Annotated in this window: 54 protein-coding genes and 2 pseudogenes; 39 read left to right on the top strand and 17 right to left on the bottom strand. The window is 61.6% G+C overall.

What is annotated here, in order from left to right:
* The 13 genes and pseudogenes from C5P05_RS01710 to C5P05_RS01650 form a co-directional block, all read left to right on the top strand.
* Positions 1-126: pseudogene (locus C5P05_RS01710) on the top strand (elongation factor Tu); the annotation flags it as partial.
* 24 nt (positions 127-150) lie between these two features.
* The gene (gene rpsJ / locus C5P05_RS01705; protein ID WP_028250951.1) at positions 151-465 is read left to right on the top strand and encodes a 30S ribosomal protein S10; all 315 of its coding nucleotides are present in this window, start codon (positions 151-153) and stop codon (positions 463-465) included.
* 199 nt (positions 466-664) lie between these two features.
* Positions 665-1351: a 50S ribosomal protein L3 gene (rplC, locus tag C5P05_RS01700; protein ID WP_114968167.1), complete on the top strand. Its 687-nt coding sequence runs from the start codon at positions 665-667 to the stop codon at positions 1349-1351.
* Positions 1351-1971 (top strand): 50S ribosomal protein L4, encoded by a 621-nt coding sequence (gene rplD / locus C5P05_RS01695; protein ID WP_114968166.1) that lies wholly within the window; start codon positions 1351-1353, stop codon positions 1969-1971. Before rplC ends, rplD begins: the two co-directional genes overlap by 1 nt.
* Complete coding sequence (gene rplW / locus C5P05_RS01690) at positions 1968-2294, top strand: 50S ribosomal protein L23 (RefSeq protein WP_114968165.1); 327 nt, start codon at positions 1968-1970, stop codon at positions 2292-2294. Before rplD ends, rplW begins: the two co-directional genes overlap by 4 nt.
* Before the next feature lie 2 nt (positions 2295-2296).
* Positions 2297-3121 carry a 50S ribosomal protein L2 gene (gene rplB / locus C5P05_RS01685; RefSeq protein WP_114968164.1) on the top strand — a complete coding sequence of 275 codons (825 nt, stop codon included), beginning with the start codon at positions 2297-2299 and terminating at the stop codon, positions 3119-3121.
* Between the two features lie 11 nt (positions 3122-3132).
* Positions 3133-3411 (top strand): 30S ribosomal protein S19, encoded by a 279-nt coding sequence (gene rpsS / locus C5P05_RS01680; RefSeq protein WP_114968163.1) that lies wholly within the window; start codon positions 3133-3135, stop codon positions 3409-3411.
* Between the two features lie 10 nt (positions 3412-3421).
* Positions 3422-3751, top strand: coding sequence for a 50S ribosomal protein L22 (gene rplV / locus C5P05_RS01675; protein WP_114968162.1), 330 nt, complete (start codon positions 3422-3424; stop codon positions 3749-3751).
* A gap of 16 nt (positions 3752-3767) precedes the next feature.
* Entirely contained in the window at positions 3768-4655 is an 888-nt protein-coding gene (rpsC, locus tag C5P05_RS01670; protein ID WP_114968161.1) for a 30S ribosomal protein S3, read from the top strand.
* A gap of 2 nt (positions 4656-4657) precedes the next feature.
* Positions 4658-5074 (top strand): 50S ribosomal protein L16, encoded by a 417-nt coding sequence (gene rplP / locus C5P05_RS01665; protein WP_114968160.1) that lies wholly within the window; start codon positions 4658-4660, stop codon positions 5072-5074.
* Positions 5075-5089: 15 nt separating this feature from the next.
* Entirely contained in the window at positions 5090-5296 is a 207-nt protein-coding gene (gene rpmC, locus C5P05_RS01660; RefSeq protein ID WP_114968159.1) for a 50S ribosomal protein L29, read from the top strand.
* Positions 5297-5306: 10 nt separating this feature from the next.
* The gene (rpsQ, locus tag C5P05_RS01655) at positions 5307-5576 is read left to right on the top strand and encodes a 30S ribosomal protein S17 (RefSeq protein WP_114968158.1); all 270 of its coding nucleotides are present in this window, start codon (positions 5307-5309) and stop codon (positions 5574-5576) included.
* A gap of 97 nt (positions 5577-5673) precedes the next feature.
* Entirely contained in the window at positions 5674-6180 is a 507-nt protein-coding gene (locus tag C5P05_RS01650; protein ID WP_114968157.1) for a peroxiredoxin, read from the top strand.
* A gap of 47 nt (positions 6181-6227) precedes the next feature.
* Here the strand turns inward: C5P05_RS01650 and C5P05_RS01645 are convergent, their stop codons facing one another.
* On the bottom strand, positions 6228-6716 hold the full coding sequence (locus C5P05_RS01645; RefSeq protein ID WP_114968156.1) for a GNAT family N-acetyltransferase: 489 nt from the start codon (positions 6714-6716) through the stop codon (positions 6228-6230).
* 52 nt (positions 6717-6768) lie between these two features.
* Complete coding sequence (locus tag C5P05_RS01640) at positions 6769-7434, bottom strand: cytochrome b/b6 domain-containing protein (RefSeq protein WP_114968155.1); 666 nt, start codon at positions 7432-7434, stop codon at positions 6769-6771.
* Positions 7435-7630: 196 nt separating this feature from the next.
* On the opposite strand from C5P05_RS01640, the gene C5P05_RS01635 reads away from it, so the two are divergent.
* Entirely contained in the window at positions 7631-8083 is a 453-nt protein-coding gene (locus C5P05_RS01635; RefSeq protein WP_114968154.1) for a c-type cytochrome, read from the top strand.
* Positions 8084-8112: 29 nt separating this feature from the next.
* Here the strand turns inward: C5P05_RS01635 and C5P05_RS01630 are convergent, their stop codons facing one another.
* Positions 8113-8610: a TlpA disulfide reductase family protein gene (locus tag C5P05_RS01630; protein ID WP_114968153.1), complete on the bottom strand. Its 498-nt coding sequence runs from the start codon at positions 8608-8610 to the stop codon at positions 8113-8115.
* Between the two features lie 15 nt (positions 8611-8625).
* On the opposite strand from C5P05_RS01630, the gene C5P05_RS01625 reads away from it, so the two are divergent.
* The 8 genes from C5P05_RS01625 (at position 8626) to C5P05_RS01585 (ending at position 17274) form a co-directional block, all read left to right on the top strand.
* The gene (locus tag C5P05_RS01625) at positions 8626-9330 is read left to right on the top strand and encodes a DUF4197 domain-containing protein (protein WP_114968152.1); all 705 of its coding nucleotides are present in this window, start codon (positions 8626-8628) and stop codon (positions 9328-9330) included.
* Positions 9331-9385: 55 nt separating this feature from the next.
* Positions 9386-9907: a hypothetical protein gene (locus tag C5P05_RS01620; protein WP_114968151.1), complete on the top strand. Its 522-nt coding sequence runs from the start codon at positions 9386-9388 to the stop codon at positions 9905-9907.
* On the top strand, positions 9904-11142 hold the full coding sequence (locus tag C5P05_RS01615) for an MFS transporter (RefSeq protein ID WP_114968150.1): 1239 nt from the start codon (positions 9904-9906) through the stop codon (positions 11140-11142). Before C5P05_RS01620 ends, C5P05_RS01615 begins: the two co-directional genes overlap by 4 nt.
* 52 nt (positions 11143-11194) lie before the next feature.
* Complete coding sequence (locus tag C5P05_RS01610; RefSeq protein ID WP_114968149.1) at positions 11195-11641, top strand: PTS sugar transporter subunit IIA; 447 nt, start codon at positions 11195-11197, stop codon at positions 11639-11641.
* Positions 11610-11879 carry an HPr family phosphocarrier protein gene (locus C5P05_RS01605; RefSeq protein ID WP_114968148.1) on the top strand — a complete coding sequence of 90 codons (270 nt, stop codon included), beginning with the start codon at positions 11610-11612 and terminating at the stop codon, positions 11877-11879. Before C5P05_RS01610 ends, C5P05_RS01605 begins: the two co-directional genes overlap by 32 nt.
* Before the next feature lie 133 nt (positions 11880-12012).
* Positions 12013-13788 (top strand): phosphoenolpyruvate--protein phosphotransferase, encoded by a 1776-nt coding sequence (ptsP, locus tag C5P05_RS01595; protein WP_114968147.1) that lies wholly within the window; start codon positions 12013-12015, stop codon positions 13786-13788.
* A 137-nt stretch (positions 13789-13925) separates the two neighbouring features.
* Positions 13926-14411, top strand: coding sequence for a prepilin-type N-terminal cleavage/methylation domain-containing protein (locus tag C5P05_RS01590; protein ID WP_114968146.1), 486 nt, complete (start codon positions 13926-13928; stop codon positions 14409-14411).
* Positions 14412-14433: 22 nt separating this feature from the next.
* The gene (locus C5P05_RS01585; protein ID WP_114968145.1) at positions 14434-17274 is read left to right on the top strand and encodes a putative bifunctional diguanylate cyclase/phosphodiesterase; all 2841 of its coding nucleotides are present in this window, start codon (positions 14434-14436) and stop codon (positions 17272-17274) included.
* 2 nt (positions 17275-17276) lie between these two features.
* Here C5P05_RS01585 and C5P05_RS01580 read toward each other — a convergent pair whose 3' ends face one another.
* From C5P05_RS01580 to C5P05_RS01570, 3 genes are read right to left on the bottom strand one after another with little or no spacing between them, the layout of a single operon-like run.
* Positions 17277-18002, bottom strand: a complete 726-nt coding sequence (locus C5P05_RS01580; RefSeq protein ID WP_114968144.1) for an LrgB family protein — start codon at positions 18000-18002, stop codon at positions 17277-17279.
* Positions 17986-18342: a CidA/LrgA family protein gene (locus tag C5P05_RS01575; protein WP_114968143.1), complete on the bottom strand. Its 357-nt coding sequence runs from the start codon at positions 18340-18342 to the stop codon at positions 17986-17988. The genes C5P05_RS01580 and C5P05_RS01575 overlap by 17 nt, the downstream gene beginning before the upstream one ends.
* Before the next feature lie 13 nt (positions 18343-18355).
* Positions 18356-19858 (bottom strand): FAD-linked oxidase C-terminal domain-containing protein, encoded by a 1503-nt coding sequence (locus C5P05_RS01570; RefSeq protein WP_114968171.1) that lies wholly within the window; start codon positions 19856-19858, stop codon positions 18356-18358.
* Positions 19859-20179: 321 nt separating this feature from the next.
* On the opposite strand from C5P05_RS01570, the gene C5P05_RS01565 reads away from it, so the two are divergent.
* On the top strand, positions 20180-20548 hold the full coding sequence (locus C5P05_RS01565; protein WP_157979175.1) for a hypothetical protein: 369 nt from the start codon (positions 20180-20182) through the stop codon (positions 20546-20548).
* Positions 20549-20588: 40 nt separating this feature from the next.
* Here C5P05_RS01565 and C5P05_RS01560 read toward each other — a convergent pair whose 3' ends face one another.
* The 3 genes from C5P05_RS01560 to C5P05_RS01550 all read right to left on the bottom strand — a co-directional run bounded on the left by C5P05_RS01560 (position 20589) and on the right by C5P05_RS01550 (position 23421).
* Positions 20589-20942 (bottom strand): DUF1428 domain-containing protein, encoded by a 354-nt coding sequence (locus C5P05_RS01560; protein WP_114968141.1) that lies wholly within the window; start codon positions 20940-20942, stop codon positions 20589-20591.
* A gap of 122 nt (positions 20943-21064) precedes the next feature.
* The gene (locus C5P05_RS01555) at positions 21065-21937 is read right to left on the bottom strand and encodes a LysR substrate-binding domain-containing protein (RefSeq protein ID WP_114968140.1); all 873 of its coding nucleotides are present in this window, start codon (positions 21935-21937) and stop codon (positions 21065-21067) included.
* A complete protein-coding gene (locus C5P05_RS01550) occupies positions 21934-23421 on the bottom strand; it encodes a carboxypeptidase M32 (protein ID WP_114968139.1) in 1488 nt (495 codons plus the stop codon). The genes C5P05_RS01555 and C5P05_RS01550 overlap by 4 nt, the downstream gene beginning before the upstream one ends.
* 111 nt (positions 23422-23532) lie before the next feature.
* On the opposite strand from C5P05_RS01550, the gene asd reads away from it, so the two are divergent.
* Entirely contained in the window at positions 23533-24387 is an 855-nt protein-coding gene (gene asd, locus C5P05_RS01545) for an archaetidylserine decarboxylase (protein WP_114968138.1), read from the top strand.
* On the opposite strand, the gene purU is transcribed toward asd, so the two are convergent.
* The 4 genes from purU to C5P05_RS01525 form a co-directional block, all read right to left on the bottom strand.
* Positions 24380-25228: a formyltetrahydrofolate deformylase gene (gene purU / locus C5P05_RS01540; RefSeq protein WP_114968137.1), complete on the bottom strand. Its 849-nt coding sequence runs from the start codon at positions 25226-25228 to the stop codon at positions 24380-24382. The genes asd and purU overlap by 8 nt on opposite strands.
* A complete protein-coding gene (locus C5P05_RS01535; RefSeq protein WP_232834298.1) occupies positions 25225-26079 on the bottom strand; it encodes a ChaN family lipoprotein in 855 nt (284 codons plus the stop codon). The genes purU and C5P05_RS01535 overlap by 4 nt, the downstream gene beginning before the upstream one ends.
* Before the next feature lie 51 nt (positions 26080-26130).
* Positions 26131-26430, bottom strand: a complete 300-nt coding sequence (locus C5P05_RS01530) for a DUF3567 domain-containing protein (RefSeq protein WP_114968135.1) — start codon at positions 26428-26430, stop codon at positions 26131-26133.
* Between the two features lie 100 nt (positions 26431-26530).
* Positions 26531-27661 carry a DUF3108 domain-containing protein gene (locus C5P05_RS01525; protein ID WP_232834297.1) on the bottom strand — a complete coding sequence of 377 codons (1131 nt, stop codon included), beginning with the start codon at positions 27659-27661 and terminating at the stop codon, positions 26531-26533.
* 85 nt (positions 27662-27746) lie between these two features.
* On the opposite strand from C5P05_RS01525, the gene C5P05_RS01520 reads away from it, so the two are divergent.
* On the top strand, positions 27747-28793 hold the full coding sequence (locus C5P05_RS01520; protein WP_114968134.1) for a fumarylacetoacetate hydrolase family protein: 1047 nt from the start codon (positions 27747-27749) through the stop codon (positions 28791-28793).
* Positions 28794-28796: 3 nt separating this feature from the next.
* Here the strand turns inward: C5P05_RS01520 and C5P05_RS01515 are convergent, their stop codons facing one another.
* Together C5P05_RS01515 and C5P05_RS01510 are read right to left on the bottom strand one after the other, a co-directional pair.
* The gene (locus tag C5P05_RS01515) at positions 28797-29405 is read right to left on the bottom strand and encodes a MarC family protein (RefSeq protein WP_114968133.1); all 609 of its coding nucleotides are present in this window, start codon (positions 29403-29405) and stop codon (positions 28797-28799) included.
* Positions 29406-29511: 106 nt separating this feature from the next.
* Complete coding sequence (locus C5P05_RS01510; protein WP_114968132.1) at positions 29512-29877, bottom strand: TraR/DksA family transcriptional regulator; 366 nt, start codon at positions 29875-29877, stop codon at positions 29512-29514.
* 187 nt (positions 29878-30064) lie between these two features.
* On the opposite strand from C5P05_RS01510, the gene C5P05_RS01505 reads away from it, so the two are divergent.
* The 12 genes from C5P05_RS01505 to trhA all read left to right on the top strand — a co-directional run bounded on the left by C5P05_RS01505 (position 30065) and on the right by trhA (position 43685).
* Entirely contained in the window at positions 30065-30859 is a 795-nt protein-coding gene (locus C5P05_RS01505; protein WP_114968131.1) for an enoyl-CoA hydratase/isomerase family protein, read from the top strand.
* Between the two features lie 33 nt (positions 30860-30892).
* On the top strand, positions 30893-32803 hold the full coding sequence (locus tag C5P05_RS01500; RefSeq protein WP_157979174.1) for an SEC-C domain-containing protein: 1911 nt from the start codon (positions 30893-30895) through the stop codon (positions 32801-32803).
* A gap of 17 nt (positions 32804-32820) precedes the next feature.
* Complete coding sequence (locus C5P05_RS01495; RefSeq protein WP_198674585.1) at positions 32821-33183, top strand: DUF2946 family protein; 363 nt, start codon at positions 32821-32823, stop codon at positions 33181-33183.
* A 78-nt stretch (positions 33184-33261) separates the two neighbouring features.
* The gene (locus C5P05_RS01490; protein ID WP_114968129.1) at positions 33262-35406 is read left to right on the top strand and encodes a TonB-dependent receptor; all 2145 of its coding nucleotides are present in this window, start codon (positions 33262-33264) and stop codon (positions 35404-35406) included.
* On the top strand, positions 35406-36641 hold the full coding sequence (locus C5P05_RS01485; RefSeq protein ID WP_114968128.1) for a hypothetical protein: 1236 nt from the start codon (positions 35406-35408) through the stop codon (positions 36639-36641). The genes C5P05_RS01490 and C5P05_RS01485 overlap by 1 nt, the downstream gene beginning before the upstream one ends.
* Complete coding sequence (locus tag C5P05_RS01480) at positions 36625-37161, top strand: hypothetical protein (RefSeq protein WP_114968127.1); 537 nt, start codon at positions 36625-36627, stop codon at positions 37159-37161. Before C5P05_RS01485 ends, C5P05_RS01480 begins: the two co-directional genes overlap by 17 nt.
* Positions 37162-37202: 41 nt before the next feature.
* Positions 37203-37709 (top strand): copper chaperone PCu(A)C, encoded by a 507-nt coding sequence (locus tag C5P05_RS01475; RefSeq protein ID WP_114968126.1) that lies wholly within the window; start codon positions 37203-37205, stop codon positions 37707-37709.
* A gap of 53 nt (positions 37710-37762) precedes the next feature.
* Entirely contained in the window at positions 37763-38224 is a 462-nt protein-coding gene (locus C5P05_RS01470) for a DUF2946 family protein (RefSeq protein ID WP_114968125.1), read from the top strand.
* 208 nt (positions 38225-38432) lie between these two features.
* Positions 38433-40757, top strand: a complete 2325-nt coding sequence (locus C5P05_RS01465; protein ID WP_114968168.1) for a TonB-dependent receptor — start codon at positions 38433-38435, stop codon at positions 40755-40757.
* A gap of 283 nt (positions 40758-41040) precedes the next feature.
* Entirely contained in the window at positions 41041-41733 is a 693-nt protein-coding gene (locus C5P05_RS01460) for a PhaM family polyhydroxyalkanoate granule multifunctional regulatory protein (RefSeq protein ID WP_114968124.1), read from the top strand.
* 22 nt (positions 41734-41755) lie between these two features.
* Positions 41756-43036 carry an FIST signal transduction protein gene (locus C5P05_RS01455; RefSeq protein WP_114968123.1) on the top strand — a complete coding sequence of 427 codons (1281 nt, stop codon included), beginning with the start codon at positions 41756-41758 and terminating at the stop codon, positions 43034-43036.
* Between the two features lie 13 nt (positions 43037-43049).
* Entirely contained in the window at positions 43050-43685 is a 636-nt protein-coding gene (trhA, locus tag C5P05_RS01450; protein ID WP_114968122.1) for a PAQR family membrane homeostasis protein TrhA, read from the top strand.
* A gap of 1 nt (position 43686) precedes the next feature.
* Here the strand turns inward: trhA and C5P05_RS01445 are convergent.
* Positions 43687-44657, bottom strand: a pseudogene (locus C5P05_RS01445) (Bug family tripartite tricarboxylate transporter substrate binding protein).
* A 185-nt stretch (positions 44658-44842) separates the two neighbouring features.
* Between C5P05_RS01445 and C5P05_RS01440 the strand changes: the two are divergent.
* Entirely contained in the window at positions 44843-46063 is a 1221-nt protein-coding gene (locus C5P05_RS01440; protein WP_114968121.1) for a 6-phosphofructokinase, read from the top strand.
* 87 nt (positions 46064-46150) lie between these two features.
* On the opposite strand, the gene C5P05_RS01435 is transcribed toward C5P05_RS01440, so the two are convergent.
* Complete coding sequence (locus C5P05_RS01435; RefSeq protein ID WP_114968120.1) at positions 46151-46882, bottom strand: helix-turn-helix domain-containing protein; 732 nt, start codon at positions 46880-46882, stop codon at positions 46151-46153.
* 206 nt (positions 46883-47088) lie between these two features.
* Here C5P05_RS01435 and C5P05_RS01430 point away from each other — a divergent pair, with 206 nt between their 5' ends.
* Positions 47089-49035, top strand: a complete 1947-nt coding sequence (locus C5P05_RS01430; protein ID WP_114968119.1) for an MFS transporter — start codon at positions 47089-47091, stop codon at positions 49033-49035.
* Positions 49036-49205 lie beyond the last annotated feature (170 nt).

The raw sequence follows: 49205 nt of genomic DNA, 5'->3' as shown, positions 1-49205 counted from the left end.
GGCGACAACGTGTCGATCACGGTCAAGTTGATCAACCCGATCGCCATGGAAGAAGGCCTGCGCTTCGCCATCCGTGAAGGTGGCAAGACGGTCGGTGCCGGTGTGGTTGCCAAGATCATCGCGTAATTCGCAAAATACAAAGGAATTACCATGGCTACCAAACAAAAAATCCGCATTCGTCTGAAGGCTTTTGACTACAAACTCATCGACCAATCGGCCGCTGAGATTGTGGATACAGCCAAACGCACTGGCGCCATCGTCAAGGGTCCCGTGCCCCTGCCTACGCGCATGAAGCGTTTTGACATTCTGCGTTCCCCGCACGTCAACAAGACCAGTCGTGACCAGTTTGAAATTCGCACGCACCAGCGTCTCATGGACATCGTTGACCCAACGGACAAAACCGTTGATGCCTTGATGAAACTTGATTTGCCCGCTGGTGTGGATGTTGAAATCAAGCTGCAGTAAATCATAAGGAGTTTCGGCGTCAGTCGGAGCTCCTTGATTGTCCGGGTGTGGAATGAGCTTGCACGTAAAAAAGGTTCAGGCTATACTCGCAGGCTCTGTTAAAAGCGGCAACGCATTTCAACAGGGTTTTATTAACAGTCTCTCACGCAAAACGTTGTAGCCAATTGAAGTTGCAACGGTGAGAGTTACGGAGAAAACAATGAGTCTGAGTAACTCCCTAGGGTTGCTGGGACGCAAGGTTGGCATGATGCGCCTGTTTACCGATGAAGGGGATGCAATCCCTGTGACGGTAGTCGACGTGTCAAACAACCGTGTGACCCAGGTCAAAACCCAAGAGAATGACGGCTATGTCGCCTTGCAGGTGACATTTGGCAAGCGTAAAGCTTCGCGCGTCACGAAGCCGGCTGCTGGTCACCTTGCAAAAGCAGGTGTCGAAGCTGGTGAAATCATTCAAGAATTTCGTCTGACCGCCGATGTGGCGGCCCAGTACAAGGCGGGTGCAACAGTGCCTGTGTCGGCGGTGTTCGCTGTGGGTCAAAAAGTTGACGTGCAGGGTACGACGATCGGCAAAGGCTTTGCTGGCACGATCAAGCGTCACCATATGAGTTCGCAGCGGGCGTCGCACGGTAATAGCCGTTCGCACAACGTTCCTGGCTCTATCGGTATGGCTCAGGATCCTGGTCGTGTGTTTCCTGGTAAGCGCATGACGGGTCATTTGGGTGACGATACTGTTACCACGCAAAATCTTGATGTCATTCGCATTGACGAAGCTCGTCAATTGCTCATGATCAAGGGTGCGGTGCCTGGTTCGGCTGGCGGTTTTGTGACCGTTCGCCCGGCTATCAAGGTCAAAGCCAAGAATAATGAAACGAAAGGAGCGAACTGATGCAGCTCGAACTCCTGAATGACCAAGGTCAGGCTACTTCAAAATATGAAGCGCCGGAAACTGTGTTTGGTCGTGCTTACAACGAAGATCTGGTTCACCAGGTTGTGGTTGCTTTCCAAGCCAATGCCCGTCAAGGCACACGTGCTCAGAAAGATCGCGAACAGGTCAAGCACTCGACCAAGAAGCCTTTTAAACAAAAGGGTACGGGTCGCGCTCGCGCCGGTATGACGTCCTCGCCTTTGTGGCGCGGAGGCGGTCGGATTTTCCCGAACATGCCCGACGAAAATTTCACGCAAAAAATCAACAAGAAGATGTACCGTGCCGGCATGGCATCCATCTTGTCGCAGTTGGCGCGTGAAGGCCGCTTGGCCGTGGTTGATTCCATGAAAGTGGATTCACCCAAAACCAAGCCTTTGGCTGCCAAGTTCAAGGCCATGAATCTGGAATCCGTATTGGTGATCGCTGACGAAGTCGATGAGAACCTGTACCTTGCTTCCCGGAATCTGGTGAATATTTTGGTTGTTGAGCCACGCTACGCTGATCCAGTGTCCCTGGTTCACTATCGCAAAGTGCTCGTCACCAAGGCCGCGATGGAAAAACTCCAGGAGATGTTCGCATGAGCCACGGTCCAAATCTGACTACATTTGACGAAGGTCGTCTGATGCAGGTGCTCGTCGCCCCCATCGTGTCTGAAAAGGCAACCATGGTCGCGGAAAAGAGCAATGCTGTGACCTTCAAAGTGCTGCAAGACGCTACCAAATATGAAATCAAGGCCGCAGTGGAATTGATGTTCAAGGTTGAGGTTAAAGGCGTTTCTGTGGTGAACACCAAAGGCAAAACCAAGCGTTTTGGCAAGTCTGTGGGCCGTCGCGATAATATTCGCAAGGCCTATGTGACGCTGAAGCCTGGTCAAGAGCTGAACCTAGGTGGGGAGGCTGCGTAATCATGGCTGTCATTAAAATGAAACCCACTTCACCAGGCCGTCGTGGCGTGGTGAAGATTTCGCGTGATCATCTGTACAAAGGTGAACCCTTTGCGCCCTTGCTGGAGCCTCAGTTCCAACACGCTGGCCGCAATAACAATGGTCACATCACAACTCGTCACAAGGGTGGTGGTCACAAGCATCACTACCGTGTGGTCGATTTCAAGCGCACGAAGGATGGCATTCCCGCCAAGGTCGAGCGTATTGAGTACGACCCGAACCGTTCTGCGCACATCGCTTTGGTGTGCTATGCGGATGGTGAGCGTCGTTACATCATTGCCCCGCGTGGTCTTGAGGTTGGTGCATCCATCATGAGCGGTGCCGAAGCTCCGATTCGTGTTGGCAACACCTTGCCTATCCGCAATATTCCGGTGGGCTCCATCGTGCATTGCATTGAGTTGCAAATTGGCAAAGGCGCGCAGATCGTGCGTTCAGCCGGTACCTCGGCAACCCTGCTGGCGCGAGAAGGCATCTACGCTCAGGTGCGTATGCGTTCGGGTGAGGTTCGCAAGATCCACATCGAATGTCGTGCGACCCTGGGTCAAGTGGCGAACGAAGAACACAGCCTGCGTCGCCTCGGCAAAGCGGGTGCTAAGCGCTGGAAGGGCATTCGTCCTACCGTTCGCGGTGTTGTCATGAATCCGGTGGATCACCCTCATGGCGGTGGCGAAGGCAAGACCGGCGAAGGCCGTCATCCAGTCGATCCTTGGGGTAATCTGACCAAGGGTTACCGTACCCGTAACAACAAGCGCACGCAGGTCATGATCGTGTCGCGTCGCAAGAAGTAAGGGGCAGGTAAATGACTCGTTCTCTCAAAAAAGGTCCGTTTGTTGACCATCACTTGGTCGCAAAAGCCGAAAAGGCTGTTGCAACCAAAGACAAAAAGCCGATTAAGACCTGGTCGCGTCGCTCAATGGTTCTGCCCGATTTCATCGGCCTGACCATCGCGGTGCACAACGGCAAACAGCACGTGCCGGTCTATATCACCGATCAAATGGTTGGCCACAAGTTGGGAGAGTTCGCGCTCACCCGTACTTTCAAGGGCCATCCTGCGGACAAAAAAGTCCAAAAGAAATAAGGAGGTGACCATGGAAACACGTGCAACCCTTCGTGGCGTTCGTTTGTCGGTCGATAAAGGCCGTTTGGTCGCGGATCTGATCCGTGGCAAGAAAGTGGACCAAGCCTTGAACATCTTGATGTTCACGCAGAAAAAAGCTGCTGTGATCATCAAGAAAGTTCTGGAATCGGCCATTGCCAACGCTGAGCATAATGACGGTGCCGACATCGACGAATTGAAGATTACTTCGATTTTTGTTGAGCAAGGTGCCTCGCTTAAGCGCTTCACGGCCCGCGCAAAAGGTCGTGGCAACCAAATCAGAAAACCCACGTGCCATGTGTACGTGACGGTTGGTAACTGAAAGAGGCCAGGAAGATATGGGACAAAAAATCCACCCAACCGGCTTTCGCTTGTCGATCAGCCGTAACTGGGCATCGCGCTGGTACGCCAATGACCGCGATTTCGCGGGCATGCTGGCTGAAGACATCAAGGTACGCGAGTACCTGAAGGCCAAGTTGAAAAACGCGTCCGTTTCGCGTGTTCTGATCGAGCGTCCGGCCAAGAATGCCCGTATCACAATTTTCTCGGCACGTCCGGGTGTTGTGATCGGCAAAAAAGGCGAAGACATCGAGAACTTGAAACGTGAGTTGGCTCGCCAATTGGGTGTGCCGGTTGCAGTGAACATCGAAGAAGTGCGCAAGCCCGAAATCGATGCCAAACTGATCGCCGACAGCATCACACAGCAGCTCGAAAAACGCATCATGTTCCGTCGAGCCATGAAGCGCGCCATGCAGAACGCCATGCGTCTGGGTGCCCTAGGCATCAAGATCATGTCGTCAGGCCGTTTGAATGGTATTGAAATCGCTCGTTGCGAGTGGTATCGCGAAGGTCGCGTGCCACTTCACACATTGCGTGCCGATATTGACTACGGTACTTCCGAAGCACAAACGACTTACGGCATCATTGGTGTCAAGGTCTGGGTTTACAAGGGCGATACGCTGGGTCGTAATGATCTGCCGGCCGTTGTTGAGCCGCGTGCTGAAGATGACCGCCGTCCACGTGGTCCACGTCGTGATGCCCGTCCTGGTACGGATCGTCCGGCGCCTCGTGGCGCGCGTCGCCCCCCCATGGGTGGCAACACTGCGCCTGCCGATGGCAGCGACAAACCTGCCGAGGCCACAGGGGCCAACGCAAATAAACCCGCCGTTCAGCGCGTCCGCAAGGTAGCCGCGCCAGCTGCAGCAGCTGACGGTAAAGGAGAATAATTATGTTGCAACCCGCTCGTCGCAAATATCGCAAAGAGCAAAAGGGCCGTAACACCGGTATTGCGACCCGAGGCAGCTCGGTCGCGTTTGGTGATTTTGGTCTGAAGTGCATTGATCGTGGTCGTTTGACTGCTCGTCAGATTGAAGCCGCACGTCGTGCGATTTCCCGTCACGTCAAACGTGGTGGTCGGATCTGGATTCGAGTGTTTCCCGATAAGCCAATCTCCCAAAAGCCTGCTGAAGTGCGAATGGGTAACGGTAAGGGTAATCCCGAGTACTACGTGGCGGAAATTCAGCCCGGTAAGATCGTTTTTGAAATCGTCGGCGTCACCGAAGAGTTGGCTCGTGAAGCGTTCCGTTTGGCTGCTGCCAAGCTGCCTTTGCGTACCACTTTTGTGGCTCGCATGATTGGCCAGTAATCAGGAGAACATGATATGAAAACTACTGAACTACGCCAAAAAGACGTTGCCGGTCTGCAAACTGAAGTTAAAGAGTTGCAAAAGGCTCACTTCGGTCTGCGCATGCAGAAAGCCACGCAACAACTTACCAACACCGCTACGCTGCGCTCAATGCGCCGTGATATTGCTCGCGCCAAGACTATTCTTGTCGAAAAGCAAAGCGCTGAAAAATCCGCCAAATAAGGAGCTATAAATGACGGAAGCTAAAAAATCCCTCAAGCGTACTCTGACTGGCAAGGTTGTCAGCGACAAGCGTGCAAAGACGGTTACTGTGTTGATCGAGCGTCGTGTCAAGCACGAGCTCTACGGAAAAATCGTTGGTAAATCCAGCAAGTACCACGCCCATGACGAAAAGGGCGAGTTCAAACTGGGTGACGTCATCGAGATTACCGAAAGCCGGCCGATTTCCAAGACCAAGAACTGGGTAGCAACCCGTCTGGTCCAAAAGGCGGCTGCGGTTTAAGTCTTTGCAGTCGTCAGACTGCAGGTCTCGCAAAAACGGCTCACAATGTGAGCCGTTTTTATTGGTGAATTCGAATCAACTATTTCCGGAGCAGCAAATGATTAAAGTAGGCGACAGTCTTCCCGCAGCAACCTTGTTGGAATTTTCAGAGGTGGAGGGCGAGGGGTGCAGTATCGGACCCAATCCCGTAGACGTGCTCCAAGCCAGTGCAGGTAAGACGGTTGCACTGTTTGCACTGCCCGGCGCTTTTACCCCGACATGCTCAGCCAAGCATGTACCCGGTTATGTTGAAAAGTTCGCGGAACTGAAGGCCGCGGGGGTCGACGAGATTTGGTGTGTCAGCGTGAATGACGCCTTTGTGATGGGGGCTTGGGCGCGGGAGCAAAAGTCGGCTGGCAAGGTGCGCATGCTGGCGGATGGCGACGCGGTGTTCACCAAGGCTACCGGGTTGACGCTTGATTTGACAGGCAAAGGACTGGGGTTGCGCAGCAACCGTTATTCCATGTTGGTAAAGGACGGGAAAGTGGCCTCGTTGAATATTGAAGGGCCAGGCAAATTTGAGGTCAGTGACGCGGCTACACTGCTCGCGCAGGCCAAGGCCTGAAGGGTTTTTTGAAACAAGGGGGGCGCCACGACACGTCGTGGCGGCGTTTATAGATCCACCTTGAGGTAGTGCGCCCCTTCAATGGGGCTGTGATAGTAGGGCGGAACTTCTTCAAAGCCCAAGTCCTGGTAAAGGGCTCTGGCAGTTTCCATTTCATCCAGCGTATCCAGCAGCACGCAGTCATAACCGGCCTGACGCGCGCAGTCCATGATGGCTTCGACTAATTGACGACCGACGCCGCTTCGTCGGAAAACCGGTCGTACATAGAGCCGTTTCATCTCACAGGCGTTCGGATAGTCCACAGTGTCCAGTGGGCGCAAAGCGCAGCAGCCGGCCAGTTTGTCATCGATCAGCGCCATCAGCAAAGCACCACGCGGCTCGGAGTATTCTCCCGGCAGTGCGGCCAGTTCGGCCTCAAATCCCTGAAAACACAGATCGATTTGGAGGCTGTCAGCATACTCATGAAAAATGCCGCGTAGCGTACTGAGTTCCTCAGGCGAGCTGGGTGTAAAGAATCGGATTGTTGAGGTGTTCACTGTCAATACATACTCGGAGTAGGCGCTTCGAGTCTATCGTGATTCAAATGCCTCATTGCGCGAGCTGGACCATCGAGGCGACCATCGCCGCGCAGACCAGAAATACTGCGGCGGCCAGCGCACGCGATCTGGCGTCATCCCGCGAGTCCTCCGTCACAACCGGAGTTTCTTTATCACCCCGAATCATGGGTCGAACAAGATTCTCGCCCTTCTTCACAAGATAGAAAAGTACGGCGCCGATATGAAGCACGACCAAACCGATGACGACTAGCTTGCCAATGTTTTTGTGATAGAAAGTGGCGGTACTGACCAGGGTGCTGGACACAAATTTACTTAGTGGACCCGATGTGGCAATTTCGTCGTCACTGATGAGTCCGCTCGCCACCTGAAGAAGCAGGAAACCCAGCAGCGCAAATACCGATCCAGCCCCCAACGGATTGTGGCCGATGGAATGTTCGGGCCGCCCCTGGCCCTTGATGTACTGAAGCACAGTGCTGGGCGAGTAAATAAACGAGTCAAAGCGGGACCAGCGCCCACCCACGATGCCCCAGACAATGCGAAACAGCAGCAAACTGAGTACCGTATAACCAAATCGGAAATGCCATGCCATCGCATCCCCTCCGATTTGGGCTGTCGTGAGTAAACCGATAACACAGGCAACCAAAGCCCAGTGGAAAACCCGCGTGGGCAAGTCCCATACTCTGACGGTATTTGACATACGTTCACCTTTCAGAATCTCAAAGTACCAGGCACCCCCATGCGTCTGGTTGATTGTTCTTATTGTGCGTTGATGCTGTGCTCCAGGTCCAACCAATCGGTAGTTTCCCTAGTTCACATAGATCGGCAGAACTTTCAAACCATCACTACACTCAACAAAGCTATCAACAACACTCAAGCATTAAGCAGGAAAAACAATGAAAAAAATCGTCTCATTTGTTCTCACCACTGCCGCAGTGACTCTGAGTGTCCCGGCCGCCGCCCAGTTTGCCAAGCCTGAAGATGCTGTCAAGTACCGGAAAAGCGCGATGTTTTTGATGCAGCAGAATTTTGGCCGTGTCGGCGCCATGGCCTCCGGCAAGGTCCCGTTTGACGCCAAAATAGCTGCTGAAAGCGCTGCAGTGGCCGAGTTCATGTCGAAGCTCCCATGGCCAGCTTATATCGCGGGCACGGACAAAGGCGATACGCGCGCCAAGCCAGAAATCTGGAAAGAGCCCGCCAAATTCAAAGATTACGCGGACAAAATGCAGGCTGAAATGTCCAAGCTTGCTGCCGCTGCAAAAGCCGGTAATCTGGACGCTATCAAGACGGCCGTGACTGCGACGGGGGGCGCCTGCCAGAATTGTCATGACGACTTCCGCAAGGACTAGATTCCTTGAAAAGGCCGCGGAGTGCTAGGTCAGGCCTCCGCCAGCAAGGTTTCAATTAAGTGATGGAGTTCCGTAAAGTCGGGCTCGCCAATATAGCGTTTAACGATTTCACCGCGCTTGTTCACGAGGTAAGTGGTGGGCGTCAGCTGCACGTCGCCCCAAGCCTTGGCCACGGCGCCGGTATTGTCGATGGCCACACTGAATGGTAGTTTGCGGGTCTGGGCGAAATTAACCACATAACTCGGCGGGTCGTAACGCATGGCCACGGCGATCGTGTCAAATCCTTGTGACTGGTACTTGTCGTAGGTTGAGATCAGCCTGGGCATCTCGGCAACACAGGAAACACAACTGGTTGCCCAAAAGTTCACCAGGGTGACTTTTCCGTTGAGCTGCGATGTATCCTTCCTGGAGCCATCCAGCATGACAAAAGATGACTGCGGTGCTGTCGGCATGCCCGAATTCAGGTAAATGCCCGCACCGACGGCCAAAATGCCCGCTGCTGCGGCAAATACGAAACTTCGTTTCATTTAACAGGTGCTTCCATGAATCGTCGACAGTTTAATTCCACTCCCATGCCATTTCTGGCGGCACTTCTGTTGTTGGTACAGCATCAAGCGCATGCTTTATCGCTCGATGACCTGACCAACAAGGAGGCCTCCCAAGGGCTGAAAGCCGCTCTGGAAAAAGGTGCCCTCACCGCCATAAGCTTGCTCGGCAGAACGGATGGATTCCTGGGTAATGAAAAAGTTCGGATTCCTTTGCCTGCCTATCTGGAAGACGCGTCCAAATTGTTGCGGGTACTGGGACAAGGCGGGCGCATCGACGAACTGGTCACGGCCATGAATCGTGCTGCCGAAGCGGCCGTCCCCATGGCGAAGGACTTGCTGGTCAATGCCGCCCGGTCCATGAATGTGAGCGACGCCAAGAGAATTCTGGCAGGCGGCGAAACCTCGGTCACGGACTTTTTTGCTGAAAAAACCCGTGCACCGCTCGGCGTCAGGTTTTTGCCGGAGGTCAGCAAGGCCACGGCCAAAGTAGGATTGACCGGGAAGTACAACCAGGTGGCCGGCAAGGCGGCTGAACTGGGTCTGGTCAAACAGGACGAAGCCACTATTCAACAGTATGTGACCGGCAAAACCCTGGATGGTCTTTATCTGATGATCGGCGAGGAAGAAAAGAAGATTCGTAAGGATCCTGTCGGGACTGGCAGTGCACTGCTCAAAAAAGTGTTCGGCGCGCTGAACTAAGCTGCAACCGGCTGAGTTGGCAGGGGCGCTGTGTATCAGCACAGATAATCGCCTCATGCGTTTTTTCCTTCTCGTCGTGTTGTTGTGCGGTAGCCCGCTTCTCAACGGTTGCAGCCCGACCTTCAACTGGCGTGAAGTTCGCCCTGCTCATGCGCCGCTGGTGGCGCTGTTTCCCTGCAAACCTGATCAGGGCGAACGCGTGGTCAAGCTGGGGGCCAAAGATCTCGCCATGACGATGTTGGCGTGCGATAGCGGCGGCATCAAGTTTGCACTGGCTCACGCCGATCTGAAAGACAGCGCCATGACCGATGCCGTCCTTGCGCAGTGGAAAGCCGCAACGCTGGCCAATCTGCAGGCGCAATCGGTGGCCGAGCAGCCCTTTGTGCTCAAAGGGGCCAACGCGTTGTCACCGCCGGTGCTGCTGGTGGCATCCGGTACGCGTCCTGACGGCAGTGCCGTGGTGCTGCAGGCGGTCTGGTTTGCGGCAGGCTCGGTGGTTTTTCAGGCTGCAATGTATGGGGACACGGCCAATCCGGCTGTCGCTGACGCCTACTTTGCCGGTCTGAGACTGCAATGAGTACCCTGCCCAAGCGCACCGCCATCCTGGTGTTTCTGGCTTTTGCCTTTGCCTACTTTTTTTCGGCCCTGATTCGTGCCGTGACCGCCACGCTGTCACCCACGTTGACGCAGGAGTTTGCGCTCAATGCCAGTGATTTGGGCCTGCTGGCCGGGGGCTACTTTCTGGGATTCTCGGCTACCCAATTGCCTTTGGGCAAGTGGCTGGACCGGCATGGACCGAAAAATGTCATTCTTGGTTTGTTGACGGTGGCCGTGCTGGGCTGCGTCGCCTTTTCTTTGGCCAGCAGTTTTGCCGGCCTGTTGGCCGCGCGAATTTTGTGTGGCGTGGGGGTTAGTGCCTGTTTGATGGCGCCTTTGACGGGCTACCGCCGCTGGCTTTCCGCCACAAGCCAGATGCGTGCGAACTCCTGGATGCTGATGACCGGTTCATTGGGCATGGTGGCCTCCACCCTGCCGGTGCAATGGTTGGTGCCCCTTGTGGGCTGGCGCGCGCTGTTTTGGGGCTTGGCCGCACTGGTGCTGCTGTCCATGGTACTCATTGCCTGGCAGGTACCGAAATGGGTGGTGGCGCTACCTCCAGGGCAAGATGCGGTGCGCGCCACGGCCAGCTATGCCGAGGTCTGGAAGCACCCCTATTTCCGCAAGATGGCACCTATCGGATTTTTTTGTTATGGCGGCCTGGTCGCGATGCAGACGCTATGGGCCACGCCCTGGATGATCAAGGTGGCGGGATACAGCCCGCTGCAAGCTGCCCAAGGTTTATTCTGGATCAATGTCGCGATGCTGTGTACTTTTTGGGCCTGGGGCATGGTCAACCCGTGGCTGACGCGTCGCGGTCTTCATGCGGATCGCCTGATTGGACGGGGGTTGCCAATAAGCTTTTTGTTGCTTGCTATACTAATAGTAGCTGCTGATGGAGCATCGACGTGGGCTGGAGCCTTGTGGGCCTTGTATTGCATGAGTTGCACCTTTGTATCGCTGGCGCAACCGGCGGTGGGCATGGCTTTTGCGCCAGCGCTCGCCGGGCGAGCACTCTCCGCGTACAACCTGGTGATCTTTGCCGGGGTATTTGCTGTGCAGTGGGGAATCGGCTTGGCCGTGGATGGTTTTCAGGGGTTGGGGCTGACAGAGATCCAGGCCTTCCAGACGGCGATGGGCGTGTTTTTAGCGTGCTGCGTCGCGTCGTATGCCTATTTTCTGACGGCAAAAAGCCATAATGCTCTGACGTATTGAGGTAGCGCTGGCTCACTGTGTCTGGCGGCGATCTGTCTCGCAGGTTTTAATTATGAACAATGGCATTTTCATCATCGCTCATGCGCCACTGGCCAGTGCGCTGCGCCAGTGTGTTTTGCATGTTTTTCCCGACGCCGTGGACGGGGTGGCGGCGTTCGATGTGCAGCCCAATGTTCCGCCCGAGGAAACGCTGGCCGGTGCGGCGCAGGCCCTGGCCCTCCTCAACACCCCCCAAACGCTGGTGTTGACTGATGTATTTGGTGCCACGCCATGTAACGCGGCACAAAAGCTGGTGGACGGATTGAATTCGAAATTGATAGCAGGGGTCAATCTGCCCATGCTATTGCGCACCGTCACTTACCGTCGTGAATCGCTCGATTCCCTGGTGGCGCGTGCCATGGCCGGTGGCACCCAGGGTGTCATGTCGGTGGCGGTGACGGCGCCCCAGAATCAGGTAAGAAAGAAAAATGATCAAAACAACCACGACCATCAACAATAAATTAGGCCTGCATGCGCGCGCCTCGGCCAAACTGACCAAGCTGGCGGGGAGCTACCCCTGCGAAGTCTGGATGGCCAGGGGCGAGCGGCGCGTCAATGCCAAGAGCATCATGGGTGTCATGATGCTGGCCGCCGGCATGGGCAGCACCGTTGAAATCGAGACCAGCGGCGAGCGCGAGCAGGACGCCATGGACGCCTTGCTGGCCCTGGTGGCAGACAAATTCGGAGAGGGAGAATAAATGTGGCCCCCACGCTTGTCACTGCGTGTACTGCGCTGCACCCCAAGGGTGCTGGCCTTGCTTGGGGCGGCCCGGCGCGGCGGCCCCGCTATGGCCTCGACCGTGCCACTTCTCCCATGACGTGGTGGATTAAATGACATTCTCTATTCACGGTCTGGCAGTGGCCCGCGGCATCGCCATCGGGCGTGCGGTGCTGGTGGCGTCCAGCCGGGTCGACGTGGCGCACTATTTCATTGAGGCCACGCAGGTTGATGAGGAAATTGATCGGGTGCGCATTGGGCGCAATGCCGTGGTGGACGAGATTCACCGCCTGCAAGCCAGCATTGCGCACATGGGCCCCAAGGAGGCGCCGCATGAATTGACCGCGCTGCTGGACGTGCACCTGATGCTGTTGCAGGACGCCGATCTGATTGATGGCGTCAAGCACTGGATCACGGATCGCCTGTACAACGCGGAATGGGCGCTAACGACGCAGCTGGAAGTGATTGCGCGCCAGTTCGACGAGATGGAGGACGAGTACCTGCGCGAGCGCAAGGCCGACCTGGAGCAGATTACCGAGAAAGTCTTGCGCGCCATGAAAGGCGTGGCCTCGCCCGTGACCCAGCCGGCCAACCGCACGTTGCGCAAGAAATCGCAGCAGGACCTGCTGCTGGACGACACGGTGGATGTGCCCTTGATCCTGATTGCGCACGATCTGTCGCCCTCGGACATGCTGCAGTTCAAGCAAAGCGTGTTTGCCGGCTTCATCACCGATGTGGGGGGCAAGACCTCGCACACCGCCATCGTCGCGCGCAGCCTGGACATTCCGGCCGTGGTGGGCGCGCGCCTGTCCAGCCAGCTGGTGCGCCAGGATGACTGGGTCATCATCGACGGCGACGCGGGCGTGGTGGTGGTCGACCCGTCGCCCATCATCCTGGCAGAGTACGGCTTCAAGCAACGCCAGCACGAACTCGACCGTGGCCGCCTGACCCGCCTGCTGCACACGCCGGCGGTCACCCTGGACGGTCAAAAAATTGAATTGCTGGCCAACATCGAGATGCCGGAAGACGCCATTGGCGCCGTCAAGGCCGGTGCGGTAGGTGTGGGTTTGTTCCGCAGCGAATTCCTGTTCATGGGCCGTCAGGGCAAACTGCCCAACGAAGAAGAGCAGTACCAGGCTTACCGGCGCGCCATTGAAGGCATGGAGGGCCTGCCGGTGACGATTCGCACCGTCGATGTCGGTGCTGACAAACCGCTGGACAAGTCGTTTCAGGACGACGCGCACCTGAACCCGGCCCTTGGCCTGCGCGCCATTCGCTGGAGCCTGGCCGACCCCGCCATGTTCCTCACGCAGTTGCGGGCGATCCTGCGCGCCGCCGCCCATGGCCAGGCGAATCTGCTGATTCCCATGCTGGTCCATGCCAGCGAAATTCGCCACACCTTTGCCCTGATTGACCGCGCCCGTGTGGAGCTGGACAACCGGGGCGTCGCTTATGGCCCGGTCAAGGTCGGTGCCATGATTGAAATCCCGGCGGCGGCCCTCACGCTCAAGGTGTTCCTGAAGTATTTTGATTTCCTGTCCATCGGCACCAATGACCTGATCCAGTACACGCTGGCCATCGACCGTGCGGATGAGTCTGTGGCGCATCTGTACGACCCGCTGCATCCGGCCGTGCTGCGGCTGGTGGCGGGCACCATCGCCGAGGGCCGGGCCCAGGGGAAACCCGTGAGCGTGTGCGGCGAGATGGCGGGCGATACCACCCTGACCCGCTTGCTGCTGGGCATGGGTCTGCGCAGTTTTTCCATGCACCCGGCGCAAATTCTGGCCGTCAAGCAGGAGATCTTGCGCGCCGATACGAGCAAGCTGGCGGGCTGGGCCGAGCAGGTATTGGCCGATGACGAGCCGGGCCTGAGGGTGGCAAGGTCATAGCGCCAAGCTTCTGCCCTGGTGATGAGTTGGCTGGCGGTATCCGGCCGCAAAAGTAGTTGCTCTAACGCCGGAATTAGCCCGACGCCGGTCGCGTATCATGTGTTACAGAAATAGTACAAATGATCGGAGACGCGTTCATGCGCAAAAACCAGATGTCCGCGCTGATGCGCATTCGGGTCGCCGGCCTGACACTGGTTGAACTCATGCTCGTGCTTGTGTTGATTGGCGTTCTGGCGGCAATTGCGATGCCGATGTACGCCAACTACCGTGAACGGATCAATCGGTCCACGGCGATCATGGACATCAGGGTCCTTCAGCTGCTGATCGCAGACTATGCCGCAAACGGAGGGGGCTTCCCTGCCTCGCTGGCGGACATCGGCAATGGCGGAAAGCTCGATCCGTGGGGTCATGCTTACCAATATGTCGATCTGACCGCCACCGGCGGGCGTGGCAAGGCGCGCAAGGATCACAAGCTCAACCCAATCAACTCCAACTTCGATCTTTACAGCAGGGGCAAAGATGGCGTATCCAAAACGCAATTGACGCAGAAGGACAGTCTTGACGACATCGTACGGGCCCGTGACGGCGCCTTCGTCGGGTTGGCGTCGGACTTTTCTCCCTAATGATGTGGCGTGCCCGGCGGCCATGAACATGCGCATTGAAGGGACCTTTCTGCGCAGTGCGGTCGCGCGACGCGTCTTCTTCCTGTTCGTGCTGTCGGCCTTTGTGCCGGTGGTCATGCTGGGTGCGCTGTCCTACAGCCACGTTCGCGGCGTGATCAACGACTATGCGCAACGCCAGCTGGTTCAGGCGGGTAGCGCGCATGCCAGAGCACTCTACGATCGCCTGCTCGGTGCTCACTTCATCCTGAACGCAAACGCCGCGCAAATCCGGGCCAGCCACGGGATGACAGACACGAATCAATTTGCCTTGCAGCGGGTCTTCCGGCGCGCCCATCTCGTTACCGATGACAATGTTTCGGTGCGTTTCGGTGCTCCGGTGGGCGAGGGCCCGCCTGGGATCGACGCCCGTGCGGCGGCACATCTTGCCAAGGGTGAGGTCGCATTGTTGCTGCCGCAGCCCGGGCAGCCTCGCGGTGAGCCCTGGCTAGCCGTCGCTGTTGACCGAGCCCAGCCGGCACATGGTGTTCTCGTGGCCGAACTCGACCCCACCTACCTGTGGGGTGATGGGGATGAGATTTCCTACCAGACGGACATCTGCGTATTGGCCGAAGGCGCGGTGGAACTGTACTGCTCGAACGACAAACTCAGGTCAACAGCCGCGAGCGTGATGTTGCGCGGTGTCGAGGGCCATCCTGGCAGCGCCGACGCTTGGCTGTCCGCCACCAGCGGCTTGTTCCTCAACGCCAAATTTGGCATGGCTGATTGGACTGTGGTGGCGTTGCGCCCCGGCGGGCTGGCCATTGCATCGCTGACCCAGGTGGCCCAGACCTTTCTTGGCATTACGGCGCTGACGCTTTTGCTCGTGGCCCTGTTGAGCGTGGTGCAAATTCGTCGCACTCTGGTGCCGCTAGAGCGTCTGATTGAAGGCACCCAGCGCATCGCCCGGGAGGAGTTTGACCAGCCGGTGCCTGTCGAGCGGGCTGACGAGTTTGGCCAGCTGGCGCGTTCACTCAACACCATGGCCGGCCGTCTTGGGCGCCAGATCGGTGCGATGCGCGCGTTGTCCGGGATTGACCAGGACATCCTGTCACACCTCGACATTGGGCAGGTCATTGCGCGTGTGCAAGCGCGCCTGCTGGAGATCTTGCCAAAGGCTGTGATCGGTGTGATTGTGTTCGACAGCAAGTCGACTGAGCTGGGAACTGCCTACCTGCGCCAGACCACGGACGCGCTGGCGATGCAGGTGCAGCTGCCGCTCGAAGCACGGCATCTGGTCGACTTGGCTCAGTACCGCCATGGTGTCTGGCTGGAGGTGGACGGTTCGGATGTCCCGGGCTTCGTTTCCATGCAGGCCCGGTTTGGCCCGTCGCACTGTTTTGTTCTTCCCATTGCCTGGCGCGGCGAGGTTCACGGTGCCCTGGTGATCGGCATGCGCGATCACCAGGGCATCAATGACGAACTGATCCAGCAGGCCCGCGATCTGGGTGACCGGGTCGGAGTTGCTCTTGCTGCGCACGAACGTGAGGCTCAGCTGGTATTTCGTGCACACCACGACGCTCTGACCGGATTGCCCAATCGGATGCTCCTGAGTGAGCGCCTGCAGCAGGAGCTGGTGCACGCGCGTCGTGCCAACAACCAGCTGGCGCTGCTGTTTCTCGACCTTGACCGATTCAAGAGTGTCAATGACACCTTGGGACACGATGGCGGCGATCAGCTTCTGCGCGTGGCCGCCGAGCGCCTGAGCGCCAGTGTGAGGGAATGCGATACCGTGGCGCGACTCGGTGGCGATGAGTTCGTCGTGCTACTGACGGGCCTGAACAACCCCCAGCAAGCCGCCAAGCTGGCCGGGCACATCCTGACCATGATGGCCCAACCGTTCCGGATTGTCGACAGCGAGTGTTTCATCGGTGCCAGCATCGGCGTGTCTGTGTATCCGGCCGATGGTGCAACCGCTGAAGAGCTGCTCAAGCATGCCGACATTGCCATGTACCGGGCCAAGGCCGCCGGCCGCGACCGTTTTGTCTTCTTTGAAGAGAATATGAACGTTGAGCAGCGCAAGCGAGCCTTGATGGAGCGGGAGTTGCGTCTGGCAATTGCGCGCGATCAGCTCTCGGTGCACTACCAGCCGCGCATCGACCTGCGTGATGGCCGTCTGCTCGGCGCGGAAGCGCTGTTGCGCTGGCACCATCCGGCGTTGGGTCGGGTGTCGCCGGCGACGTTTATTCCGCTGGCGGAGGAGATCGGATTGATCGATGAAATCGGTCCCTGGGTGCTGCATCGGGTCTGCGAGCAACTGGCCGCGTGGCAAGCCGCCGGCTACGCGATCGGCACCGTGGCCGTTAACGTATCGGGTCGACAGCTCAAGTCCAGCAATTTAGTCGCCCAGGTGCGCGATGCGCTCGAATCCACCGGGCTTGCGCCGCATGCACTGGAGCTTGAGGTGACGGAAGGCGTCCTGATCGACAACGTCGAGGCCGTGATTGACTTGCTGGGCCGGATCAAGCAGACCGGCGTGTCCATCGCGCTCGACGATTTCGGCACTGGCTATTCCTCGATGGCCTACCTCAGACGGTTGCCAATAGACGTCTTGAAAATTGACCAGTCATTCGTCCGGGACCTGGCGCACGATGAGGATGCCCGCAGCATTGTGCAGACCATCATTGCCTTGGCGCACGCGCTGCACAAATCCGTGGTCGCCGAGGGCGTGGAGACGCTGGCGCAAGCGAATCTGTTGCGTGCATGGGGCTGTGACGAGGCGCAGGGCTACTACTTCAGCCGCCCGGTCGTCGCGAGCGCACTGGAAGAGTTGATGAGCAAGACCTTGTTGCCAGCAGATGAAACCGCTGCAGTCGCCAAGACCTGAAACTAGAACAACCGGAACACCAGCGGGATCAGCAGCGACGCCAGCAGCACCTGCAAACCCAGTGCCAGTCCGGCATAGGCGCCCGCATTCGCATTGACCTGCAACGCCCGCGCCGCGCCGATGCCGTGCGCGGCCGTGCCCAACGCAAAGCCGCGCGCCATCCAGCCATTCGCGTCGGTTGGGATCTTCAGCGCGTCAAACAGGTATTTGCCACTCAGCGCGCCCACCATGCCGGTGATCACGGCAAACACCGCGGCCAGCGCCGGAATGCCGCCAATCTTGTCGGCAATGCCCATGGCCACCGGCGCGGTGACCGATTTGGGCGCCAGCGACAGCACCACGTCGGTTGGCAGGCCCACGGCCCAGCCCAGCGCCAGCGCCGAACCACTGGCCGCAGCGCCACCGGCCAGTGCCGCCAGCAGCAAGACGCGCCAGCGTTTGAGCAACTCAGCGCGGCGCTCCCACAGCGGCCAGCCCAGCGCCACCACCGCAGGGCCCAGCAAGAAGTGAATGAATTGCGCCCCGGCAAAATAAGTGGGGTAAGTCACGCCGGTAGCCAGCAGCACGCTGGCCAGGGTCAGCACCGTCCACAGCACCGGGTTGGCCCAGGCGGCTTGGTGCAGCCGGGCGTAAGCGGCCTGCGCCAGCACATACACCACCAAGGTGGCGGTCAGGCCAAACAGTGGCGTGGCCGAGAGATAGACCCAGAGTTCAACGAATTTGGGCATCGTTTTTCTCCCGGAACAGGCGCAAGGCCAGCACGGTGACGCCCAGGCCAAGCCAGGTCGACAGCACCACCACCACGAGAATGCGCACGCCGTACTGGCCGAGCAGGCCCAGATGCGTCATCACGCCCACGCCCACCGGCACAAACAGCAGGGAGAGGTGCGACAGCAAAAAGTTGGCGCAGGCGGCGACCGGTTCTCGCACCGCAGGCACGCGCAGCGCAAGCAGCAGTAACAGCATGCCGATCACCGGGCCGGGAAAGGGCAGCGACAAACCGCGAGCCAGCAACTCGCCGAGTGATTGCAGCGCCAGCAGCCAGGCCAGGCCGCGCAGTCCGTTCATGCAGGTCGGGCGCCTAAAACCGGGGCAAGTCCGGGTGCTTGATCTGCCCGCCGCGCACCAGCATCTTGCCGTACTCGGCGCAGCGGTTCAGCGTCGGAATCACCTTGCCCGGGTTGAGCAGGCCTTTCGCGTCAAACGCGCGCTTGACGCCAAACATCTGCTCGTTCTCGGCGGCGGAAAACTGCACGCACATGGAGTTGAGTTTTTCCACCCCGACGCCGTGCTCGCCGGTGATGGTGCCGCCCATGGCGACACTGGTTTCCAGAATCTCGGCGCCGAACAGCTCGCAGCGGTGCAGCTGATCCGGGTCGTTGGCATCAAACAGAATCAGCGGGTGCAGGTTGCCGTCGCCGGCGTGGAACACGTTGGCGCAGCGCAGCTGGTATTTTTTCTCCATCTGCTGGATCGCCAGCAGGATGTCGGCCAGGCGCTTGCGCGGAATGGTCGAGTCCATGCACATGTAGTCGGGGCTGATGCGCCCGCTCGCCGGAAAGGCGTTCTTGCGCCCGCTCCAGAATTTCAGGCGCTCGGCTTCGTCGCGGCTCACGGCAATGGCGGTGGCGCCGTGCGTGCGCAGCACGTCGCTCATGCGGCCGATTTCTTCCTCCACCTCCTCAATCGTGCCGTCGCTCTCGCACAGCAGAATCGCCTCGGCCGTCAGGTCGTAGCCGGCGTGCACATAGTCCTCCACCGCCGCCGTCATGGGCTTGTCCATCATCTCCAGGCCGGCCGGGATGATGCCGGCGGCAATCACGGCCGCCACCGCGTCGCCGGCCTTGCGGATGTCGTCGAAGCTGGCCATGATGCAGCGCGCCAGTTGCGGTTTCGGGATCAGTTTGACCGTCACTTCGGTGGCAATCGCCAACATGCCTTCGGAGCCGATCACGATGCTCAAGCAGTCGAAGCCGGGCGCGTCCAGCGCGTCCGAGCCGAATTCAACGACTTCGCCCTCCATCGTGAAGCCCTTGATTTTCAGGATGTTGTGCAGGGTGAGTCCGTATTTCAGGCAGTGCACGCCACCCGAGTTCTCCGCCACGTTGCCGCCAATGGTGCAGGCGATCTGGCTCGACGGGTCCGGCGCGTAATACAGGCCGTGGCGCGCCACGGCCTCGCTGATCGCCAGGTTGCGCACGCCGCATTGCACCAGCGCCGTGCGGGCGAGCGGGTCAATCTTGAGGATTTTGTTGAACTTGGCCAGCGAGAGCGTGACGCCCAGCCGGTGCGGCATGGCGCCGCCCGACAAGCCGGTGCCGGCGCCGCGCGCCACCACCGGCACGTCCAGCGCGTGGCAGGTGCGCAGCACCGCCTGCACCTGCTCCAGCGTTTCCGGCAAGACCACCACCAGCGGGCGCTGCCGGTAGGCGGTCAGCCCGTCGCATTCATAAGGCGTGGTGTCTTCCCGGTTCCACAACAGGGCATGAGGTGGTAAACACGCCTCCAGCCCTCGTACGATTTGCGCCTGGCGCTCTGATCTTTGTAGCAATTCTTGATGTTCGGGGGAATGGGCTGCATTCATGTTGAATTTCACGCTCAAATAGACAATGGGTTCCACTGTAGGGCGTAGTGACGCCGGGCGGCGTGATGATTTTTCAAATCATCGTGAAAACAAAAAATGCTACACAATTAATAGCTGTTTGCGCAATGTACTCGCTGGCTAGAGGCTGATTTCATCAAAATTTCAAGCCCCGTGCCAATCGCGTGATGACCGTTGCCCTGCTCATTCGTGGTCGCTTAAACTTTCCTCATGACCAGCGCAACACATTCCACGACGCCTCCCTCCACTTCAGACAAAGCGCATCCCAGAACCGAGGCTGCGCTTGAGCGATTGCGCAAAGCCATGCGCGACATTGAAGCTGAAATTGCTGCCAACCAGGGTATCTACCCCTTCAACTACGGCCGCGTCACCCAGTCGGAGCTTTGCCGCAGGGCCGATGTGAAAAAAGCCACGCTACAAAACCCGGGGCATAAAGACACCACACGGGTTGAAATCATGAGCTGGCTGGATGCCTTGAGTTCACAACTGACACAAACCCGCGACAGCACGCGCGAGCGCGTGACTGCCATGGCCGACAACCTCGCGGCCGAACTGGAGCGCCTGACCCATGCCAATCATGCCGTTGAGCAGCGCCTTGCTGATGCGGAGCAGCTTATTGCGCAACTCAGGCAAGAGAATGAAGGCCTGCGAAATCGATTGAATATTTCTTGAGTGGTGACGATGGACGGATACTGGGCAGGCCCGTCGGTGGCTATAGCTGCAGCAAAACCTGAAACCCGCCATAGATCAGCCGCTTGCCGTCGAATGGCATCGGATTGACGCTAGGCGCCATGCGGGGATCGGCCATGATCTTCTTCCAGCCTTCGTCGCGCACGGCGCGCGAGGGCCAGGTGATCCACGAGAACACGACTGTCTCGCCCGACTCGCATTTCACGGCCATCGGAAATGATGTGACCTTGCCCTCGGGCACATCGTCGCCCCAGCATTCCACAACGCCGGTGGCGCCAAATTCCTTAAACAATACAGCGGCCTGTTCGGCATGCTTGCGGTAGGCCTCGCGGTTGGCCGTGGGGACGGGGGTTACAAATCCATCAACGTAGCTCATGGCATTGGCTCCTTGGATAAGGCCAGGCCCAAGTGTGTGCCCGGCAGGTTGGCAGTATTTTTAAAGCATACATACCGGTGGGCAAGGATTCAAGACACTCACAAGCACTGAATTCAGTTGAACTAAGCAACGCTCTTTTTCAGCCAGTCGGCGAAGGCCGCGCACTCCCAGCGGTCCATCATGCCGGTGCGCCAGCACAGGTAGTGTGCGTGCGGGCTGGGCACGTTGCGCTCATACAGGCGCACCAGCGAGCCGTTTTCCAGCCAGGGCGCGCCCAGCTTCAGGCGAATCAGCGCCACGCCCATGCCGGCGGCGGCGGCATCGCACATCAGGCCGACGTCGTTGAATTGCGAGCCGTCCAGGGGTTCCGGCCAGTCCAGCCCGTTGGCGGCAAACCAGGTGCGCCAGGGTTCCAGCGGGCTGCGCAAGAGGTTCTCGCCCTCCAGGTCTTCCGGCACCACGAACGGTCCGTGTTCGCGCACGAAGGTGGGGGAGGCCAGCGGCGTCACCTCGTCCTTGAACAGGCACACATGCTCGACGTCGGCGTAGCGGCCGGTGCCAAACCGGATCATCAGGTCGGCGTCCTCCGCCACCACGTCCAGCAGCGGGATGGACACCTGCAGCGTCAGGTCAATCTCGGGATAGGCCTCGGTGAACTGGCGCAGGCGCGGGATCAGGATGGAGCGCGCAAACGTGGGCGTCACGGCCAGGCGCAGCTTGCGCTTGCCTGGGGCGTTGGCCGAGCTGGGGAATTTCTGCAGCATGGTCAGCCCCTCGCGCACATGGGCCAGGTACTCGATGCCTTCGGTCGTGAGCGAAAAATCGGCGCGCCCGAACAGCTTGGTGCCGATGATTTGCTCCAGCTGCTTGACGCGGTGACTCACGGCGCTGGGCGTGACGCACAGTTCTTCCGAGGTCTGCGTCACGCTGCGCAGGCGCGCCAGCGCTTCAAAGGTCAGCAGGCATTGAATCGGGGGGATGCGGGCGGCGCTCATGGGGTGTACCGGCTTTCCAAGTGGGCGCGAAAGTGGCGCGGGTTGAGCGCTTCGCCGGTCGCGCGCTGCACCAGTGCCCGGGTGTCCCAGCGGCTGGCCGGCTGCCAGATATGGCGCTTCAACCAGTCAAAGATGGGTGCCAGGTCACCCGCGGCGATGCGGGTGTCGAAGTCCGGATGGGCCTGGCGGATGGTGGCGAAATACTGCGCGGCATACATGGCGCCCAGCGTGTAGCTGGGAAAGTAACCAAAGCTGCCCATGGTCCAGTGAATGTCCTGCAGGCAGCCGTTTTGGAAGTTGCCGCGCGTGTCGATGCCCAGGTAAGCCATCATCTTGTCATCCCACATCGCGGGAATGTCCTCGGCTTCGATGTCGCCGTCGATCAAGGCCCGTTCAATCTCATAGCGCAGGATGATGTGCGCCGGATAGGTCAGTTCATCGGCATCGACGCGAATGAAACCGGGCTGGACGCGGCTGAACAGGCGGGCGAGGTTGGCGGCCTCAAATGCCGGCTGCTCGCCCAGGTGTTTTTTCAGCAAGGGGGAGATCAGGGCCAGAAAGGACGGGCTGCGGCCCAGCTGCATTTCGAACGACAGGCTTTGGCTCTCGTGGATGCCCATGGAGCGGGCTCGCCCCACCGGCAGGTGCACGGTGTCGCGCGGCAGGTTCTGCTCGTAACGCGCGTGGCCGGTTTCATGCACGATGCCCATCAGGCTGCGCATGAAGTCGTCCTCGCTGTAGCGCGTCGTGATACGCACATCTTCGGCCACGCCGCCGGAAAACGGATGGGTCGAACTGTCGAGCCGGCCGGCGGAAAAATCAAAGCCCAGAATGCCCATGATGTCCGCCCCCAGCGCACGTTGCCGCTCAATGACAAACGGGCCTTGCGCCTGCATGACGGGTTCGCCCGTCTGTTGCGCGCGCACCTGGGCAATCAGGTCCGGCAGCCAGCTTTTCAGGTCGGCAAAGATGACATCGATGTCGGCGCTGCGCGTGCCGGGCTCAAACTTGTCCATCAGCGCGTCATAGGGGCTGACGCCCTTGGCCTGGGACAGAAGCTGTGCTTCTTCGCGCGCCAGGGTCACGACCTCCCGGAAGTTGCCAAGAAAGCCCGGCCAGTCGTTGGCCGGGCGTTGCGTGCGCCAGGCGTGTTCACAGTGCGAGCTGGCCAGGCTTTTGGCTTCAACCAGGCGCGCCGGCAACAAATTGGCGCTCTCCCAGTCGCGCCGCATCTCCAGCAGGCTGGCCGCCTGGTCCGCGTCCAGCGGCTCAAGGCTGGCGGCCGCCATCAGGCCGGGCAGGGCGGCATCGGTCAGCGTCTGGTGCAGCAGCACATCGAGTTCGGCCATGGCGGCGCCGCGTGCCGCGTTGCCCTTGGGTGGCATCATGGCGGCCTGGTCCCAACTCAGGAAGGCGCCCAGATGCTGGTAGCGGTAGAGCCGCGTGAACACGGCGGTCAGGCTGGAATAGGCGGAAGAAGTCATAGTCGGTAGTTCAGGGCGTCAAAGGGGTCGGCCCATGGCGGCATTGTCACACTGCGGGCCAAAAAAGGCGCTGGGTACAATCCCGGCCATTCTCACCACCGGTAGCCATCCATGTCCGACCGCCTTGCCGTGCTGCCGCAGTATTTACTCCCCAAACAGGCCATCACAAAATTCGCCGGGCTAATTGCCGGGGCCCGGGGCGGGCAACTGACCACGCACCTGATCGCGTGGTTTGTCGAGCGTTACGGCGTCAACATGAGCGAGGCGGCCAACGCCGACCTGACCAGCTACGCCACCTTCAACGACTTTTTCACCCGCGCCCTGAAGGTGGGCGCGCGACCGCTGGCCAGCGCCGACCTGATCTGCCCGGTCGATGGCGCCATCAGCCAGTTCGGCCCGATGGCGGGCGATCAGCTGTTCCAGGCCAAGGGCCACCAGTACTCCAGCACCGCCCTGGTTGGCGGAGACGCCACGCTGGCGGCGCGCTTCGACGGCGGCAGTTTTGCCACGCTGTACCTGAGCCCGAAGGACTATCACCGCATCCACATGCCGTGCGACGGGCGCTTGAGCCGCATGATTTACGTGCCGGGCGAACTGTTTTCGGTCAACCCGACCACAGCCCGCGGCGTGCCGGGGCTGTTTGCGCGCAACGAGCGGGTTGTGTGTGTCTTTGAGTCCGTGCGCGGCCCGTTTGTGCTGGTGCTGGTCGGCGCCACCATCGTCGGCAGTATGGCCACCGTCTGGCATGGCGTGGTCAATCCACCGCGTGGCGGCGAGGTGCGCGAGTGGCGTTATGACGAACAGTCGATTGCATTGAAGCAGGGCGAGGAAATGGGGCGCTTTCTGCTCGGCTCCACCGTGGTGATGCTGTTCCCCAAAGCCCCGCTGCAGTTCAACCCTGCCTGGTCGCCGGGTGGGGCCGTTCGGCTGGGCCACGCCATGGCCCGCCAGCCGGCCCCTATTTGAAAATAACGGTCTTGTGCCCGTTGATCAGCACGCGGTGCTCGCTGTGCCACTTCACCGCCCGGGCCAGCACCTGGCTCTCGGTGTCGCGGCCCAGGGTGGTCAGATCTTCGATGGTTTTGCTGTGGTCCACGCGGGCCACGTCCTGCTCGATGATCGGGCCTTCGTCCAGATCGGCCGTCACGTAGTGGGCGGTAGCGCCAATCAGCTTCACACCGCGGTCATGCGCCTGGTAGTAAGGCTTGGCGCCCTTGAAACTGGGCAAAAACGAGTGGTGGATGTTGATGGCGCTGCCGGATAGTTTGCGGCACAGGTCGTCGCTGAGCACCTGCATGTAGCGCGCCAGCACCACCAGTTCAGCCTCTTCGGCCTGGATGATTTCATACTGTTTGGCTTCCACCTGCGCCTTGGTGGCAGCCGTCACCGGCAGGTGATGGAAGGGCACGTTGTAGCTGGCGGCGAGCTGGTAGAACTCGCGGTGGTTCGAAACAATGGCGCGAATGTCCAGCGGCAGCAGGCCGCTTTTCCAGCGGAACAGCAGGTCGTTCAGGCAATGCCCCTCCTTGCTCACCATGATCACGGTGCGCATCGGCTGCGCCCGCGCGTGCAGGCGCCACTTCATCTCAAACGGTTGCGCAAACACCGCCAGCTGCGTTTTCAGTTCTTCATGCGTTTGCTGGCCGCAGGCAAACTGCACCCGCATGAAAAACAGGCCGGTATCCGAGTCGTTGTACTGGGCTGCCTCTTCGATGTTGCCACCGCGTTCCAGCAAAAAGCCGGACACCGCGTGGACCAGGCCCAGGCGGTCGGGGCAGGACAGGGTCAGGATGTAAGTAGGGTTCATTGTTTTTGAATTGTCGCAGGCGGCTGGCGCGCCTGTTGGGCAGTGAAATTGGCGCAATAGTCAACCGGGGGCGCCGGCTTGGCAGGCCAGGTTTGGTCAAATTCTGCTGTGTTTTCAATAGCGCTCTGCGCTTGTTCGGCGCCGAGCAGCACGGTTTTCACTTTAAATCCCGGTGGCAGGTGTTGCGGTACGCCCAGGCGGCGATCCGCATGGCCATTGCCCGTCAGCAGCACGACGGTTTTGCCGGGGCGGGCGGCCAAGGCGATGGTTTGTGCCATGGATATATCGCGGGCAATCTGCACGCGCGTCATGGGCGAAATCTGGCTTTCAGGCAATAAATCGCAATGACCGAGGCGAATTTTTTGCTGCTGGGCCTTGAGCGCCGGGCCCGGCAACAGGCTGTCGAGGCCGGTATTGGCCATGGCCTCACGCAACCTTGTGGCGGGCAGGTTGGCCCCCAGCACCGGCACGCCGGCTCGCACCGCCGCCATCACGGCCGGACCGTAGGCAGGCCAGGGCCAGGCCTCAAGGTCCCAGTGCAGGGCGGTGCGCACCTGGTCTTCCGTGGCGTCCGGCTTGAGCGCTGCGGTGGAGCTGCCCTGACTGGCCATCTCCAGCGCCAGGGCGGCCAGGGTTTGCTGAGTGGCCAGTGTTTCAACCACCATGCGATGCAGGCGCTGGTGATCCGGCGCATCGTGCTGCTCGCCCATCAGGATGGCGTCAGCGGGTAACAACTGCCTGAGCTGGCTGATGTAGAGCGAATCGGAAGGGTTGCTGGGTGACGGGCCGGAGGTGCACCCAAGCAAAGCCATGACAGCGGCAACAAGCCAGAAACGACTGAAGTGAATCACCCGGGTTTTCTCACGTCGCAAGGCCTGCGCTGTCGACCGGGCGTCGCCGCGTCAGTGAACGACGACCGGGTTTTGCGCCAGTTCGGCGTATTGCTCCAGCGTGTCTTCAACCTCTTCCTGGGTGGGGGTATTTTGCTGCCAGGCCGAGATGTGCTGTTGGAACAACTCAGCCCAGGAGCCGTCCAGATACACCTCTTTGTTGGCGCGCTTGTCCACAATCTCGAAGCCATGGCGCGCCAGTGTGGGCACCGTCCGCACCGGCTCGGCACCCACGCCATCTTCCCCGGGCGTCACTGCATTGGCCAGCATGTGCGTCACAGAGTAGGTGTCAGAGTCGTAAAGCGTGTGCATGGTTGAATTATCCCTTAATCGTCCTTGGGCTGCAGTTGGCAGCGCCCCCGCTGATTTCAAGGGTTGACTCCGTTGAGGGCTTGAAGTTCCGGGTCAGTGCTCAGGTCTGGGGCTCGGTTGCCAGCCATTTCTGGTCCACAAAATCGCCATTCGGCTCGGTGATGCGGATGCGCACGGGCAGATAACCCAGGGCAGGTGCCAGCCACAGCTCCACCTTCTGGTCGAATTCCTGGCGCGGGTTGCGCACCAGCTTCAGGGTGGCCTGTTGGCCGCCCGGCAAGCTGAGCGTTTCTTTTTCTCCAATGGTGAACAGCCAGGTGTCGGCATCGCGCGGGCCAATGGCCTGCAGGGCAATGGTGGTGGCGGGCGGGAAATGGTCCGGGTCACCGGCAATCATGGCGGCCAGCTGGATCAGAATGCTCAAACGGTCCTGGGCGCCCGCCAGCAGGGGGACATCCGGGGTGTTGGCGCTGAAGGTCACCTTGCCCTGCGCGCGGTTAAAGTGGGCGGCGACTTCGCTGCGGAACTTGTCGGAAAAACGCAGGGGCGCCAGACCTTCCGGGGTGAGCTGTCCGCGACTGGTTTGCACGCGGGCTTGCCCAAAGGCGCTGATCTCCAGCCGGGCGTCGTACTCTTCGCCGTTCTGTTTCCACAGCAGCTCGGCATTGGCGCTGAACGGGAACTTATTGGTTTCGACCTGGTATTTGAAACGGACCGAGCTCGGGAGCGTGACCGCGCTGACCGACATGAGGCGGTCGCGTGGCGGGCGTGGCGGCAAAGCTTCCTGCTCGGTGTCCGGCGGCGCTTCAACCTGCGCTTCGGCGGCCTCGACCTGCGCCGCAGCGATTTCAGAGGGGCTGGGGTCTGGCCGTTCTGCTTGCTCCAGGACGGGCGGCGCGGGGGCGGGCTCGCTGCTGCTGGCATGCAGCCCGAGGGGGGGCGGACTGGTGGTGCGAGCCGGGGCCGGCGCTTTGCGTTTGGGCCGGGCCGCTGGCGTGAGCGGCTGTTTTGCAGCGTTCTGTGCGACAGGGACGGGCGCCAGCGAACGCGTGATGAACGCGCTGGGGAGCCCGGTCTGACTCAGGCCCAGGTTCATCGGGGTGGCCTGGAGCAAGGCGAGGTGCGCCAGCAGCACGGCGGCCGTCAGGGCCAGCAGCACTTTGAGTGGTATCGTCCGCGATGGATTGGAGCGCCCGTCGAGGGGCACCATGCCGGCGGGCGTTTTTTTCATGTCAGCCAAAATTTCCAGCGTTTTGATTCATTAAACTGGCTTAACAATCCTTCGTGTCAACCTGTTTTTCCCCCAGCATTTCCCCATGAAACTCGCCACCTACAAAGACGGCTCGCGCGACGGCCAACTGGTCGTTGTCTCGCGCGATCTCAGCAAAGCGCATTATGCGACCGGCATTGCGAACACGCTGCAGCAGGTGCTGGACGACTGGAACTTCCACTCGCCCCAGTTGCAGGACCTTTATGACGCGCTGAACCGGGCCGGTGACGGCGGCTCCAGCACCAGCCGGGCGCGCCACGCCTTTCCGTTTGACCCCAAGCAGTGCATGGCACCCCTGCCGCGGGCCTACCAGTGGGCCGATGGCTCGGCCTACCTCAACCATGTGGAGCTGGTGCGCAAGGCACGTGGCGCGGAAGTGCCGGCCAGCTTTTATACCGACCCCCTGATGTACCAGGGCGGCAGCGATGACTTCTCCGGCCCCTGCGACGATGTGGTGTGCGCCAGCGAAGCCTTCGGCATGGACTTTGAGGCCGAACTCGCCGTCATCACCGGCGACGTGCGCATGGGTGCCACGCCGGAACAGGCGCTCGATGGCATTCGGCTGCTGATGCTGGCCAACGATGTGAGCCTGCGCAACCTGATTCCGGCGGAACTGGCCAAGGGCTTCGGCTTTGTGCAAAGCAAACCGGCGACCGCCTTCAGCCCGGTGGCCGTCACGCTGGACGAGCTGGGCTTCAATGGCGACAGCGCCTGGGACAAGGGCCGTGTGCACCTGACCCTGCAAAGCACCTGGAATGGCCGCAAGGTCGGCATGTGCGAGGCCGGCCCGGAGATGACGTTCCACTTCGGCCAGCTGATTGCCCACCTGTGCAAGACGCGCAATGTGCGCGCCGGCAGCATCGTCGGCTCGGGCACGGTCAGCAACAAGGACTGGAGCCATGGTTACAGCTGCATCGCGGAAAAACGCGCGATCGAGACGATTCAGGACGGCAAGCCCCTGACCGAATTCATGAAGTACGGCGACACCATCCGCATTGAGATGAAGGGGCCCGACGGCCAGAGCCTGTTTGGCGCGATCGAGCAGGAAATCGTGCCGCTGGAAGAAGCGGTCACCACACGCTCAGCGCGCTGACACTCAGGTGCCTGCGGCGAGCTGCTGGGCGAAGGTCTTGATGCCGCGCAGCATCATTTCAATCGACACGGCCACCAGCACCAGGCCCATCAGGCGCTCCAGCGCCACCACGAAGCGGTCGCCGGCCACGCGCTGGATGCGCTCGGCCAGCACCAGCACGACGGCGCTCACGGTCATGGTGACGCACAGGGCGGCAATCCACTCCATGCGCCGTTCCGGCGCCTGCGACACCAGCAGCAGCACGGTCGCCAGCGCCGAAGGTCCGGCCAGGCCCGGTATGGCCAGCGGCACGATCAGCGGTTCACCGCGCGTGTCCGGGCCTTCGATCCCGGGCGGCGGTGGAAAAATCATGCGCAGCGCGATCAGGAACAGAATCACGCCGCCGCCAATCTGCAGCGACAGCTCGCTCAAGTTCATCACGCGCAGAAAGCCGTCGCCGACAAACATGAAGGTCAGCAGCAGCACAAAGGCAATCAGCACCTCGCGCAAGATCACCCAGGGGCGGCGCTGCGGCGCCACATGCTTGAGCGCGTTGGCGAAGATCGGAATATTGCCGATCGGATCGGTGATCAGAATCAGCAGGATGGTGGCGGAGACAAAGGTGTAATTCACGGCGCGGTGTTTTTAAGGCGCGTACACCGCATCCACCGAGGCGAAACCCTTGGGGACCTTGAAAGCGAGGTGAAAGAGGCTGCGCATTCCGTCAGGATAGCAGGCCTTAAGCCGCCTGGTTCTCGGCTTTCTCCTGGCAGGCGATGCAGCGCGGTGCTTCGGGTGCCGCGTGCAAGCGGGCCGCCGGAATTTCCACGCCGCAGGCTATGCATTGGCCGTAGGTGCCGGCCTCAATGCGGGCCAGGGCGGCGTCTATCAGTCGGAGTTCGGCGGTTTCACGCTCATCCATCGCAAATTCCAGATCGCGTGCGCTGTTCACCTGGGCGGTCGAGTCTTCCGGGTGCCCGAAGTGCTCGGCCGAGGCCTCGGCACGACCGACGCTGCCGCCGCGCAGGTTCTTGAGTTGCTCCAGCAGACTGGTGCGTTGGGCGAGCAGCTGTATTTTGAAAGGGGCGGTGAGTGGGGTGGTCATGAGAGATGCCTCTTTGTATAAATGAAGCTTCATCATGCGCCGTCGCCCAGGGCGCGTCTTTGACGGAAGTCAAGTTTTGTAAGTGTCTGCAGCGTTTGAGGCCGATGCCGGAAATGCAGGGAAAATCAGCCCACCCCCACGCGCAGCCAACCTGCCGCATGCGCCCAAACACCATTGAGAGCCGACCATGGACTACACCCGTTACCAGACCCTGAACATCAGCCGCCGCGGCGTCAACGACGCGGTGCTTGACATCCAGATGCGCGCCTTGAACGGCAAGCTGCCAACCTCGGGCCACGAAGGCCACTGGGAGCTGAGCCAGATCTGGCGCGATGTCGGCGCCGACGACTCGGTGCGCTGCGCCGTGCTGCGCGGCGAGGGCCTGGGCTTTTCCGGTGGCGGCGACCTGGCGCTGGTGCAGGACATGGCCAGCGACTTCGAGGTGCGCGCCCGGGTCTGGAAGGAAGCGCGTGACCTGGTCTACAACCTCATCAACTGCGACAAGCCGATCGTCAGCGCCATGCACGGCCCGGCGGTGGGTGCCGGCCTGGTGGCCGGTCTGCTGGCGGATATCTCGATTGCCACCAAAACCGCCAGGATTGTCGATGGCCACACCCGCCTGGGCGTGGCCGCCGGTGACCATGCGGCCATCGTCTGGCCGCTGTTATGCAGCATGGCCAAGGCCAAGTATTACCTGCTGCTGTGCGAGCCCATCAGCGGCGAAGAAGCCGAACGCATTGGCCTGGTGTCGCTCGCCGTCGATGAGGCGGAGCTGCTGCCCAAAGCCTATGAGATCGCGGACCGGCTCGCGAGCGGCAGCCAGACCGCCATCCGCTGGACCAAGTACGCGCTCAACAACTGGTTGCGCCAGGCCGGCCCGACCTTCGACACCTCGCTGGCGCTGGAATTCATGGGCTTTGGCGGGCCGGATGTGCACGAAGGCGTGGCGTCCCTGCGGGAGAAACGGGCGCCCAGGTTCTGAGTAAAAATGACATATACAGCAGGAGGCGACAGCATGAATCCATCAGATGAATGGGACGACGAGGACGAAGCGGACGGCGAGCAGGACCCGATAAGGGAGGACGAGTGGAGTAATTTCCTGTCGATTTGCGGTGGCCTGGTTTACCGGGGCACGACGGCAGAAAAATTCCTGGATTGGGCCGCGACCGGTGGCCACTACGTATTGCCGAGCATGGCGGCGGCGGTGGACAACCCGGCCGATGTGCCAAAAATGTTGCGCTCGCTGGCGGTGCAGGTGTGGAACCAGTTTCCGATTCCGGCTCACCACTGGCAACCGCAGCCCGTGAAGCGCCCCGGCCGCAACGAGCCGTGTTGGTGTGGCAGCGGGAAGAAGTTCAAGCACTGCTGCGAGTCCCTGGCGAGCCACCCGTTTCCCCCGCTCAACATGCTGCGTTTCGTGCTTGACGCCTGCCCGGCGACCCGGCTCGCCGAGGTCGCCAAAAATGGCCACCCCGCACTCGATGCCGTGGCCGATACCGCGCACCAGTGGTGTGAGGAAGGGCAGTCCAAACGGGCCGTGGCCTTGCTGGAGCCTTTTTTTGCCGCGCCCCAGCCGCTGGGCGCCAAGCTGGAGCTTTTGTTTGATGAACTGATGACGGCGCTGATGGACGAGGGCCGCCACAAGCGCCGCGAACACTGGATTACCGAGGTGCTGGCGCGCGGCGACAACGCCATGAAGTCCACCGCCTTGCAGCGCCGCGCCTCGATGCGCAGTGACCAGGGGCGCTACGCCGAGGCCTGGGCCGATTTTGCCCAGGCGCAGCGTATCAACCCGAACGACCCCGCGCTCTCCATGCTGGAGGTGACGATGCTGCTGGCGGAGAAACAAATGGAGCGGGCCGCCGAACGGGCCGGCTGGTGGGCCCAGCATTTAAGCAAGCTGCGCGACCCGGCCTATGCCGACCTCGTGGCTCATCTGCAGGCCTTCGCGCGCGAACCGACCGACGCCATGTTCGGCATGGCACGCAACCTGGTGCCCGGCGTGGACCGCCTGGCCGACTTGCTCAGGCAGGCGCCGCCGCCCAGCCCGATGCATACGCTGCACATCCACAGCGACGAGCCCGACCCCGCCGAGGCAGGCCTGGCGCCGATGGCACAGGTCGAAGCTGTGGCTGCCCTGCAGGCGCTGGAGGCGCAGTGGTGTGCCGTGTTTGAGCAGGCCAAACCCTCGCTGGTGATGGTCCAGAACGACACGCCCGAAGTCTGGGACGAGGCCGATGCCTGGCTCGACCTGTTGCAGCGCGAACCGGCGCTGTGGAACAGTTTTGAGGTGCTGGACGATCTCGTGATGGCGGCCGACGCGCTGCACATCACCGGCGTGGTGGAGCGCCTGCTGGTGCCGCTGGCCGAACGCGCGGCCGAGCTGCTGCGCCTGTTGCTGGAAGCGCAGCCCACACCGGTGCGCGTGCCGTGGGTGATGATGGAAAACCGCCCGGTGTTGCGCCCGATTGCGCACCTGGCCTATGTCTGCAAGGCGGCGGATAAATGGGATCGCTTCATGGAGCTGGCGCGCTGGCTGGTGCTCGAACTCAACCCCGGTGACAACCATGGCTTGCGCTGGGACCTGTCGTACGCCGTGATGCGCCACGGCCGCGACCAGGACGCGCTGGCGCTGGACCGGTTTTGTCCGGATGACGGTTCACCCACGCTGGACCTCAATCGGGCGCTGGCCCACTACCGGCTCGGCGAGCTGGCGCAGGCCCAGGCGGCATGGCGCCAGGCCAGGCTGGACCACCCCAAGGTGGCGGCGATGCTGCTCAAGCCCAATCCCAAGCCGGTCAAGCCGGACAAGTGGGGTGTCGCTGTCGGTGGCGCCTTCGAAGCCTGGCTGTACGTCGAGCCGCACCGGCCGCTGTGGGAGCAAGCCGGTGCGCTGGCCTGGGCCGCTTCGGTGCCGAAAAAGTAGCACTTACAATTCGGCCCATGCAGACCTTGCGCAACGCTCACCTCATCGCCCGCTTCGTGCTGGTGTGGTTTGCCTTGTCGCTCGGGGTGGCGATTGCCTCGCCCCTCATCAAACCGCAGGCCATGGAGGTCATCTGCACCGGCACGGCGGGCGTGATGAAGCTGCTGATCCAGACCGATGACGGCCCTCAGGATGTTGCCGGTTACACCATGGATTGCCCGCTGTGCGCCACCATCAGCGCACCGCCACCGCCGGTCGTGCGTCTTCGCGCCGAGCCCGCGCAAGCGCTGGCCTACGTGCTGCAAAGCATCCCGGCCGCCCACATTGCGGCCCTCACCGCCGCACCCCTGCCGGCGCGCGGCCCGCCTGCTTTCTCCTGAACTATTGAATTCATAGCGCCTTACGCCCACTCCATAAGGGCTGGAGGCTGATTTGATTGATATTTTCGGAGATTTTCCATGCGGAAAAATCGTGTAGCCCTGGCGTTGACCCTGGCGTTTCCCGTTTCTTTTTTCATCGTTTTCCCGGCCGCTGCCCAAACGCAGCCAGCCGTAACCGAGCCCTCCGCCCTGAACGTGGTCACCATCACGGGCAGCCGGGAGAAGACACTATTGTTGCAAACACCCGCCTCCGTCGGCGTCATCAGCGCGCAGGACATCCAGCGCACCGGCCCCATGCACCCGCAGCAGATTCTCGGGCAGGTGCCCGGCGTGGCGATTGCCGTCACCAATGGCGAGGGCCACAGCACGGCGATCCGCCAGCCCTTCACCACCAGCCCGCTGTATCTGTACCTGGAAGACGGCATCCCGATCCGGGCCACCGGCTTCTTCAACCACAACGCCTTGTACGAGGTCAATCTGGCGCAGGCCGGGGGCATCGAGGTGGTCAAGGGCCCGGGCTCGGCGCTGTACGGCTCGGACGCCATTGGCGGCACGGTCAATATTCTGACCAAGCTGCCTTCGTCCAAGCCGGGTCTGTCGGTGTCCGGCGAGGCTGGCAGCTTTGGCTGGCGGCGTCTGTTGGTGGATGGCACGACGGCGACCGGTGCGGACGGTGCCGTACGCGCCGCCGTCAACCTGACCCACACCGATGGCTGGCGCGACCAAACCGCCTATGACCGGCAAAGCGCCAGCTTTCGCCACGACCAGGCGCTGGCCGATGGCGCGGTGCTCAAGACCATTCTGGGTTACACCAAAATCGACCAGCAGACCGGCGCCAACACCGCGCTCAGCTACAACGACTACCTCAACAACCCGACCAAAAACAACCTGTCGATTGCCTACCGCAAAGTCGATGCGCTGCGCTTGTCGACCCAGTACGAGCGTGAGCTCGGGGCCGCGCTGCTGACCATCACGCCCTATGTGCGCCGCAATGCAATGGACCTCAACGGCTCCTACAACCTGAGCTCGGACCCGCGCATCGAGAAGGCGGATGTCACGTCCATCGGCGTGATGACGAAATGGCGGCAGGATTTCAGCGGCGCGCTGAAAGCCCGCCTGATCGTGGGGCTGGATCTGGAGCGCAGCCCGGGCTCGCGCACCGAGGACAGCCTGAGCCTCACGTCCACCGGTGCCGGCGCCGACCGCTTTTATACCGGCTACACGGTGGGCAACCGGATCTATGACTACGACGTCACTTTTAAGAGCGCCTCGGCCTACGCGCAGGGCGAGCTCTCGCCCCTGCCGGCCCTGCGGGTGAGCGCCGGGCTGCGTTTTGACAGCCTCGGCTACGACATGACAAACAACATCGCGGCCAGCACCACGCGGGCCGGAACGACGGCGCGCTATTACGGTCAAACCGCGTCGGCCTCGGTGGACTATTCACACCTGAGCCCCAAGCTCGCTGCGACCTTTGCCCTGAGCCCGGCCAGCAGCGTGTACACCTCGTACAACCACGGTTTCCGGGCGCCGTCCGAAGGCCAGTTGTTCCGAGCCGGCAGCGGCACGCTAACGGACGCCGCCACCAGGGCCCAGCTGGCGCTGGCGCTCAAGCCGGTCAAGGCCAACCAGTTTGAAGTGGGCTGGCGCGGTGCCGTGGCGGGCTGGTCGTATGACCTGGCCGTGTACCAGCTGGTCAAGAAAGATGATCTGGTGAGCCAGCGTGATCTCGCCACCAATGTCAGCACCAGCGTCAATGCCGGCAAGACCGAGCACCAGGGCATTGAGCTGGCGCTGGGAAAAGCGCTTAATCCGCAGTGGCGGCTGGACACGGCCCTGTCCTACGCCAGGCACCGCTACGTGGACTGGGTCACAGCCAGCGCCAATTTTTCGGGCAATGAAATGGAAACAGCCCCACGCGTCATGAGCAACACCCGCATCAGCTGGACGCCGCGCGCCGGCACGCTGGCGCAGCTGGAGTGGGTGCGTCTGGGCGACTACTGGCTGGAAGCCAGTAACTCGGCTGCGTATGGCAAGTACCCGGGACACGATGTGTTCAATCTGCGCTTCAGTCAGTCGGTGGGCCAGGGCGTCAACGTGTTTGCCCGGCTCATGAACCTGACCGATCGGCGCTACGCCGACAGTGCCTCGGTGTCCTCCAGCACGCCGGTGTTCTCGCCAGCCATGCCACGGGCACTCTACGCGGGCCTCGAGGCGACATGGTGATGTTTTTAAATCTGACGCGCGGGCGGCCAGAGATGGGCTGGCGCAAACAGGCCCTGGTTCTCGTGGCCTTGCTGCTGGCTGCGGCCGGCGCCTGGGCGCACGGGCACGCTTCGCCGCGCGCCCAGTTGGCCAGTGGCGTCGCCTTTGCCCCCGACGGCCGTTTGTGGCTGGCTGGCCTCAATGCGCAGGGCCAGCTGTTTGTGCAAACCGCCCCGGCCAACGAGCCGAGCCGCTGGGGCGCGCCGCGCGTCATCGCCACGGGCGGCGACACGGTGTCCGCCGATGGCGAGAACCGTCCCAAGCTGGCCTTCGGACCGCAGGGCTGGGTGGTCATCAGTTACACCCAGCCGCTGGCCAAGCCCTACACCGGCATGATCCGCATGCTGCGCTCCACGGATGGGGGCCAGACCTTCTCGGCGCCGTTCACGGTGCATGCCGACCGGCAGGAAATCACCCACCGTTTCGAGTCCGTGGCCTTTGATGCCCGGGGCGTGTTGCACACCGTCTGGATCGACAAGCGCGACATGGAGCGCGCCCCCAAAGTCGGCAAAAAGCCCAGCTACACGGGCGCGGCGATCTACCGCAACGAGTCGCGCGACGGCGGCGCCACCTTTGGCCCCGACCTCAAGCTGGCGGACCACTCCTGCGAGTGCTGCCGCATTGCCCTGGCCACCGGACAGGACGGCGGGATGCGCGCGATGTGGCGCCATGTGTTCGAGCCCAATGTGCGTGACCATGGCTTTGCGGCCTTGACGACTCCGGCGAACCCAAGCCCTACCCCGGTGGTGCGCGCCACCTTTGACGACTGGCGCATCGACGCCTGCCCGCACCACGGGCCGGGCCTGGCCCTGGCGGCCGACGGTGGTTTTCATGCCGTCTGGTTTGGCATCCGCAAGCAGGGCGGCGAGGACGGGGCGGCCGTGCGTTATGCGCGGCTGCAGGCGGACGGCAGCCCGCGGCTCGACACCGTGCGGGCGCTGCCCGACGAGGGTGCCGAACATGCGGATGTGCTGGCCTCGGCCGATCGTGTGGCGGTGGTCTGGCGCAGTGTGGACGGGGCGCAAAGCACGCTCAAGGCCTGGCTGTCCACCGACAGCGGCCAATCGTTCCGCCTGGTGACGCTCGCCAGCGTGAAGGGGGACAACGACCAGCCGCGCCTGGCCCAACAGGGCCAGCGCATGGTCGCCGTGTGGCGCAACAGCAAAGAGGTACAAGTCCATGAAATCCGTTTTTGAACCCGATGCACACCATGTTGCTCGCCCGCAGGCGGGGCGTCGCGCCATGCTGCTGGCGGCTGCCGCAGCCTGGCTTTATATGCCAAATCGGGCTCTAGCCCTCGCCAATAAAGCGCAAGCAGCTATTAAAAGCGTAGTACCTTTTGATGCCTCCACCTGGGCGCGCCTGTTGCGCCAGGGCACGCGGCCAGCGGCCTATGTGTTCACCACCACCTACTGCCCGACCTGCCCGGACGCGTTTGACCAGTTGCATGCCGCCGTTGTGGCCGCGCGCCAGACCGTGGAACTGGCGGCCGTGGTGATGGATGTGCAGGGTGAGCGCGCCCTGATGCATGCGCACCATTACCAGGGTGCGACCCGGATTTATGCCTTCGACGGCTTCGAGCCGGAGATCCGCCAGACGGTAGACCCCAAATGGCGCAATGTCACGCCCTATGTGGTGCTGATCGGGCGCAAAGGCGCCGTGCAGCGCACCATCGGCCCGCCCGATGCCGCCATGCTCAAGGCCTGGCTGGCCTGATTTGATTCACGCGATTCACGCTATTAACCCAAGGAAAACCCATGAAACTGAAAGCACTAACCCTGATCGCTGCACTGGCCTGCGGCAGCCTGTACGCCCAAACCGTGGAGGTCAAGGACGCCTGGGTCCGCACCACGGTGCAGGGCCAGAAGGCCACCGGCGCCTTCATGAAAATCACCGCCAGGGACGGCGCCAAGCTGGTCGCCGTCACCTCGCCCATCGCCGGTGTGGCGGAAGTCCACGAGATGAAGATGGAAGGCAACGTCATGAAAATGCGTGCCGTCCAGGGCGGCCTGGACCTGCCCGCCGGCAAGACGGTGGAACTCAAGTCGGGCGGCTACCACGTCATGCTGATGGACCTGAAGACGCCGCTGGCCAAAGACAGCACCGTACCGCTGACGCTGGTGTTCAAGGACGCCAAGGGCGTGGAGAGCCAAGTGGCGCTGACCGTGCCGGTGGTGATGGTGGCCCCGGGCGCAAAACCCACTGATATGCCGGCCATGGACCACGGCAAGATGCCGATGAACCACGGCATGCAAAAGCCCTGAGCCAGCACGCCTGAGTTTTGCCACCTTCGTCCCCACCGCACCGCGTAGAGTCGATGCCACTGATGCTGCACTTTGCCCTGCTGCGCCGCCCTTTGGCGGTGTGGCTGGCGCTGCTGATCGTGGTGTTTGGCGCGCTGGCGCCCACCTTGTCGCACGCCCTGGTGCTGGCGCGGGGCGGCACGTCGGCATGGACTGAGCTGTGCACCAGCACCGGCACCCGCTGGGTGTTACTAGGGTCGACGGCGTCCAAAACCGCGCCCCAGATTGCTGAAACCAGTGCCAGCACAAACGCTGTTTCGACCGCTTCCCCTGACGGGCAGGAAGCTGTTCTGTCTCTTGACCATTGCCCGTTTTGCCTGCTCTTCACAGACCGTGCCGCGCCTGCGCCAAGCGCTTTGCTTCACCTCTTCGCCGTCCTTGGCGAACCCGAGGCGCCCACGATCCGGCAGGCTTTTTTCTTCTCCACTCACTTTGCGCTCACGCCGCCGTCGCGCGGGCCGCCCGCTGCCTCTTGAGCTATTGAATTAATAGCGCCTTACGCATATCCAATGCGGGCTAGAGGCTTGTTTGACTAGATATCAGGAGTTCTCGTGAACAGAGCGCTCAAGTCAGTGACCGTCGTCACTGGCGCGACGCGCGCCTGCCCGAGCCTCAACTGTCCGCGTGAACCCATCCTCCGCTGCGCTCGCGCAGCCATCAACTTAACAGATCATGGTTTCCAAAATGTCTTATCCAACCCTGCGGACACTTCCTTGCGCGCTGATGCTGGCTTTGCCCGCGCTCTCGCTGCTGTGTGCCAACGCGCATGCCGCTGACGACAAAGTCACTTCGCTGCCGGTGGTTACCGTCAGTGAGTCCAAACCCGACAAGCAGCCGGCGGGCGGCACGGTGCTGGACAAGGCCAGCCTGGCGCCGAAGCTGCCAGCCACCAGCGACAGCGCCAGCCTGCTCTCGGATGTACCCGGCCTGAGCTTGTACGGCGCCGGTGGCGTGTCCAGCCTGCCGTCGATTCACGGTCTGGCCGATGACCGCCTGCGCATCAAGGTCGATGGCATGGACCTGATTGCCTCCTGCCCCAACCACATGAACCCGGCACTGTCTTACATCGATCCGAGCAACGTCGGCGTGCTCACGGTGTATGCGGGCATCTCGCCGGTCAGCAGCGGTGGCGACAGCATTGGCGGCACCATCATCGCCGAGTCTCGCCCGCCCGAATTCGCCGCGCCTGGCCAGGCGGCCATCACCAAGGGCGAGGTCGGCACCTTTTACCGCAGCAACAACAAGGCCAGCGGCGCCAACCTGTCGGCCAGCTACGCCACCGACAAATTCAACATCAGCTACAGCGGCGCCAGCAGCCAGGCCGACAACTACAGCGCCGGTGGCGATTTCAAAAACTATGACTTCACGGGCCGGGTGGGACACACCCTGGGGCGCGATGAAGTGGGCTCCACGGCGTATGAAACGCGCAACCAGACGCTGGGGCTCGCTTTCAGGAACGACGACCACCTGTTTGAGGCCAAATTCAGCCAGCAGGCCATGCCTTTCCAGCTCTACCCGAACCAGCGCATGGACATGTTGAAAAATGACCAGAACAGCGTGAACCTGCGCTACCTGGGCCAGTTCAACTGGGGCTCGCTGGAGGCACGCGCCTACCACGAGGACGTGGACCACTTCATGGACTTTGGCGCTGACAAACGCTACTGGTATGGTGGCTCCACGACTGCCGAGGTCGTGACCGGTTCAGGCGGCTCCACCGCCGTCAACGGCGTGCCTTGCTCGCCAATCGGTTCGACCTGTGCGGCGGGCATGCCGATGTACACCGAAGGCAAAACCACGGGCGTGAGCGTCAAAGCCGAGCTGGCCTTGAACCCGCAAGACCTGTTGCGCGTGGGTGGCGAAGTCCAACAGTACCGCATCAACGACTGGTGGACACCGTCGGGCGGCGGCATGTCGCCCGGCACCTTCTGGAACATCAAGGACGGCGAACGTGACCGCAGCGCCCTGTATGCCGAATGGGAGGCGCGCAAGAGCACGCAATGGATGACCCTGCTGGGGGCTCGCGTGGAGCAGGTCAAGATGAATGCGGGCAACGTCGTTGGCTATAACCCTGCAGGCATGGGGAACCAGGCGCGTGATGCCAACGCCTTCAACGCCCTGAGTCACAGCAGCACCGACAACAACCTGGACCTGACCGCACTGGCGCGCTACACCGCCAGCCCCAACTACGACATCGAGTTCGGCTACGCCCACAAGGTGCGCTCGCCCAATGTGTATGAGCGGTTTACCTGGTCCAGCTGGCAGATGGCGGCGCTGATGAACAACTTTGTCGGTGACGGCAACGGCTACATCGGCAACCTCAAGCTCAAGCCCGAGAAAGCCAACACCCTGTCGGCCACCTTCGACTGGCATGGCGCCGACAGCAGCTGGGGCTTCAAGGCCACGCCTTACTACACGCAGGTAGATGGCTACATTGACGCCGTGCAGTGGAACGCCACCACCAACGCGCCCGCCACGACGCTGGTCGTCGATAAATTCAGCGTTCTCAAGTATGTCAACCAGTCGGCGCGGCTCTACGGCATTGACCTGTCCGGGCACCTGCCGCTGGCCAGCAGTGCCTGGGGTGACTTCGGGCTCAAGGGCTTGCTGAATTACACCCATGGCACCAATCAGGACACGGGGCAGCGTCTGTACAACATCATGCCGCTCAACGCCAAAGTCGCGCTCACCCACAAGGTGGACGGCTGGGACAACAGCGCCGAGCTGGTGATGGTGCAAGCCAAAACCGATGTCTCGACCATGCGCAACGAAATCAAGACCCCAGGCTACGCCCTGACCAACTTGCGCGGTAGTTATTCGTGGAAGACGGTGCGTCTGGACTTCGGGATCGAGAACCTGTTTGACAAGCTCTACTACCTGCCCACCGGCGGCGCTTATGTCGGGCAAGGCACCACCATGAGCAACCCGGCGCTGCCCAACTACCCGCAATGGGGTACGGCCGTGCCCGGCATGGGCCGCTCGATCTACGTCGGTGTGAACGTGAAGTTCTGATTTTTTAGTCTTGTCCATGACACCTCAACGGCAGCTGGCCCCGTCCCACCGCGTCTTCGTGGCGTGGCTGGTTTTGCTATTGAATTCGTAGTACATCCCGCATGTCTGATAAGGGCTGGTGGCTTGTTTGATGGTATTTATCGGGTGCATGGCGACGTCTGACGGCGCGTGCGCTCGTTTGTGCTGATTCCCAGGCGGCCTTTGCGTGCTCTGTCATCGCCATCGGTCCCGCATTGCGGTAAGCTGTCAAAAGTACAATTTTGACAACCTCTTTGGAGACACCATGAGTGATACACAAGACACCGGTTTCGGCAAATTCGTTCCCGGTTTTGACTTTCTCCAGAACCTGGCCAAGGGGGCGTCCGAGACCATTCCGCAAATGCCCAACCTGGCCAACTGGATCACGCCTTCGCTCAACGTCGAGGAGCTGGAAAAACGCATTTCCGAGCTCAAGACGGTGCACTTCTGGCTGGAGCAAAATTCCAAGGCGCTGGGCGCCACCGTGCAGGCGCTGGAGGTGCAAAAAATGACCCTGGCCACGCTCAAGGGCATGAACTTCAATATCGGCGATGTGGCGAATGCCTTTAAGCTCAAGGCGGCCGACACGGTGGCGTCCAGCGTGCAGAAGGTCACTGAAAAAGCCGCCACGACGGCCAAAACCCTTTCCGAGCTGGCGGCCGAGGCCGAGGAAGTCGCCCAGAAAGTGAGCAACGTCGCCAAGCCCGCGGCCTCGGCGGCGGCCGGGATCATTGACCCGATGCAGTTGTGGGGCTCGCTGACCCAGCAGTTTCAGCAAATCGCCGCCAGCGCCATGAAAGACGTGGGCAAAACCACCGCCATGGATATGGGCAAGAACATGGCGGCCGGATTTGCCAAGGAAGCCGTCAAAGCTACTAAAAAAGTAGCGGCAGGCGCAAGTAAACCCAGGGCTGCAGCCAAGAAAGTCGTCAAAAAGGCGCCTGTCCGCAACGGCTGAGTCGGCACTAACGAGGACTGTGATGAAACTGTTTCCCTACGGCCACGCCACGCACCCGCAGTGGCGCATGGCGGCCGGCTTGGTGTTGGCGCAAGTGCGCGCCCAGATGGCGCTGCACGGTTATGCCAGCAGCCCGACGCTGGCCCTGCTCTATATCACCGACCACTACGCCACGCAGGCCCAGGACATCCTGGAGCACCTGAGCGCCGAACTGCCGGAAATCACCGATTGGTCGGGCACGGTGGGCATCGGCATCGCCTCCAACAACGTGGAGTATTTTGACGAGCCGGCATTGGCGCTCATGCTGTGCGAGCTGCCCAGCGACCAGTACCGGGTGTTCTCCGGCGTGGCCCCCCTGGGGCTGGGCTTTCAGGCGCATACCGCGCTGGTGCATGCCGATGCCGACACGTCGGACCTGGCGGAGCTCATCGAGGAGATGGCGGCCCGCACGGCCTCGGGCTATCTGTTTGGCGGTTTGTCCTCCAGCCGCTCGGCCACGGTGCAGTTTGCCGTCGGCGGCAACGGCAATATCAGCGGGCACGGCGCGGCCAGCGGTGTGTTCAGCGGCGGTCTGAGCGGCGTGGCCTTTGGCGAAAGGGTGAGCCTGGTGTCGCGCGTGACCCAGGGTTGCCTGCCCCTGGCCCGGGAGCATCAGATCACGGCGGCCGAGAACAATGTGGTGACCGGGCTGGACGGCGAGCCGGCGCTGGACGTGATGTTGCGCGAGCTCAAGGTGTCGCTGGACCAGCCCGAACAGGCGCTGATGGCGGTGCGCGCTACGCTGGTCGGCCTGATGCAGCCGACGGGGAGCGCGGGCCCCGGCGGCGACGGCGTGGCGGTGAGCCGCACCGGCAATTTTGGCAGCGACGTGATCGTGCGCCACATCATCGGTCTGGACCCGGCGCGGCGCGGCGTGGCCGTGTCGGCCGGGTTGCAGGAGGGCATGCAGCTGGCGTTTTGCCAGCGCAATGCGCAGGCCGCCAAGGCCGATTTGATCCGCGTCTGCGCCGAGATCCGGGAAGAGCTGGAGCCGGAAGAATTGCCGGTCGAGGCCGCCATGGCCTTGGCGGCGTCCGAGGCGGAGTCGGCCCCGCACCCGGCGCGCGGCATTGCCGGCGCGATTTACGTGAGTTGTTCGGGGCGCGGCGGACCGCACTTCGGCGGCCCCAGTGCCGAGCTGCAAATCGTGCGCCGGGCCTTGGGCGACGTGCCGCTGGTGGGCTTTTTTGCCGGTGGCGAGATCGCGCGGCACCACCTCTACGGTTACACCGGGGTGCTGACGGTGTTCACCAGCGCGCAGTAGGCCTGATCGCCCCATGAGCGCACGTCCGCAAAGCCTGGGCGAGGAAATCGCCAACAGCGTGAGCCACGGGGTCGCGCTGCTGGCGGCCATCGCTGCCGTGCCTTTCCTGATCGCTTCGGCGCGTCGCCTGAGCGCCACCAGCTTCGTCGGGGCCGTCGTTTTTGCAGTCACCATGGTCTTGCTGTACCTGGCCTCGACGCTTTACCACGCCTTGCCGGCGGGGCGCGCCAAGCGCGTTTTCCTGAAGCTCGATCACGGCGCCATCTACCTGTTCATTGCCGGCAGTTACACCCCGTTCGCGCTGGGGGCGCTCGGTGGCCCCTGGGGCTGGACGCTGTTTGGCCTGGTCTGGTCGCTGGCCGCTATTGGCATCACGCTCAAGGCCTTTGACCGCCTGTCGCATCCCTGGTTGTCGACCGGCCTGTACCTGGTGATGGGCTGGCTGGTTCTCATCGCGGCTGTGCCGCTGGTCGAGAAAGTGCCCTTGCCCGGCCTGATCTGGCTGGTGGCCGGGGGGCTCGCCTACACCACGGGTGTGGTGTTCTTCGTGCTGGACTCCCGGGTGCGCTACGCCCATGCGGTCTGGCATGGCTTCGTGGTGGCCGGCACCGGCTGTCACTTCTTCGCCGTGCTGGGTTACGCGGCTTGAGTTAGTCCAGCTTGATGCCGGTGGCGCGGATGATCTCGCCCCAGCGTTTGGACTCGGCACGGGCAAAGGCATGAAATTCCTCGGGCGTGCCGGGCAGCGGCTCCATGCTGAAATCGGCCATGCGCTTGGCCACCGCCGGGTTGTTCAGTGCTTTATTGAGCTCCGTATTCAATCGTGCTGTGATGGCGGCAGGCAGCTTGGCGGGGGCCAGGATGCCCTGGAAGGCAAACACTTCGGCATTCGGCACGCCCGCTTCCGCCAGCGTGGGCACATCGGGCAATTGCCGTGCGCGCCTGGCGGTGCCGATGGCCAGCGCACGCACCTTGCCGCTCTGGATGACGGACAGCCCGGCCGCCAGATCGAGGAACATGCAGGGCACCTGTCCCGCCATCACGTCCTGCATCGCCGGGGCCGCGCCGCGGTAGGGAATGTGGGTGATGAAGCTGCCGGTGCGCGCCTTGAACATTTCCATGGCCAGATGATGCGGCGAGCCATTGCCGGGGGAGGCGTAATTAACCGCGCCGGGATGCGTCTTCACATAGGTCACGAAGTCTTTCAGGGTCTGGGCCTGAAATGAGGATGCACCACCAGTGCGAGCGGAAAGCGGCTGATGCCGCCCACGTAGGTGAAGTCTTTGTCGGGGTTGAACGGCAGCTTGCTGAACAGGTGCTCGTTAAAGGCCAGCACGGCGTTATCGGCCGACATGAGGGTGTAGCCGTCGGGCTTGGCGGTGGCAACGATTTGCGCGCCGATGTTGGTGGCGGCACCGGGCCGGTTGTCCACCACAATTTGTTGCCCCATGGCCGCGCGCAGGGTTTCGGCCAGGGTGCGCGCCAACACGTCCGTGCCGCCACCGGCGGGGTAGGGCACGATCCAGCGGATGGCTTGCTCCGGGTAAGCCTGCGCATGGGCCAGGGAAGTAGCGCTGCTCACACCGGCGGCCAAACTGGCCAGAAAGGTTCTGCGTTCCATGGGGTCTCCTTTTGTTGTAGTTGCCGTTTTTGATGGTAAGCGCAAACCGTGCGTTAACAATTGTCAACAAAGCAAGTGCGCGCAAAGTGATGGGCGCCACGCGGCAGGGGCACAATCTGAGCACCGCAAGTGACGCTGCTGACAGTGCTTGCTTGACCCCCCTCATCGAACCCAGGAGAAGTGCCATGGCATCCGGAAAAATACTTGTCGCCCAGGGCGGCGGCCCCACTGCCGTGATCAACCAGTCGCTCGTCGGCGTGGCGCTGGAGGCGCGGCGTTTCACGCAGGTGGAGCACATCTACGGCGCGCGCCACGGCGTGCGCGGCATCGTCGACGAAGACTTCGTCGACCTCACGCAGGAGACCAGCCACAACCTGGAGCTGGTGGCGCACACGCCCTCCAGCGCCCTCGGTTCGACGCGCGACAAGCCCGACATGCGCTACTGCCAGGAAATTTTCAAGGTGCTGCAGGCGCACGAGATCGAGCACTTTTTCTATATCGGCGGCAATGACTCCAGCGACACCGTGCGCATTGTGAGTCTGGAGGCGCAAAAAGCCGGCTATCCGCTGCGCTGCATCCACATCCCGAAAACCATTGACAACGACCTGGTGGGCAACGACCATACGCCGGGTTTTCCGTCGGCGGCGCGCTTTGTGGCGCAGGCCTTTGCCGGCGCCAACCTGGACAACGCGGCCCTGCCGGGGGTCTATGTCGGTGTGGTGATGGGGCGCCACGCCGGCTTTTTGACGGCGGCGTCCGCCCTGGGCAAGAAGTTTCCCGACGACGGTCCGCACCTGATCTACCTGCCGGAGCGCGTCTTTGTGCTGGAGCAATTCCTGGCCGACGTGAAGGCCACGTACGAGCGTTACGGCCGCTGCGTGATCGCCGTGTCGGAAGGCATCCACGATGCGTCAGGCGCACCGATTGCCACCTTGCTCGCCAAAGAACTGGAACACGACGACCACGGCAACGTACAGCTCTCGGGCAATGGTGCGCTGGCCGATCTGCTGTGCGAAGAAATCAAGGCCAAACTCGGCATCAAGCGCGTGCGCGGCGACACTTTTGGCTACCTGCAACGCTCCTTCATCGGCTGCGTGTCCGACGTGGACCAGCGCGAGGCGCGCGAGGTCGGCGAGAAGGCTGTGCAGTTTGCCATGTGGGGCGCCACCAACGGTTCGGTCGCCATCAAGCGCACCGGCTTTTATTCGGTGGACTACGAGCTGCTGCCGCTCGACGCCGTGGCCGGCAAGACGCGCGTGATGGAGGACGAATTCATCAGCGCCAACGGCACCGACGTGACGGATGCCTTCCGCATGTACCTGCGTCCGCTGCTGGGCTCCGGCATGCCCGATGCCTTCCGCCTGCGTCACAACCCGGTGGCCAAGGTACTTCACAGGTCTAAATGAGCTGTAGCCCGCATCCGCTGTGCGCGGGTAGCTATTAATTTGGTAGTTTCTACGCGGCCTGTTGAAAAAGGCCTGACGGGCCTTCGGTCAGCGGCGCAGCTTGGCGAACGCGGCAAATTCCCAGCTGCGCATGCCCAGCAACAGGGTGTAACCCTCGCGTTCCTTGTCCGCTAGTTTCTGGTCGGCCAAGTGCTGCTGCGCAAAGTCTTGCGCCACCCGCTGCAGGCGCTCGATGAAAGACGGTGCCAGGCTGCGGCTGATCGAGCCGTGCACCAGCAGCAGGCCTTCGCCGGCGCCATCAAAGCCGCCTGAGAAGTAATCCAGCACGGCGTTCTCGCGAAAGTAGCTCATGACCGGGCCGTGCGGGCGCCAGCGAAACGCCTTGGCCAGTTTGAGGCGGTAGCGATTCAGCGGGCGCAGCTCAATGATGCCGATGCGGTCCAGCTGCGCCAGGTACTGGATGCCCTGCGCCTCGCTGAGCCGGTAGCTGCTCACGATCTGCTCCAGCGTCCAGTGGCTCAGCACGCAAATGGCCACCAGCAGCAGTTTCTTGTCGGCCACCACGGCGCGTTCCTGCTCCTGCGTCATCTGCGCCAGCAGCGGCTGGTTATCGGCCACGCGGCGCGCCAGATCGGCAAAATCCAGCTTCAGGGCGCGGCAGATGGCGTCGATGCGCGACAACGGCATGTCCCCCTTGGCCAGCATGCGCTTGACGCTGGACTCGGCCAGCCCCAAGGCCAGGGCCAGGTCGGCATAGGTCATTTGCGCGGCTTTGAGTTCCTTCTTGAGGGCGATGACGAGGTCGGCGGTGGTGCTCATGGGTATTGATTGTCGATACTTTTCGTACTAAAACTTCGGCTTGTATCGAATTTAAGGTGCCTCCTGTCAAGGCGCACGCACACTGAGGCCATCGCCTGGGCGCGGTCATCGACGTCATGCACAATCACGGCCAAATCAAGCTGCACCGGGCGGCCAAGGCGTGGGCTTGAGTCCGCGCAGCCACAACCCTCAAGAAGGAACCTATTGTGAATTCCGAATCCCAGGTTATTGCCGTCGCACCTGCCGTGCCAGACCACGCGCACCCCAACCAGTTCGCCCTGCTGAGGCAGCGCCGCTTCGCGCCCTTCTTCTGGACGCAGTTCTCGGGTGCCGCCAACGACAACGTGTTCAAGTTCGCCTTCACGGTGATGGTGACCTACCAGCTCAGCGTCGGCTGGCTACCGCCGGCCATGGCCGGGCTGGTGATTGGCGCACTGTTCATCCTGCCGTTTCTGCTGTTTTCCGCGACCTCGGGCCAGCTCACCGACAAGTTCGAGAAGACGGCCATGATCCGTTTCGTCAAGAACCTCGAAGTGGTCATCATGCTGCTGGCCGCCTGGGGCTTCCTGGCCGCCAGCGTGCCGGTGCTGCTGGGCTGCACCTTCTTGATGGGCTTGCACTCCACGCTGTTCGGCCCGGTCAAGTTTGCCTACCTGCCGCAAGTGCTGTCCGAGCGCGAACTGACCGGTGGCAACGGCATGGTGGAGATGGGCACCTTCGTGGCCATTCTGCTGGGCAATATCGCCGGCGGCCTGCTGGTCGCCATGCCCGAGATCGGCCACCGCAACGTGGCCATCGCCTGCGTGCTGCTGGCGGTGCTGGGGCGGGTGGTGGCGGGCTATATTCCCAAGGCGCCGGCCACTGACCCGGGCCTGAAAATCAACTGGAACCCGGTCAGCGAAACCTGGCGCAACCTCAAGTTGGCGCATGGCAATTTGGTGGTGTTTCGCTCGCTCTTGGGTATCAGTTGGATGTGGTTTTTTGGCGCCGTGTTTCTGAGCCAGTTCCCCAGCCTGGCCAAGGAGGTGCTGCATGGCAACGAGCAGGTGGCGTCCGCGCTGCTGGTGGTGTTTTCCATCGGCATTGGCACGGGCTCCCTTCTGTGCGAGGTGCTGAGCCGCCGCCATGTGGAGATCGGTCTGGTGCCGCTGGGCGCCATCGGCATGAGCGTGTTCGCGGTGGACCTGTACTTTGCGTCCAGTGGCCTGCCGCCCGCCGACATCATGGGTCTGAGCGCCTTCCTGGCGCAGAGCGCCCACTGGCGCGTGATGGCCGACCTGCTGCTCTTGAGCCTGTTTGCCGGCCTGTACAGCGTGCCCATGTATGCCTTGATCCAGCTGCGCAGCCCGCCCACGCACCGCGCCCGCATCATCGCCGCCAACAACATCCTGAACGCGCTGTTCATGATCGCCAGCTCTTTGATCGCTGGTGTGTTGCTCAAGAGCGGCTTCACCATTCCGCAGATTTTCCTGTTCACGGGCCTGGCCAATGCCGTGGTGGCGCTCTACATCTTTTTGCTGATGCCCGAGTACTTGCTGCGTTTTGTGGCTTGGGTGCTGTCGCATTTTGTCTATCGCTTCAAGGTGAGTGGCGATGACAACATCCCGACCCAGGGCGCGGCGATTCTGGTCTGCAACCATGTGAGTTTTGTTGACGCCATCCTGCTGATGGCCGCCAGCCCGCGACCGATCTACTTCATCATGGACCACCGCATTTTCCAGGTGCCGGTGCTGGGCTGGCTGTTCAAGCTGGCCAAGGCGATTCCGATTGCGCCGCGCGCTGAAAACCCGGTCGCCTACGAAGCCGCGTTTGACGCCGCCGCCAAGGTGCTGAAAGACGGCGACCTGCTCGCGATCTTCCCCGAAGGCGGCATCACGAAAGATGGCAGCTTGCAGGAGTTCAAGGGCGGCATTATGAAGATTTTGGAACGCACCAGTCAGCAGGGCCTGAGCGTGCCGGTGGTGCCGATGGCGCTGACCAATTTGTGGGGCTCGTTCTTCAGCCGCGTGGAAAAAGGCGGCGCCATGGTGCGCCCGTTCCGGCGCGGCGTGTTCAGCCGGGTTGGCTTGAATGTGGGGGCGGCGATGGCGGCGGGTGCGGTGCAGCCGGAGGTGTTGCGGGAGCGGGTGGCGGGTTTGATGCGGGTGGGGTGAGGGGAGATTTGTCGCACGAACTGGTCGGGTGGAAGGTCAGTTAAAGTTAAGGTTTGTAGGATGCCCGCCCGTGCAGGCGTTCAACATTGCTTTGCCTACTGACGCGGGTGGGCGTCGTATAAACCTCGATGGAGGAAACCGCGGCTGTGACCAATCTTGGCAGACCCAGC

The sequence above is a fragment of the Rhodoferax ferrireducens genome, assembly GCF_003347515.1.
GTDB lineage: Bacteria > Pseudomonadota > Gammaproteobacteria > Burkholderiales > Burkholderiaceae_C > Rhodoferax.
The sequence above is the reverse complement of the archived record's forward strand: the minus strand, read 5'-3'. Positions and strand labels throughout refer to the sequence as shown.

Excerpts from the sequence above, each read along its gene's own strand:
- C5P05_RS01465 (WP_114968168.1), top strand. The coding sequence starts at position 38,433 with ATGTCTTATCCAACCCTGCGGACACTTCCTTGCGCGCTGATGCTGGCT.
- C5P05_RS01630 (WP_114968153.1), bottom strand. The coding sequence starts at position 8,610 with ATGAAACGAAGTTTCGTATTTGCCGCAGCAGCGGGCATTTTGGCCGTC.
- rplW (WP_114968165.1), top strand. The coding sequence starts at position 1,968 with ATGAGCCACGGTCCAAATCTGACTACATTTGACGAAGGTCGTCTGATG.
- C5P05_RS01525 (WP_232834297.1), bottom strand. The coding sequence starts at position 27,661 with ATGAAAAAAACGCCCGCCGGCATGGTGCCCCTCGACGGGCGCTCCAAT.
- C5P05_RS01610 (WP_114968149.1), top strand. The coding sequence starts at position 11,195 with ATGAACAATGGCATTTTCATCATCGCTCATGCGCCACTGGCCAGTGCG.
- rplB (WP_114968164.1), top strand. The coding sequence starts at position 2,297 with ATGGCTGTCATTAAAATGAAACCCACTTCACCAGGCCGTCGTGGCGTG.
- C5P05_RS01585 (WP_114968145.1), top strand. The coding sequence starts at position 14,434 with ATGAACATGCGCATTGAAGGGACCTTTCTGCGCAGTGCGGTCGCGCGA.
- C5P05_RS01575 (WP_114968143.1), bottom strand. The coding sequence starts at position 18,342 with ATGAACGGACTGCGCGGCCTGGCCTGGCTGCTGGCGCTGCAATCACTC.
- C5P05_RS01485 (WP_114968128.1), top strand. The coding sequence starts at position 35,406 with ATGTTTTTAAATCTGACGCGCGGGCGGCCAGAGATGGGCTGGCGCAAA.
- C5P05_RS01620 (WP_114968151.1), top strand. The coding sequence starts at position 9,386 with ATGCGTTTTTTCCTTCTCGTCGTGTTGTTGTGCGGTAGCCCGCTTCTC.
- ptsP (WP_114968147.1), top strand. The coding sequence starts at position 12,013 with ATGACATTCTCTATTCACGGTCTGGCAGTGGCCCGCGGCATCGCCATC.
- rplV (WP_114968162.1), top strand. The coding sequence starts at position 3,422 with ATGGAAACACGTGCAACCCTTCGTGGCGTTCGTTTGTCGGTCGATAAA.
- C5P05_RS01605 (WP_114968148.1), top strand. The coding sequence starts at position 11,610 with ATGATCAAAACAACCACGACCATCAACAATAAATTAGGCCTGCATGCG.
- rpsQ (WP_114968158.1), top strand. The coding sequence starts at position 5,307 with ATGACGGAAGCTAAAAAATCCCTCAAGCGTACTCTGACTGGCAAGGTT.
- rpsS (WP_114968163.1), top strand. The coding sequence starts at position 3,133 with ATGACTCGTTCTCTCAAAAAAGGTCCGTTTGTTGACCATCACTTGGTC.
- C5P05_RS01650 (WP_114968157.1), top strand. The coding sequence starts at position 5,674 with ATGATTAAAGTAGGCGACAGTCTTCCCGCAGCAACCTTGTTGGAATTT.
- asd (WP_114968138.1), top strand. The coding sequence starts at position 23,533 with ATGTCCGACCGCCTTGCCGTGCTGCCGCAGTATTTACTCCCCAAACAG.
- C5P05_RS01500 (WP_157979174.1), top strand. The coding sequence starts at position 30,893 with ATGAATCCATCAGATGAATGGGACGACGAGGACGAAGCGGACGGCGAG.
- C5P05_RS01555 (WP_114968140.1), bottom strand. The coding sequence starts at position 21,937 with ATGAGCGCCGCCCGCATCCCCCCGATTCAATGCCTGCTGACCTTTGAA.
- C5P05_RS01560 (WP_114968141.1), bottom strand. The coding sequence starts at position 20,942 with ATGAGCTACGTTGATGGATTTGTAACCCCCGTCCCCACGGCCAACCGC.
- C5P05_RS01570 (WP_114968171.1), bottom strand. The coding sequence starts at position 19,858 with ATGAATGCAGCCCATTCCCCCGAACATCAAGAATTGCTACAAAGATCA.
- C5P05_RS01475 (WP_114968126.1), top strand. The coding sequence starts at position 37,203 with ATGAAACTGAAAGCACTAACCCTGATCGCTGCACTGGCCTGCGGCAGC.
- C5P05_RS01510 (WP_114968132.1), bottom strand. The coding sequence starts at position 29,877 with ATGACCACCCCACTCACCGCCCCTTTCAAAATACAGCTGCTCGCCCAA.
- C5P05_RS01455 (WP_114968123.1), top strand. The coding sequence starts at position 41,756 with ATGAAACTGTTTCCCTACGGCCACGCCACGCACCCGCAGTGGCGCATG.
- C5P05_RS01460 (WP_114968124.1), top strand. The coding sequence starts at position 41,041 with ATGAGTGATACACAAGACACCGGTTTCGGCAAATTCGTTCCCGGTTTT.
- C5P05_RS01440 (WP_114968121.1), top strand. The coding sequence starts at position 44,843 with ATGGCATCCGGAAAAATACTTGTCGCCCAGGGCGGCGGCCCCACTGCC.
- C5P05_RS01435 (WP_114968120.1), bottom strand. The coding sequence starts at position 46,882 with ATGAGCACCACCGCCGACCTCGTCATCGCCCTCAAGAAGGAACTCAAA.
- rpsJ (WP_028250951.1), top strand. The coding sequence starts at position 151 with ATGGCTACCAAACAAAAAATCCGCATTCGTCTGAAGGCTTTTGACTAC.
- C5P05_RS01565 (WP_157979175.1), top strand. The coding sequence starts at position 20,180 with ATGCGCGACATTGAAGCTGAAATTGCTGCCAACCAGGGTATCTACCCC.
- rplD (WP_114968166.1), top strand. The coding sequence starts at position 1,351 with ATGCAGCTCGAACTCCTGAATGACCAAGGTCAGGCTACTTCAAAATAT.
- C5P05_RS01615 (WP_114968150.1), top strand. The coding sequence starts at position 9,904 with ATGAGTACCCTGCCCAAGCGCACCGCCATCCTGGTGTTTCTGGCTTTT.
- C5P05_RS01635 (WP_114968154.1), top strand. The coding sequence starts at position 7,631 with ATGAAAAAAATCGTCTCATTTGTTCTCACCACTGCCGCAGTGACTCTG.
- C5P05_RS01530 (WP_114968135.1), bottom strand. The coding sequence starts at position 26,430 with ATGCACACGCTTTACGACTCTGACACCTACTCTGTGACGCACATGCTG.
- C5P05_RS01520 (WP_114968134.1), top strand. The coding sequence starts at position 27,747 with ATGAAACTCGCCACCTACAAAGACGGCTCGCGCGACGGCCAACTGGTC.
- rpsC (WP_114968161.1), top strand. The coding sequence starts at position 3,768 with ATGGGACAAAAAATCCACCCAACCGGCTTTCGCTTGTCGATCAGCCGT.
- rplP (WP_114968160.1), top strand. The coding sequence starts at position 4,658 with ATGTTGCAACCCGCTCGTCGCAAATATCGCAAAGAGCAAAAGGGCCGT.
- C5P05_RS01640 (WP_114968155.1), bottom strand. The coding sequence starts at position 7,434 with ATGTCAAATACCGTCAGAGTATGGGACTTGCCCACGCGGGTTTTCCAC.
- C5P05_RS01505 (WP_114968131.1), top strand. The coding sequence starts at position 30,065 with ATGGACTACACCCGTTACCAGACCCTGAACATCAGCCGCCGCGGCGTC.
- C5P05_RS01625 (WP_114968152.1), top strand. The coding sequence starts at position 8,626 with ATGAATCGTCGACAGTTTAATTCCACTCCCATGCCATTTCTGGCGGCA.
- rpmC (WP_114968159.1), top strand. The coding sequence starts at position 5,090 with ATGAAAACTACTGAACTACGCCAAAAAGACGTTGCCGGTCTGCAAACT.
- C5P05_RS01580 (WP_114968144.1), bottom strand. The coding sequence starts at position 18,002 with ATGCCCAAATTCGTTGAACTCTGGGTCTATCTCTCGGCCACGCCACTG.
- C5P05_RS01550 (WP_114968139.1), bottom strand. The coding sequence starts at position 23,421 with ATGACTTCTTCCGCCTATTCCAGCCTGACCGCCGTGTTCACGCGGCTC.
- C5P05_RS01480 (WP_114968127.1), top strand. The coding sequence starts at position 36,625 with ATGAAATCCGTTTTTGAACCCGATGCACACCATGTTGCTCGCCCGCAG.
- C5P05_RS01590 (WP_114968146.1), top strand. The coding sequence starts at position 13,926 with ATGCGCAAAAACCAGATGTCCGCGCTGATGCGCATTCGGGTCGCCGGC.
- trhA (WP_114968122.1), top strand. The coding sequence starts at position 43,050 with ATGAGCGCACGTCCGCAAAGCCTGGGCGAGGAAATCGCCAACAGCGTG.
- rplC (WP_114968167.1), top strand. The coding sequence starts at position 665 with ATGAGTCTGAGTAACTCCCTAGGGTTGCTGGGACGCAAGGTTGGCATG.
- purU (WP_114968137.1), bottom strand. The coding sequence starts at position 25,228 with ATGAACCCTACTTACATCCTGACCCTGTCCTGCCCCGACCGCCTGGGC.
- C5P05_RS01490 (WP_114968129.1), top strand. The coding sequence starts at position 33,262 with ATGCGGAAAAATCGTGTAGCCCTGGCGTTGACCCTGGCGTTTCCCGTT.
- C5P05_RS01495 (WP_198674585.1), top strand. The coding sequence starts at position 32,821 with ATGCAGACCTTGCGCAACGCTCACCTCATCGCCCGCTTCGTGCTGGTG.
- C5P05_RS01470 (WP_114968125.1), top strand. The coding sequence starts at position 37,763 with ATGCCACTGATGCTGCACTTTGCCCTGCTGCGCCGCCCTTTGGCGGTG.